Genomic DNA, 57,671 nt, shown 5'->3' on the forward strand with positions numbered 1-57,671 from the left:
ATGCTTTCCGTCACCTCCACTTCAAGAAGCTGCGGGGGAAGCTGGTATTTATTAAGCGTATCCTTGATGAGGGGAATCAGATCTTTGGATTGGAACTGTCTGGCGGAAATATTAATGGCGACAGAAAGATCATAGCCTTTGTCATGCCAAATCCTTGCCTGCTTGCATGCTTCATCTATAATCCACTTTCCGATATCAATAATAAGTCCCGTTTCTTCTGCAACACCGATGAATTCTCCGGGCGGACGCAGCTGCCCGTCTGGTGTCACAAGGCGTATCAGTGCTTCTGCTCCTGTCATTTTTTGTTTTTTCACACTGAATTGCGGCTGATAATGCAACACAAATCTATCGTTTTCGATTGCTTCTCTGAGTACCATCTCTTGGTTAAGCTTGACGGTTTCTTTGTTGCCGATTGAAAAAGAATAGTATCTGTATTTGCTTTTGTTTCGTTCTTTAGCCGCATACATCGCCATATCAGCCTTTTTCATCAATTCAAGTCCATCCGTCCCGTCTTTTGGAGATATCGCAATCCCGATACTGACAGATGTGACAAGGGTGTGATCTTGAATTTTGAAAGGTTTTTTGAATTTTTGGATAATTTTTCTTGCTAAAATATCTGCTTCGCCTGTTCCTGTATTGGCATCTGTTAATATAATAATAAATTCATCACCGCCAAGACGGGCGATAAATCCGTTATCAGGGACTACAGATGACAGGCGTTTAGCTGCAAACTGAAGCAGTTGATCACCGACATTATGCCCTAATGCATCGTTAATCACTTTAAACCGGTTTAAGTCGAGAAAGAATACAACGGTGTTATAATGCAAGGAATGCTCGCGATTCAGCACCTTTGTTAGATGAGAGATGGCATGCCTTCTGTTAGGTAAGTCTGTAAGTGAATCATAATGAGCCATTCTATGGATTTCTTTTTCTGCTTTGTACTGCTTCGTCATGTCTTTGCAAATGACATAAATGCTGTCTAGTTCCTGATTGACCTCAACAGGTATAAGCGTAATATTTAAGTGGAACTGGCCTTTTTCAGTGATAAGATCGCTATCGCTGTTCATCGCTTGTTTATCTTTTTTAACTTGCTCAAAAAGGCGCTTAATCTTCTGTGATGTATAATTCCTCCAGTCATGCATGCTGAAGCCAAATTTGCTGATCATTTCCTCACCAGCGTGATTGGAAGATATTATGTCTCCTTCTAATGATAAAATAAAGATTGCATCAATATTGTGGACGATTAAAGACTGAAATCGCTGTTCGTTATCCTTTATGCGTTCGCTCTGTTTAATAAACTTTCGATCTGCATGGGAACTGAATAACAATAACGTTTGGATACAAAAAATAATTAAAGTAACAAAAATTGACCAATGAAACGTTTGCACCTCCATATGGCTTCCGGGCGGAGCCATGTTCTTATGGAAAGTTGCCGCAAGCATCCCTGTGTAGTGCATGCCCGAAATCCCAATACCCATTACAATTGAACTGATGACTTTATAGAATATAAGATGCTCAGAATGTTTTTTCACGGCCAAGTCAAAGAATATTTTTAACGAGACGAAAGAGGCTGCGATCGCAATGATAATTGAAACTGTAAATAAAATCGGTTCGTAAATAATCATTACCCGGGAAATGGCAGACATTCCGATATAGTGCATAGAAGCAATAGATGCGCCAAGTACAACTGATCCGGTAAGCAGTCTGTAATATGTAAGAATGTGCCGGCTGACAAAATATAATGACACAAATGATCCCGAAACAGATGCGCCAATGGCTGCCATTAAAGGCATGAATTCATATTCCATCGGCATTTCCATATGGACGGCCATCATCCCTACAAAATGCATTGACCAAATACCGAATCCCATAATAAGTGAGCCGCCGATCAGCCAAATTTTACTTTTTAAGCCTGTATTGATGGTGACTTTCCTTGAAAGTTCAAGGGAAATATACGAGGCGGTACAGGCAATTAGAATAGATAAACATATGAGCGTCGTATTATATGTAACGTGTATTTCCAAATGGAGATTCCCCCCGTATCGTGTGTTCCAGTCTTGTTGACTCTCTTTATTATCGGCTGCTTAACCGCAGAGTTTCAGCCTTCAAAACGATAGAAATACGAGGAAGATCTGTTTTTAGTTCAATTGACCGTGAAAAATGTGTTAAAATCATCTTGACGTTTTCCGAAAAAACAAAAATGTATGATACATAAACATGAAACAAGGGAGTTGGTGGCTATCGAAGAGCTGGTTATGTCATGGATTGAAGCATTTAAAAGCTTATCTTATTTTGGAATATTTCTAGCGCTCAGTATTGAGTTTATCCCGGCCGAAGTCGTCTTGCCGCTTGCGGGCTATTGGGTATCTAAAGGCGATATGACACTTGCCGGCGTTGTTTTGGCAGGATCGCTTGGAGGAGTGGCCGGTCCGCTTACGCTGTATTGGATAGGCCGGTACGGAGGAAGGCCGTTTCTTGAACGTTTTGGGAAGTATCTCTTTATTAAACCTGAAGCGCTTGATAAGTCAGATAATTTTTTCAAAAAACATGGGGGCTTTGTCGCCTTCAGCGGCCGTTTCTTGCCTGGCATCAGGACATTGATTTCCATACCGTGCGGAATTGCAAAAATGAATGTTTGGGTGTTTTCGCTTTATACATTCATTGCTATGCTTCCGATTACATTTGTATATGTTTATCTCGGTGTGAAGCTCGGTGAAAATTGGAAGGAAGTCGGCTCTATTCTTGATCAATATATGCTTCCGATCGGGATAGCGATTTTGGCGCTGTTCCTGCTCTACTTACTGATGAAAAAGAGGAAGAAACGCACGCATTCCGAACAATTATCTGTATTTTTAAAAAATAAACGTTGACAAATCATTGCGCTGCGCATATCATTGACGTATAAAATCATATTTCTTGAAATCCCAAAGGGGAGTAGCGTCCGGAATGTACTCCGGAAACAAAGTCGTCATTTCATGGATTGTATCCATCGGCTTTGTTGGCATGCCTGAATTCATGTCTAGCAAGACCTTTGCCTTATGTCGGCAAAGGTCTTTTTTGCATGGTCCGGCCGGCATAAGATCGGATGAAGAGAAAGAAAACAACTTTTTTGGGAGGGTATCATTTATGGATGCAGCATTATTATTAGAGTATGGTTGGGTTCTTCTCGTCTTGATCGGGCTGGAAGGGATTTTAGCCGCCGATAACGCGCTGGTTATGGCGGTAATGGTAAAACATTTGCCGGAGGAAAAAAGAAAAAAAGCGTTATTTTATGGATTGGCAGGGGCTTTTGTTCTGCGATTTGGCTCTTTATTCGCCATTTCATTTTTGGTCAACGTATGGCAGGTTCAAGCGATTGGCGCGATCTATTTGCTGTATATCTCAGCAAGCCACTTATTGAAAAGATATGTATTTAAGAAAGAAGATACACATAAAGAGACGAAGCAAAGCGGTTTTTGGCCGACTGTTTTAAAAGTTGAGCTGGCAGATATCGCGTTTGCTGTTGATTCCATCTTAGCAGCAGTAGCGCTGGCGGTTACACTTCCTGGGACGTCACTCCCGAAGATCGGCGGACTTGACGGAGGACAATTTCTCGTCATTTTGGCCGGCGGTATCATCGGACTGGTGATCATGCGGTTTGCGGCTTCCATGTTTGTGAAGTTATTAAAGGAACGTCCAAGCCTAGAAACAGCAGCCTTTGTGATTGTCGGCTGGGTCGGAGTGAAGCTTGCTTTATATACGCTTGCCCATCGCGACATAGCGGTTGTTTCTGAGCACTTTATTCATTCTGAAACATGGAAGCTGATATTCTGGGGTGTCTTAGCAGCAATCGCGGTTTGCGGCTGGTTTATGTCAGGTGGGAAAAAACAGCCGGAGGGCGCACAAAACGAACAAAAAAACAGCACCCGTGAACGGGCGTAATCTGAAAGACTCTGCTTAAAAGCAGAGTCTTTTTGTGTTTGAAGCGTTTTCATAAGCGAAATAAAATAACATTTTTATAACATCTTTGTTACAAAAAACACGCATAAAACCCCCTTAATTCTTTAGAAAGGCACGAAATCATGTATAGGACGTCAGAATGGTTTGTCATAATTGAGACATTGGAAATCAATATTTCTTTTTCTCCTTTGCGAATCCCTATCAAATTAGCTATCATTAATGAGTAGTTATAGGGAGGAACTGAGGTGAAACCAGTGCTTAGCCTTTTGTTTAAATTGGGAAAAAAGAAGCAAACACTTGAAAAAGCTGTTGAAAGTATACAAAAAGGCAATAAAGATCTGCAAAATGAATTAATACAGCAATATAAGCCATTTATCGCAAAGACGGTTTCATCCGTTTGTAAACGATATATAGATGAAAAAGACGATGAGTTCAGTATTGGACTGATCGCGTTTAATGAAGCTATAGAAAAATATTCACCTGAAAAAGGAAATTCTCTGCTCGCATTTGCTGAGCTTATTATAAAAAGAAAAGTCATTGATTACATTAGAAAAGAAGCCAGAAGCGCACAAAATATAAATATCGATTTACAGGAAGGAGACGATCAGGAGTCATCACAAAGCCTGATTGAAGCCGAGCTTTCCATTGATGAATACCGCCGTCAGATTGAACAGGAGCAAAGGCGGGAGGAAATCCTCTATTTTCAAAAGCAGCTCAAGGATTATGGTTTATCGTTTAAAGAACTGCTTGAAAATTCTCCAAAGCACACGGATGCAAGGCAAAACGCCATAAAGGTGGCAATGACGCTTGTTGAACATGAAGAATTGGCCGCTATCCTGTATACAAAGAAGCAGCTTCCGGTCAAACAGCTTGAACAGCTTGTCTCTGTAAGCCGAAAAACGATTGAGAGAAACAGAAAATATATTATTGCGATGTGTATTATCATTACGGGTGATTATATTTATTTAAAAGATTATCTTAAAGGGGTGCTGCACTCATGAGAAGAGGGATTATAATAGAGAAAAATAAAAAATTCGTCACGTTGCTGACCCCTGACGGACAATTTTTAAAAGCCAAAAATGATCGACACAGCTATGAAATCGGTGAAGAAATCATGCTTCCGAGTGAAACACGCATGGGCAGAAGGGCCAGCTTTTTTGATTTTTTTAAACTGCGCCCTTTCAAAATGGGGATTTTTACGATGACTGCTATTATGCTTTTTATTTTTATAGTTCTCCCCGTTTTTTCTAATAATAAGGCCTATGCGTATATGACAATCGATATCAATCCAAGCGTCGAAATGGCGTTAAACAGCGATTATGAAGTGATTGAACTGACACCTCTAAACGATGAGGGACAGAAAGTCGTGAATGATATAGATGATTGGGAGAAGACTGATTTTAAAAAGGTGATTGACGATATTATAACCGACTGCAGTGAACACGGGTATGTAAAGAAATCGAAAGAAATATTGATTTCCACTGTTTATGAAAACACAGAAGACAATACATATAAAAAGGCTGTGAAAAAACAGCTGAATGATGTGACTGAAAAATATAAAACGACATACCGCATGGAATCTCTCGAGTCAGATATGCAAACGAGGGAAAAAGCGAAGAAAGAAGGCGTCTCAACAGGCAGCTACATCAAATCAAATGAAAAGAATGACAATAAAGATTTAAAAGATGACTCCAGCAAACCATCCGGGGAAGAGGATCAAAAGAGTGATGAAAATGAGGATGAAAACACCGATCAAACTGACACCCAGGACAGCAAGCAAGGAGATAATGAACAGCTGAATGATGCGGATTCCGGAGACCAGAAAGAAGAGAAAGCGGATGACCAGATTGATGATAGTGACAAAGATAAAAAAATAAAGGAATCAGATGAAAACACAAATACCGAAAAAGATGGGGACCATGAGCAAACCCCAATACAAGATCCTCAAGATAAAGGAAATGAAAATAACGGCGCTGACAAGGGCCAAAGCCAATATCACAGGGACTGGAACAATGGTGAACAAGGCAAGAACCGTTCTTCGTCCAGAAGGGATAACGCTTCAGACCGACGTAATCCAAACGGCTACAGCAGTGATAATAATTCAGCTCAAAATGAAGATTCGCCGAGTGCCCCCGGCGAATAAAGACCTGAATTTATTTAGTTGTGCCATTTAATTGTGATTGTGCTTGCTGTACCAGCCGCTTTGTCATTTCTCCGCCTACAGAGCCGTTAGCGCGTGCGACTGTATCAGAACCAAGGTTCACACCGAATTCTTGAGCCACTTCGAGTTTAAATTGGTCTAGTGCCTGCTCCACCCCTGGAACAACGAGTTTATTTCTGCTCGCCATCTTTTTCATCTCCTTTTTCGATAAAGAAATTCTTAACGCGTATTTAGTTTGAAATATACGGGGTTTATTTATGCTGGCAATTGTTGTGGAGAAAAATAAAACCCCGGCCTCTGAGCCGGGGTGACGCAGACTATAGAATGTCTGCTGTCATTTTATGTGCGGTTGTCTGAATATGGAATGTCAAAATGGAGAGGACTGTAATGGCGATAATCTGTCTGATTTTAAGCCATTGGCTGTCATTCAGTTCTTCAAAACGGTGACGGAGACGCTCTGTCTCCTGTTCGGCGATCTCCTGCAGATTTGATTCTTTCATAGAAGGAGTATCTTGGTGATGGATGGCATCAAGCACATATGCGCAGCTTTCATAATAAGCAATCGGGCTGATGACATCATCAGATCTGTCTGAGATTGTGTTAAAGGCCACTTTTAAAATAGCCCGTATGTGTTCAAAGTCATAAATGGATTTTAAATCACGTACAATTAAAAGAATAACTGCCTGTTCAATTGAGTATTTTTTGCCTAGCTCAGGGTGTCCGATCAGATCTTTGATATCACGCTTTACCCAGTTTTGAATCGCGGTTGACTTTAACGAAGTCAGCTCGCATAAGTTGCCAAGCTCTACGATTTCATTTGTAGACAGTCCGTATTCTTTTTTCTGTTTTTTTCGTTCATATCTTGTAAGAAATTCAGGAATTTCTAGATGATTGGCTGCTTTTTCTGCTGACATGTTCGCTGATTGGACGAGAATGTCGAGCGGGCTATGTTCTCCTTGTCCTTTTAGGGAATAGAGCAGCCGCACCATATCGGTTCGAGAGAGTTTAAAAATGTTCATTGTTCACCTCTTTAAACAATTTGACGCGGATATAGGTCTATGTATAAGTTCAAAATTCAAGCGTCAGCAAATTACATTAACATCATACGTCGAATTCCTTGCATTTTCAAATGGATGTTTTATAATTTAAATATACGGGTTCTTTTGAACTTAAAATAACGGAGGTTGTTATGGCGAAAAGAATTTTTCTGTTTATTCTAACGAATATTTTGGTGCTTACAACAATCGGGATCGTTTTGTCTGTTTTAAGCTCTGTTACAGGAGTCGGGACGTACTTTACAGCTGATGGCGGTATCGATCCAATGGCGCTTCTTGTGTTCAGTTTAGTCGTTGGATTTGTCGGTTCCTTTACGTCTCTTGCGATGTCCAGATGGATGGCAAAGACGATGATGGGCGTCAGAGTGCTGAATCCGAAAAAACACTCGCTCAGCTATGAGGAACAGCAATTGGTTGATCGTGTTCACAGATTAAGCCGCTCTGCCGGTTTAACGAAAATGCCGGAAGTCGGGATTTACCGTTCACCTGAAGTAAACGCGTTTGCGACTGGACCGTCAAAACGCCGCTCACTTGTCGCAGTATCGTCAGGGCTGCTGGAGCAGATGGATGACGCAGCGGTTGAAGGTGTGCTTGCCCACGAGGTCGCGCATATCACAAATGGTGATATGGTAACAATGACGCTTTTACAAGGTATCGTTAATACTTTTGTCGTCTTTTTATCGCGTATCGCCGCTTGGATTGCAAGCCGTTTTGTCAAAGAAGATCTAGCGCCGATCGTTCATTTTATTGCAATGATTATTTTTCAGATTGTCTTTTCGATACTTGGCAGCCTGGTTGTGTTTGCGTATTCACGCCATCGTGAATTCCATGCTGACAGGGGAGGAGCGGATCTTGCCGGCAAGGACAAGATGATTCATGCGCTGCGGACGCTTAAAAGCTATTCTTCCCGGATTATGGAAGACGATCAGACAGCTGTCCAAACGTTAAAGATTAATGGCAAGAAGCGCTCTTCGCTTTTCTCTACTCACCCTGATTTAGATGAGCGAATCAGACGGCTGGAAGCTAAATAATACAAACACATTGTTCCTCTGAGAGAATTCTCAGAGGTTTTTTATTTTATCCATTGACTAAAATCATAAAAAAATAAGCAAGTTAAGAAAATGTTTCGTAAAAGCCTTTAAAAATGGACCTAATATCTTTAGAATAATTACCGTACTTAAAAAGAGAGGCAGAAGGATTTTACATGAGATTAAAGTTTGGAAAATTGATACAGGCCTTGTCACCGGCCCAGCTGATCGCATTATATTATTTTCTTGCAGTTACTGTGGCCGTTATATTGCTGAGTTTGCCGGCGGCCCATAAACCGGGGGCGGATTGGACGTTTATTGATGCGCTTTTTACAGCTGTCAGTTCAGTCAGCGTAACGGGGCTGACGGTAGTTGATACAGCTGATACATTCAGCACAATAGGGATTTTTATATTAGCATTTGTTCTGCAATTTGGCGGAATCGGAATTATGACGCTCGGAACGTTCATTTGGCTGATCATGGGAAAACGAATCGGGCTGAAAGAACGGAAACTGATTATGGTTGATCAAAACCAATCCCAGTTTTCAGGAATTGTCAATCTGATGAAGCAAGTACTGTTTCTGATCTTGTGGATTGAATTTTTTGGCGGGCTGATACTCGGCACATATTTCTTAACCTACTATGACTCCTATCAGGAAGCTTATTTACACGGGTTTTTTGCCAGTATCAGTGCAACGACAAACGGCGGATTTGATATTACCGGTAATTCGATGATTCCATTTCGCCACGATTACTTTGTGCAGTTTATTACAATGCTTTTAATTATATTTGGAGCGATTGGATTTCCCGTGCTTGTTGAAGTAAAGGATTTCCTGTTTTCAAAGCATCGGCGTTATCCATTTACGCTTTTTACAAAGATCACGACGATTACGTTCGGCTCACTTGTCTTGTTTGGAGCCATTGGCATCTTTGCCCTGGAAGCAAACCATGCGTTCGCAGGAAAATCATGGCATGATATTTTGTTTTTGTCCTTGTTTCAATCAACGGCAACCCGAAGCGGGGGACTGGCAACAATCGATATCAGCCAATTATCAGATTCCACACTCTTTTTTATTTGTGCGCTGATGTTTATCGGAGCGTCGCCAAGCTCAGTCGGGGGAGGCATACGGACAACGACTTTTGCTTTGAACCTTCTTGCGCTGTTTCATTTTGCCCGCGGCAATAAGGCCGTAAAGGTATTCAAACGGGAGCTACACCCTGCTGACTTGATGAAGTCGCTTGTTGTCACGATGATGGCGATCCTGCTCGTTTTTGGCGCGACACTCATTCTGACCATTACAGAAAAGCATTCCCTGCTGGAGCTTTTGTTTGAAGTGTGCTCGGCATTCGGTACAACAGGCCTGTCGCTTGGAATTACGGCAGATTTGAGCAGTGTTGGAAAATGCGTCATTATGGTTGTCATGTTTATCGGGCGAATCGGCATCCTGACCTTCCTGTATCTGATCGGAAGAAAGGAAATTGAAGCGAATTATCACTATCCGAAGGAAAGAGTGATTATCGGATAGGCAAAACACCGCATATTTTGCGGTGTTTTTTGATTGCCAAAAAAAAGATGTGTGCCTCCTGTTCAGTTGGAGAACCTAACTTCGACAGGTGCAATTAACGCTCCTGCATCTTGAAGTGAGTAAAATGTCTGAAAACTGGCGAGGAGGATTCGTATGAAGCGTAAAGCTGAAGTGAATGAAGCCATTAAAAATAACAATACACCTACCGAGAGCATGGACCCCAATTCATATAAGACACAATATCATGACGACCCCAATTTTAGAGGGGCAAACCGCAATTCCAAACAGGGCCAGCAGGGAGGCATGTAATTGTGAAGAAAAACCGTCATAGCAGAGACATGCAAAATCATAAAAAGCCTATGAATAAAAAGGTGCTGGAGGAAGAATTCTCAAGTGAACTTGGGGATTACAATGCCGGAAAGATCATCGAAACGCTGGAAGTCACCCAGCCTGAAAAGAAAAAAGAAAAAAACAAAAAACAACAATAAAAAAGACCTCTTAGGCGGCGTCCGCTTAAGAGGTGCTTTTCTATTTTAAATAAGCATTTTTGCCCGTTCCTCTGACAAATTGCAATAAGCTGGTCATCCTCAGCTCAATGAAGGGCTGAGCGACTGTCTTAACAAAGTTGCTGGAGAGGACTGATGTCAGGGCTGCTGTTAAAAGCAAGAGGATCACTAAGCTTTGATAGTCAGTAAGCCAATCCTCAAGCCCGACCTGCCGTAATGTTTTAATAATAAACCCGTGAAGCAGATACACGTAAAATGTCCGGGTTCCCCATCTGGTAAAGAAATACCGTTTTTGCGGAACAAGCGCTAAAAAGCTGAAGGTTGCCCCAAAGGCGAGTACATACCAGCCGATTCGGGATAGTCCGCTTACAAGGGTAACGTCTCCAAATGAAGAATACGGTTTTGAACCAAACAGAAAAGAATAGTCAAAATCGATGCCCCAGCAGATGACGAATACTGCGGCAAGCACTCCGAGCGCAATTTGTTTGCCGCGTTTTGATCTCAATAAATCAAAATGATGTTTATTTAAATAAAAACCGACAAGGAACATCGGTAAGAATACGAATGTCCGTGACAAGCTCAGCGTGCTGCTGACAAAGTCCAGATAACCGATCAGCACGGCGATTCCGCAGCTGACAAACAGCGCCCACTGCTTTGAAAGCTTTGAAAAAGGATATAGGAGCAGGTTCCAAAAGAATAAGCTTACAAGAAACCATAACGACCATTGCGGATCAATCGGGTTCACATTTGCCATGCTTTCATCTTGCATAATGTAATAAAAGACGGAATAAATGATTTGGAAAATCAAATACGGAATAATCAGCTTGACCGCCAGCTTTTTTACATATCCCGCCCGTTTAAAGCCTTTCGCGAAATAACCGGATACAAGAATAAATGCAGGCATATGGAATGTGTAAATGAACTTGTAGAGGTAGAGCATAAAATGATTATCATTAATAAAGGAACGAAGGATATGACCGAATACAACAAGGAATATCAATAAAAATTTTGCGTTATCGAAATAACTGTCCCGCGATTTACTCATAGCATCACCTTCTCTTTCATCAGTCACTAAGAGATTATTCCCTGCTGGTACATATTTTAAAATAAAAGATGAAAAAGGAATCTAAAAAAATGCTGATTGTTAGGTCGATGTAAAGTGACGGTAAGGATCGTAGAAAATGTCTTCGTAATGTAATGGCGCTGAAATTTTCTGAAATTTATAGGGCAAATGAAGGAAGTTCCCGCATTTTGTAGAAATATTGAGGGATAGGTTTTGAAGAAGGAGTGTACATGCATGGAAACTCTTGGTGTCCAGACAAACTCGGAGCTGCGAGAGGAACTGAATCGCCTCAAAGAAGAAAACGCGCGACTGAAAAAGGAATTGAATCAGCATCAAGTGATTGTCAACAATACGCTCGATGCTATTTTTATTTGTGATAACGAAATGCGGATTGTTCAGGCAAATGAAGCAACAGAAAGGATGCTTCAAGTTGACTCGGAAGATTTGAAAAAGCGTTCTGTTTTGGATTTTTTGTTTTCAATCCCAAAGGATGAACTGAATCTTTCCGTAAAGAAGTTTTTTAAAAAAGGCTTTCTGTGGAAGGAGGTTCCGATCAGGCTTGACTGCGGGGCAACAAAATACATAGAGTTTCTGGCCAAAAGAGGCATTGGTGAGGATTTCTTTTTTGTTGTCATGAGGGACATATCTTCTAAGAAGATTCTGGAGCGGGAATTCTCTATGAATGAACAGCTTTTTAAGGACTTGTTTGACAGAGCAGTTGACGGAATCGTCCTGTTTGATAAAGATGGCGGTTTTATTGATGCCAATTTGTCCTTTTGTAAAAGCTTTGAAATCAATCATAATGAGCTGTCTCATTTATCTTTGTATGAGTTCATAGACAGCGGCTCACGAAAAGATTTCGACAATATCTGGAAGGCGCTCAACCGCAAGGGAAAAGCGAAGGGGGAGCTGCCTGTCAAGCTTCGTTCAGGAGTTCAAAAACTATTTGAATTCACGATTACATCAAACATCATCAGCGGTTTTTATATGTCCATTATGAGGGATATCACAGAGAAGCGGTCTATGGAGCTGCAGCTCTTTAAAAGTGAGGAGCGCTTCAGAGAAATCTTTGAAAATGCAATGGACGCCATCATCATCTGGTCGAATGACGGAAGAATCGTAAAAGCGAATCAATCAGCCTGTAAAATTTTTGAGCTGCCGATGAATTTGCTGTTGAAAAGAAAGCTGTGTGATTTTCTCGTTGACTCGCAGCAGAAATACAGCATAACGAAAAGGAAATACGCAAAATACGGAGAGATCAGAGAAGAGCTGCTGTTTCAAATGGGGAACGGGCAATTCAAAGAGCTTGAATTTACTTCAAAACGGACAATCCTTGAAAATCAGCATTTGACGATCTTAAGAAATGTAAGCGATAGAAAGCGGATGGAAAAGGAGCTTCGGGAAAGCGAGCTGAAATTCAGAAAAGTGTTCAACGGCTCAATGGACGGCAATGTATTGTTCGACAATCAATACAGGATCATCGACGCCAACCCATTAGCAAGCCATATTTTGGGCCTGTCACATGAAGAGATAAAACAGCACAGCCTGTTAGACATTATTTCTGCTTATGAAATAGAAAATCTGGCATCACCGGCAAGGCAGATTAATTTTGATGAAATGGACAACGAAATTCCATTTTTGCTGAGCAGCGGTGATAACAGAAAACTCGAATTCTCATTTAAACGGAATATTATTCAAAATATGAACTTGGCTATCTTTAAAGACGTAACAGAGCGAAAAGAATTGGAGGAACGCCTGCGCAAATCAGATACCCTTCATGTTGTCGGCGAACTTGCAGCCGGCATTGCTCATGAAATCAGAAATCCGATGACTGCTCTTAAAGGCTTCATTCAGCTTCTGAAAGGGAGTGTCGAGGGAGACTACGCCCTTTACTTCAACGTGATCACCTCAGAACTAAAGCGCATCGAATCCATCATCACCGAATTCTTGATTTTAGCTAAGCCCCAGGCCATTATGTATGAGGAAAAACATGTTACCCAAATTATGAGGGACACGATAGACCTTCTAAATGCGCAAGCCAATCTCAGCAATGTACAAATGCAACTTGATTTAATTGACGACATTCCCCCGATTTACTGTGAACCGAATCAGCTGAAACAGGTTTTTATCAATATATTAAAAAACGCCATCGAAGTGATGCCTGACGGCGGAAATATTTTTGTAACGATAAGGGCATTGGATCAAGATCATGTTCTTATTTCCTTAAAAGACGAGGGAATCGGAATGACAGAAGATAAATTAAAGCGCCTTGGTGAACCATTTTATACGACAAAGGAACGGGGAACTGGACTTGGGCTTATGGTAAGCTATAAAATTATTGAAGAACATCAAGGCGAGATTATGGTAGAAAGTGAAGAAGGGAAGGGCACCGTTTTCCATATTACGCTTCCTGTCAGACAGAATGCTGAAGAAAGAAGGAATGATGAATGAACTACTATACGACAGCCGAAACGCCACTCGGTGAACTTATCATTGCCGAAGAGGAGGACCGGATCACTCGTCTATTTCTCAGTCAGGAAGATTGGGTGGATTGGAAAGAAACGGTTCAGAATACTGAGCACAAGGAAACACCTAATCTTGCAGAAGCGAAACAACAGCTTCAAGAATATTTCGCAGGCGAAAGGAAGACATTCTCCCTGCCGCTCAGCCAAAAGGGCACTCCTTTTCAGCAAAAAGTGTGGCAGGCGCTGGAGAGGATTCCATATGGCGAATCCCGAAGCTATGCGGATATTGCCGCTGCGGTCGGCAGTCCGAAAGCGGTGCGCGCTGTCGGACAGGCTAATAAACGTAATGACCTGCCGATTTTTGTCCCGTGCCACAGAGTGATCGGCAAAAACAGTGCGTTAACAGGATACGCCGGAACCAAAACGGAGATCAAAGCATTTTTGCTAAACATCGAGCGAATCTCCTATAAAGAAAAATAAAACATATGGCACGTTCCCTTTTTTCACGGCCGACATATCATTTTATTAAGTTAAAAAAGTTGGTCTGATGAAAAAGGAGGACAAAGCAATTGAAGCCGAGCCGCTCTGAGAAACTTGTCGTTTTTGCCGAACTGTTTGTGAAACTGCATATCTTATCAAGCGCTCAAAAAGATGAAATCATCAATGTTAACAAAAAGAAACAAAAAAACCGCTGACTCGGCTCCAAATGAGCAAAGTCCGGCGGTTTTTTAATGCACCTTTTCTCCTCTAAACAGCTGTTCAATCTCTTCATCATAGTTTCCGGTCATAATCCCTTTTTCTGTGATGATTCCTGAAATGAGATCATGAGGTGTAATGTCGAAAGCGGGATTAAAGACAGGCACATTGGATGGAGCGGTCCGAACTCCGGAAATCTGCCTGACTTCCTCGGGATCCCGTTCCTCTATCGGGATATCAGCGCCGCATTTGACCTTTGTATCAAATGTAGATAAAGGTGCGGCGACAAAAAACGGAATATCAAAGGCGTTTGCTAAAATAGCAAGACCGTATGTGCCGATTTTATTTGCCGTATCACCGTTCTTTGCAATTCGGTCGGCTCCGACGATAACAGCGGAAATTTGTTTTTCCTTCATCGTATGGGCAGCCATGCTGTCTGTGATCAGAGTGACATCAATGCCCCCCTGCATCAGCTCCCAAGCAGTAAGGCGTGAACCTTGCAGGACAGGCCTTGTTTCACAGGCATAAATGTGCAATCCCAAATCTTTTTGTTTGGCCAAGTAAAACGGAGCTAGCGCCGTTCCATAGCGGCTTGTCGCGATTGAGCCGGCATTGCAGATTGTCATGATCCTGTCGCCTTTTTTGAAAAGCTGCAGGGCGTTTTGGCCGATCAACCGGCACGTTTCCTCATCCTCGACCTGAATCTGAATGGCTTCATGGACAAGGTTTGTTTTTGCTTCATTTACGGAAATCGCGTTTTCGACCGAATGACTCAGTCTCTCAAGCGCCCATGACAAATTAATGGCGGTAGGCCGTGAGCTGTTTAAATATTGTTTGATGTCTTCCAGTCTGCGGCGGAATTCCGTGACATTATTTGTTTCAATGTTTTTGGCAGCAAGCGCCAGTCCGAAGGCAGCCGTAATGCCGATCGCCGGAGCGCCCCTTACTTTGAGCGTGACAATCGCATCAAATACATCCTCTTTCGTCGTCAGCTCCAAATATTCCGTCTCATCAGGAAGCTTTTGCTGATTTAAAATGGTAATAGCTGTTTCTTTCCATTCAACAGAACGTGGAACAGCAAATGAATGGGTCATGAATGGATCATTCCTTTACAAGTAACTTAAATAATTCAATAACATCTGTTATCGTTTTGAATTCCGAACGTTTTTCGATAAAGGCTGTGCCGGTTTCGAGCGCCAGGCGTTTTCTGCCGATTCGTTTATCAAACGGCACGATCGTATCCAGGTCAGCTACATGGGCAAGGCCGATCGTGCGTCGTATCAGCTCACAGCCCGCAAATCCGATTGCTTCTTCAAAAATATGGCTGAGCGTATCAGTGAGGTAACCGTCGATGTTTGCGTAAACATCCAGACTGTCCTTCTGCCAGGCTTCACTAAACGTCTCTTCAAACGTTTCCCAGACCTGGTTGACATGTTCATATAACGGCTCTCTGTCAGCCCCGTCACGGCTGAGTGCGTTCAAAAATAAGTTGGCGATAAATTGCCCTACATCAAAGCCGATCGGTCCGTAAAAAGCAAACTCAGGATCAATCACCTTTGTTTCGTGCTCACTTGCGAAAATGCTTCCTGTATGCAAATCACCATGAATCAACGTTTCTGCAGACGTTAAAAATGACTTTTTCAGCTTAGCGGCTTCGATTTTAACGCTGTCATTATTCCAAAGCTTTTCGACAAAAGGACGAAGCTCTTCTTCAAAATCATTTGTGTCATGGTCGAAGAAAGGATCTGTAAAAACAAGTCTTTCCGTAATGTCGCATAGTTCTGGATTTGTAAACTGTTTAACAAGCTGTTTTTTCACCTTAGGTTCAAGCGCGTAATCTGATGAGTAGAAAAGTGTTTTTCCTAAAAATTCACCGATGTGCTGCGACAGATGAGGATAGTTTTCACCTTCAATGAGTCCTTTTCTTGCGATCTTGAGGTGAGAGAGATCCTCCATGACGGTAACCGCCATTTCCGTATCAGAATAAAAAACTCTTGGAACCAGGTGAGGCACATGCTCGCCCTGACGGATGAGAGCGCTGCTTTCGATTCTTGCACGGTCGATTGTCAGCGGCCAGCTTTCTCCCACCACTTTTGCATACGGAACCGCCTGTTTAATGATCAATGCTCTGTCATGTTCTTGATCATAAATATGAAAAACGTAATTTAAGTTGCCGTCTCCGATCTCTTGGCATGTCAGCGTGCTTTTGCTTGGAAATAGGCCAAGCTTCACCGCCAACGCCACAGCGGAGCTTTCATTTAACGTTTCGTATAAAGGTGTTTTTGTGACTCCCATCATCATAACCTCCAATTATGTAATCACTTAATATGTGGCCGTAAAAAAGCCTCCTTCTCAGAGAGAAGGAGGCTTAACATCTATGTCCGCCTCTCTTATCTCTCAGATCAGATCTGAATGGAATTAGCACCGTGCCTTAAGAGACCAGCGTCTCGGCGCGAAAAAGATGCGCCCCATTTCACAATGGAATTACGGTCGGTTGCTGTTGGGGTCAAAAGGCCAAATCCCTCGCCCAACTCTCGATAAGAGAATATATTCACTTGTTTGACAATTCTAATTTATCAGTTGATGAACATGGTAACAGGTAATTTAGTTAGTTGTCAATATATTTTTAATATAAATCTTTTCTGATATCATCGAAAACAGGAATGCTCTCCCGAACTTCTGCGCTTTCTTGAAGGTCGATTTCCGCTCGGACTATGCCTTCTTCCCGGCCGCCTTCAGCAAGTACACGCCCCCATGGATCAATAATCAGGCTATGTCCTGCAAATTCATTATCCGGATTTGAACCGGTACAATTGCAGGCTGCGACAAAGCATTGGTTTTCAATGGCCCGCGCAATAAGCAGGCTTTTCCAATGATCAAGGCGGGGATGAGGCCATTCCGCAGAAATAAACAGCACGTTGGCGCCTTTTGTCGTATGTTTTCTGATCCATTCCGGAAAACGGATATCGTAACAGATCAATCCAGAGCTTTTGACGCCGTCAAGCTCAAAGTATCCGTCTTCGGAACCGGCTGATAAATACAGATGCTCATCCATCAGCTGAAAAAGATGGGCTTTTCTGTACTCTTTAATGATTTGCCCTTCCTTATCCGCGATGTACATTGTATTATAAACATCAGAATTCTTCCTGACAGCGACCGATCCGGCGACAATATGAACACCATGTTTTTTTGCCGTTTTCTTCAGCCAGCTCTGAGCGGATCGGCCGTCTTCATCAGCGAGTTCATCAAGATTGGCCAGATCATATCCGGTCGTCCATAATTCAGGCAGAACAAGAACATCAGCATGTTTGCTTTCTTTTTCGATGAAAAATTCAGCTTTTTTTATATTTTCCGAAGGTTTTCCGTATGAAATATCAAATTGAAGACAAGATATCGTCCATTTCATCTTTTTAACACCCCAAATTTTTCTTTACTTTTTTCATTTAACCATATATGATGATGGACTATCATTTCAAGATTTTTTTAGAAGGTGAGAATAGATGAAATTTGAACAGTCTCATGTATTGAAGGAATTGCCTAAACAATTCTTCGCTTCTCTGGTGCAGAAAGTGAACCAAAAGCTCGCAGAAGGACATGACGTTATCAATCTAGGACAGGGAAATCCAGATCAGCCGACTCCTGAGCATATTGTTGAGGAGATGAAACGAGCTGTTGCTGATCCTGAGAATCATAAATATTCGTCTTTTCGCGGCTCATACCGTCTGAAGTCAGCGGCTGCTGCATTTTACAAAAGAGAATACGGCATTGATCTGGATCCGGAAACCGAAGTCGCTGTATTATTCGGCGGAAAAGCCGGTCTAGTCGAGCTCCCGCAATGCTTATTGAATCCCGGTGATACGATTTTAGTTCCCGATCCGGGTTATCCTGATTACTGGTCGGGTGTCACACTTGCAAAAGCAAAGATGGAAATGATGCCGCTCGTAAAGGACAGGGCGTTTCTCCCTGATTACAGCAGCATAACCGCTGAAGTAAGGGAACAGGCGAAATTGATGTATTTAAATTATCCGAATAATCCGACTGGAGCTGTTGCTACTTCCGGGTTCTTTGAAGATACCGTGCGTTTTGCGGCTGAAAACGGAATCTGCGTCGTTCATGATTTTGCTTACGGCGCTGTAGGATTTGACGGCTGCAAGCCTTTAAGCTTTTTGCAGACTGAAGGTGCGAAGGATATCGGAATTGAAATTTACACGCTGTCAAAAACGTATAATATGGCAGGATGGCGGGTTGGCTTTGCCGTCGGAAACGCTTCGGTCATTGAAGCGATCAATCTTTATCAAGATCATATGTTTGTCAGTCTTTTCAGAGCGACTCAGGAGGCTGCAGCAGAGGCACTGTTAGCCGATCAGACGTGTGTGGCAGAGCAAAATGCCAGGTATGAGAGCAGGAGAAACGCTTGGATCACGGCATGCCGGGAAATCGGCTGGGATGTAACAGCTCCCGCAGGTTCTTTTTTTGCATGGCTGCCTGTGCCTGAAGGCTATACTTCTGAGCAGTTCTCAGATCTTTTGCTGGAAAAAGCGAATGTGGCAGTTGCGGCTGGAAACGGCTTCGGTGAATATGGCGAGGGCTACGTCAGAGTCGGACTTTTAACAAGTGAAGAAAGACTTAAGGAAGCCGCTTATCGAATTGGCAAACTGAACCTGTTTACCCAAAAAAGCATTGACAAGACCTTATAACGATGGGATAATTCAAAATAATTTATAAAATCTATATTTTCTTATCAAGAGCAGGCAGAGGGACGAGCCCGATGAAGCCCGGCAACCGACTTATAAAGCACGGTGCTAATTCTTGCAGCTAGCGGCTGAGAGATAAGATTCGGACGAGAAACGAAACCTCTTTAGACGCGATTGCAGTTTGAAGAGGTTTTTTGATATGGATGAAAATGAAAGGAGCTCTGGCATGAGTGAGTTATTAGCGACATATCTCCTGACCGAATCGGGAGCCGATACAGAGAAGAAAGCAGAACAAATCGCAACAGGATTGACAGTAGGCTCCTGGACTGATCTGCCCCTTGTAAAACAGGAGCAAATGCAAAAGCACAAGGGGCGGGTGATAAAAGTTGAGGAGAGAGAGGGAACTGCTGCATCAGAAAAACAAGCGGTCATCACAATTGCCTATCCTGAAATCAATTTCTCTCAGGATATTCCGGCTTTGCTGACAACAGTGTTTGGCAAGCTGTCCCTGGACGGAAAAATCAAATTAATCGATCTTCACTTCTCTGAAGCATTTAAGCGTGCACTGCCGGGACCGAAGTTTGGCGTATACGGCATCCGGAAGCTGCTGGGAGAGTTTGAGAGACCGCTGTTAATGAGCATATTTAAAGGCGTAATCGGAAGGGACCTGAGTGATATTAAAGAACAGCTCCGGCAGCAGGCGCTTGGCGGAGTTGACTTGATTAAAGACGATGAAATTTTCTTTGAGACTGGTCTAGCGCCTTTTGAAACAAGAATTGCAGAAGGAAAGCAAATATTGAAAGAAACGTATGAGCAAACCGGACATAAAACGCTGTATGCGGTGAATTTGACCGGACGTACGGCTGATCTGAAAGACAAAGCGAGACGCGCCGCCGAGTTGGGAGCGGATGCGCTTTTGTTTAATGTCTTCGCTTACGGCTTGGACGTTATGCAAGGCCTTGCAGAAGATCCTGAAATCCCAGTTCCGATTATGGCGCATCCAGCAGTGAGCGGAGCGTTTACGTCTTCTCCGTTTTACGGTTTTTCTCACGCTCTTTTACTCGGAAAATTAAACCGATATTGCGGTGCTGACTTCAGCCTCTTTCCGTCTCCATATGGTTCGGTTGCGCTTCCAAGAGCAGATGCACTGGCGATTCATGAAGAATGTGTGAGAGAGGATGCTTTTAACCAAACATTTGCTGTTCCGTCAGCAGGCATTCATCCCGGCATGGTTCCGCTATTAATGCGTGATTTCGGCATAGACCACATTATTAACGCCGGAGGAGGCGTACATGGACATCCGAACGGTGCCCAAGGCGGGGGGCGAGCGTTCAGAGCCATTATTGATGCGGTCCTAGAGGCCCAGCCGATTGATGAAAAAGCCGAACAATGCAAGGACCTTAAGCTTGCGCTAGATAAATGGGGAAAGGTTGAAGCCGTATGACGACTCGAAAACCTTTTATTATTTGTGATTTTGACGGAACCATCACGATGAACGACAACATTATAAATATCATGAAAACATTTGCTCCCCCAGAGTGGGTGGCATTAAAAGACGGCGTACTTTCCAAAACGCTGTCGATCAAGGAAGGTGTCGGGCGGATGTTCGGCCTTCTGCCCAGCAGTTTAAAAGAAGAGATTACAAGTTTTGTATTAGAAGATGCAAAAATCAGGGAAGGCTTTCGGGAATTTGTAGCATTTATCAATGAGCACGAGATTCCGTTTTATGTTATAAGCGGTGGAATGGACTTTTTTGTATATCCTTTGCTTGAAGGCATTGTGGAGAAAGACCGCATTTATTGCAACCATGCTTCATTTGACAATGACTATATCCATATTGACTGGCCTCATTCCTGCAAGGGCACATGCAGCAATCAATGCGGGTGCTGTAAGCCGTCGGTCATCCATGAACTTTCTGAACCGAACCAATATATCATCATGATCGGTGATTCGGTTACAGATGTGGAGGCAGCAAAGCTGTCTGACCTATGCTTTGCAAGGGATTATTTATTAAACGAATGCCGGGAGCAAAACCTCAATCATCTTCCGTATCAAGATTTTTATGAGATAACAAAGGAAATTGAGAATGTAAAGGAGGTACAGGAATGGCTGCAAAACAAGAACGCTGGCGAGAGCTCGCTGAAGTAAAACGGGAATTGGCAGAGAGAGATTGGTTTCCGGCGACTAGCGGCAATCTGTCAATTAAGGTTACAGATGATCCTTTAACATTTCTCGTCACTGCAAGCGGAAAAGATAAACGCAAAGAGACGGTTGAAGATTTTCTGCTGGTTGATCAAAACGGAGAGCCTGCTGAAAGCGGGCATTCTCTGAAACCGTCAGCAGAAACGCTTTTGCATACACATTTGTACAATAAAACCAATGCCGGATGCTGCCTGCATGTCCATACGGTAAACAATAATGTGATTTCAGAGTTATACGGAGACCAAAAGAAAATCACATTCAAAGGCCAGGAAATTATAAAAGCACTCGGCTTGTGGGAAGAGAACGCAGAAGTGACCATTCCGATTATAGAAAATCCGGCACATATCCCGACGCTTGCGGCACTGTTTGCGGAAGAGATTTCAGAAGATTCAGGAGCTGTTCTGATCCGAAATCATGGTATTACGGCTTGGGGGAGAACAGCATTTGAGGCAAAAAGAGTGCTTGAAGCGTATGAATTTTTGTTCAGCTACCATTTGAAATTGAAAACACTCCAGCATCAGCTGGTTAAATAAAAGGAGGAATTGAAATGGCTACAATTCGAATTCATGATGAGGCAAATACAACGATTGAAAATCAAGAGGAAGTGGCAAGCTTTCTGGACAGTCAAGAGGTTATTTATGAGCAATGGGATATCACGAAGCTTCCGGAACATCTCTCAGAGAAATATGACCTGACAGAAGAAGAAAAACAGCAAATTCTTGATACCTTCGAAACTGAAATTAAGGATATCTCAACCCGCCGCGGCTATAAAGCACAGGATGTTATTTCATTGTCAGACAGCAATCCGAAACTTGATGAACTGCTTGAAAACTTTAAAAGAGAGCATCACCATACAGACGATGAGGTTCGTTTTATTGTAAGCGGACACGGTATTTTTGTCATTCAAGGCAAGGACGGCACGTTTTTTGATGTCCGTTTAAACCCTGGAGATTTAATCTCTGTGCCTGAGAATATCCGTCATTACTTCACGCTTCAGGAGGACCGCAAAGTTGTCGCGGTGAGAATTTTTGTCACAACTGAAGGCTGGGTTCCGATTTATGAAAAAGACAGCGTGAATCAATAAGCATGAGAAAGCCCCGTTCATCGAACGGGGCTTTTTATATTTATTGCAAACGCCACTTTTCATACTGTGACAGTTCTTTTTTAATCAGTGTCCAAATCAAACCTAAAACAGCTGCATCGTCAATGAACCCAAGACCGAGGATTACGTCTGGAATGATATCGAGCGGCATGACGATATACAGAATTGCGGCAGTTAACAGCAAAAGTGTTTTAACCTGTGAACGAGGGTAGTCGCCATTACGCCAATCGCGAAGCATCTGAAAAAAAGTAGTGATGTGCTGAATACATTTTTTTCGGTTTTTCCTCTTCAAAATTGCTTTTCCGCCTGCCGCTCCGAGCATTATTGCATTCTTTTTCTTCATTGGGCATACCTCCTGCCTGGCGGCGTGTTTAAGATATTCTTCACCTGGGTATTGTTCTTCTAATCCTATCAATATATCTATTATACCTGAAAAATTAACTTATTTAATGAAAATATGTTTACAAATAAAGTATAATCTGTAATAATGCACAATAACCCAATCAAACTTGTTTCCTATTTCTTAGCGGCGAGGGGTGAAGTGAATGGGCGGTTCTTCTGAACAAGAAAGATTGTTGGTGTCTATTGATGAAAAAAGAAAGTTAATGATAGATGCCGCTAGAAAGCAGGGATTTACAGGGCATGACACGATCAGGCACAGTCAGGAGCTGGATTGTTTAATAAATGAATATCACCAGCTTATGCACGAAAACGAACATTCCCAAGGGATTCAAGGCCTTGTAAAGAAATTAGGCTTGTGGCCCCGCAGAGATGTTATGCCAGCATATGATGCAAATAAATAGCGGCCTATCAGATGCATATATAAAGAGAGAGCTTTTCGGAAGCGCTCTTTTTTTCTGGGAAAAATTCATATGAAAGAGGGAACTAATGAAAGAACTGGCGATTCTCATTACCGAAATGGTCAATCAATTTCATGATGCTTTTATTTCCTTATGCGGAATATTTGGCATTGATTTAACTGACAAAGAAATGCATTTTTGGGTGATCGGCATTTTTGGCATATTCTTTTTCGCCGTCACTCACGCTTTGTTTACATGGCTTTCTAAATGGAGTATGACAGCCTTGTCCTTTATCTATACCGTTACAGTCATCATTGTCATCGTATTTGCGATTGAGATTCAGCAAAAGGTGACGGGGAGAGGGAATATGGAGTTTTTAGATGCCACGGAAGGTATAAAGGGTTTTTTAGTATTTTTTATGTTTTTTTTGCTTTTGAAAATGCTGTTGCGTTTCATCAAAATCCTTTTTTCTGGAAGACCAGCAAGCAAATCGAATGGCAATACCCGATCACGAAGATAAAAAACCCTCCTGACATGGTCAGGGGGGCTATGAAGCGGATACAGGGAGGGTGATTGTCACCTCTGTGCCTCTTCGCACTTCACTTTCAATATGAATAGAGCCTCCGTACATCAGCACGATCCGTTTACAAACAACAAGGCCGAGCCCGGTTCCTTTTTCTTTAGAAGTAACAAAGGGAAGGAAGATGTGATCCAGCATTTCCTGAGAAATCCCTTCACCGTTATCCACAACTTTGATTATGGCTTTTTTATCTAAAGCTCCCAGGGAGATCGTCAGTTTGCCTCCTTCAGGCATTGACTCGAGGCCATTTTTTGCTACATTTAAAATCACTTGTTTAATATGATCTTTTGTACATTTTACGAGTAAGGGCTGCTCGGTTAAATACTGTAATTCGACTTCAACATTGTATAGATTGCCCTCAGAATAAATGATCGGCATAATTTCTCCGATAATGTCCTGAAGTGAGTTCAGCTCCCATTTTTCAGCTGTCGGCTTGCCGAGAACAAGAAACTCACTCACTATTTGATTGATGCGCTTTATCTCCTGTTCGATAATGGAGAAGTAAAGTTGATCTTCCTCACCTTTATATTTCTTTTGCAACAGCTGAATGAAGCCGCTTATGCCGGTGAGGGGGTTACGGATTTCATGGGCTGTGCTGGCAGCAAGCGTCCCGATCAGCTCTAATTTTTGCGCCTCATTTTCTGACCGCTCCAGCTGGGTCTGCCGCTTCAGCAAATAATACAGCACGAGAATAAATAGGATATTCAGCAGAACAATAATACATGAAAGCGGAAGCACAAGGCTTTTCGTCAGTTCTTCTATTGTGACCGGGTTCGGATAGACTTTCATATTCCAGCTGATATCATCCAGATATCCGCTGACAGGTTTCTGATCCTCTGCATGAGAGGCTTGTCCGCTCGCAAAAATCATTTTCCCGTCTTGGTTCACAACTTCAATATAAACATCAGGGCTTAGTAAGTTAATGAGATTTTTCAAATAATCAATTTGAATAGCTGCGACAAGATAATCTGTCACATTACGTTTTGAGTCCAGGACAGGCACACAAATTGTGAAAATTGGCTGACCAGTAATTCTGCTCGAATAACTATCTGAAATGACTGTCTTTTTAGTTTCCTTTGCTTTTGTAAAAAAAGATCTGTCGGCCAGGTTTACTTTCGTTTTTAATTCGGTTGTGCTTGCGGTGACGTCTCCTTTGGCATTGAGAAAATAGAGACCGGAAAATCTCGGCTCTGAATCAAAGGTCTTTTCCAAAATTGACTGCATTTTCTTTATATCAACCGGTCTGTCGATGGCGATGGACAAGGAGGTCATTCTCGCCATTGTTTCTCCGATTAAATAATTGATTTTGTTGCGGTGAAGGTTTAGCAGGACACTTGCTTCTTGTTTATGTTCTGCAGCTATTGTATCTTTTTCTTTTTCATATACGAAAAAGCTGATGACGATTGCCGGAATCACGACCAGTATGATATAAAGTTTGACTCTCCCGCAGGCGCCTTTTAGTATTTTCAATTTGCATCGCTCCAACATACACCTGATTAGAGGTATTATATCATTGTTTCTTCTTCTTTAATAAGAAAAAATAACCAAAAAAATTAGAAAAAGGTGTTGGCAAGCTTACATTTTAAAAAAGAAGAGAAATATTGGAAAGATTTTTATTGACATTTTGGTCTTTGTTTATTAATGTTTCTCTGTAACGGTTTCTAAAAGGATGATTGAGACATGACAGAAAAATCACTGAAGTTATTTATCGTGCTGTCGCGCGCGTATCGGTCTATTAACGATCATATGAATAAGCATATTCATAAGCATGGGCTGAATCCGACTGAATTTGCTGTGCTAGAGCTTTTGTACCATAAAGGCGATCAGCCGCTACAGCAGATAGGAGATAAAATTCTCTTGGCTAGCGGGAGCATCACATACGTTGTAGATAAGCTGGAGCAAAAAGAACTTCTCATTCGGAAAGCGTCTCCTACAGACAGACGAGTGACATTTGCGCAAATTACTGAAAAAGGCATCGGTCTTTTGAATGATATTTTCCCTGATCACGCTGCTGAAATTGATGAAATGATCAGCGTATTAAGCGAAGAAGAGGTAGAGATGTGCACAGAAATGTTAAAAAGAGTAGGATTAAACGCAAAACAGTTTCATAATAAGTAAAAAAAGGAAGCCTGATATGTCACAAGGCTTCCTTTTTTGCTATTTTTCATTTGTTTCCGCTGCGCCTCTCGGCAAAATGAGAACTTCAACCCGCCGGTTTTTGCTTCGGCCTTCCGCAGTTTTATTGGAAGCCACCGGTTTATACTCGCCATAACCCTTGGCGCTGAACACTTTTGCATCGAGCTTGGGGTTTTCAATCAGGAGCCCCATAAAGTTTACCGCTCTCATGACGCTTAAATGCCAGTTTGATTGGAATTCAGAATTTTTAATTGGCATATTATCAGTATGTCCGCTGATAATGATATTTCTTGGCGGGTTAATCACAAGAAGATTTGAAATTTCTTTTGCAAGCGGCACATCTTCCTTACGGATGGTCGCTTTTCCAGAATCAAAGAAGATGCTGTCTTTAATCGTAATCAGAAGGCCTTCACTAGTCATCTTCGTCTCCAGCTGATGTTCCAGCTTTTTATCTTTGATGAACTTTTCCACCTGGCTCTTCACATTTTCAAGTTCTTCTTGATCAGCTGCTTTTTCTTTTTCTTTCTTGTTTTTCTCTTTCTCTTCTTTTTCCTTTTTCACTTCATCGATGCCGTCTGACTCGTTTTCAGGAGGAGTGACACTGGAGTAGTCCAGTACACCGGTGCCGCCTGTAAAAACTTCATTAAATGATTTTGAGAGCATTTGAAACTTAGCTGCGTCAATCGAGCTGCTCGCGTACAGCACAATAAACAATGCCAGGAGAAGAGTAAGGATGTCGGCGTAAGGAACGAGCCATGATTCATCAACGTGCTCGTCCTCATGCTTCTTCTTCTTTTTTCTCGCCATTTTGCGCCTCTCCTTGTTCTGCAAATTTCAAGCGGTCCTTCGCAGGAAGATACATTAAAAGCTTTTGTTCGATGACTTTCGGTGCTTGTCCTTCTAAAACGGATAAAACACCTTCAATCATGACCTCACGCAGTTTTACTTCTTGTTTTGATTTTCGTTTTAATTTATTTGCGAAAGGATGCCATAACACATACCCTGTAAAGATACCGAGAAGTGTGGCAACAAAGGCGGCACTGATGGCGTGTCCAAGCTCATCTGTATTGTCCATATGAGAGAGAGCGGCAATCAGCCCGATTACAGCGCCGAGTACTCCAAGTGTCGGGGCGTACGTTCCCGCTTGTGTAAAAATAGCGGCTCCGGCTTGGTGTCTGTCCTCCATTGCTTCGACTTCCTCTGTCATAATATCTCTGATAAATTCCGCGCTTTGCCCGTCAACAGCCATGCTGAGCCCGTTTTTCAAGAAAGCATCATCTACATCCTCGATGCTTGCTTCTAAAGCAAGCAGACCTTCGCGGCGTGCAAGCTGAGCCCATTCAGAGAACATAGGAATGAGTTCCTCTATTGTGAGCTGTTTATTTTCCTTAAATAACACTCGAAACAGCGCAGGCACTTTTTTAATTTCTTTTGTTGGGAACGCAATAACGACTGCTGAGATTGTCCCGGCGATAATAATTAAAATGGCAGCGGGGTTTGCAAGGGCGCTGAAACTGACGCCTTTCAGAACCATCCCGACGCTCAATGCCACAAAAGCAAGAATAATACCGATTAACGAAGTTTTATCCATAGTTTTCACCAAATCCTTTTTTACTAGCTTGTCTATGGTTAATATCGGTTTTGGTGCCCGGAACTTTAGGGACATTGTGAATTTGTTCATGAAATATTCAAGGAAGAGGCATAGAAGGGAGAAATAAACAAAAACGGGCTCTCCAAAATTGAAAAGCCCTGGGGTCTACTGAAAATGGCAGCTTTCTTGCAAGCTGTCCTTCAGATGGTATTCATATAATAGTAGAAATACATATTCACTGTATATAAACATGGTCCATCCCTCCTTAAAAAAAGTGTAAAGGATGAAGGGAAGTAGCGCTTCAGGGGAAGGGACGGTATTTTCTAAGTCAAGAGTATGAAAGCATAAAAAAAGCGGATTCCTAAAAGGAAACCGCTGATTGTTATTTCGCTCGCACTTTGATTTTATCATCTTCTAAAATCACGTGAAAACTTGTGATCTCGCCATTATCAAGCAGCAGATCGGTCATTTCATCCTCAACCCATTCTTGGATGGTTCTTCTAAGCGGACGTGCACCGAATGAAGGGTGGTAGCCCAGCTCAGCGATTTTTTCTTTCGCTTCATCTGTCACATTCAAGCTAATGCCCCGTTCAGCCAATGTTTCTTCAAGTTCTCCAAGAAGAAGGCTGACGATTTTGACAAGATGTTCTTTTTCCAATGAGCGGAACTCAATAATGCTGTCAAAACGGTTGAGGAACTCAGGTTTAAAGAACATGCTCAGTGAATCAATTAATGTTTGTTCTTCGATGACACTGTCATCTGATTGGAAACCGACTTTCGTTTGTTTCTCACCAGCACCCGCATTACTTGTCATGATGATGACAGTGTCTTTGAAGCTTACGGTTCTGCCTTGGCTGTCTGTCAGACGGCCATCTTCCATAATTTGCAGGAACATATGCTGAACGTCTGGGTGTGCTTTTTCAATCTCATCCAGCAACACAATGCTGTAAGGATTGCGGCGCACTTTCTCAGTTAATTGTCCAGCTTCCTCATGGCCGACATATCCAGGCGGTGAACCGATAATTTTAGATACGGCGTGTTTCTCCATGTATTCGCTCATATCGAGTCGGATAATAGCGTCTTTTGTGCCGAATAATTCATCTGCCAGTGTTTTAGAAAGCTCTGTTTTCCCTACGCCGGTAGGACCTACGAAGAGGAAGGAGCCGACTGGTCTGTTTTTGGATTTTAATCCGGCGCGGCTTCGTCTTACCGCTTTTGCCACTTTTTGAACAGCGGCTTCTTGTCCGATCACGCGTTCATGAAGTTTTGCTTCAAGCTTTTTCATTTTCGTTTGTTCGTCTGCCTGCAGTTTGCCGACAGGGATGCCTGTTTTTTGTTCAACAATTTCCTGAATGTGCTCAGCTTCCACAGTGACAGCGGTATGAGCGGAGGAGCTGTTCAGTTTTTTCTCCAATGCGAGTTCTTCATCACGGAGTTTTGCCGCCAGTTCGTAATTTTCTTCTTCCAGGGCTTTTGTTTTTTCGGCTTCAATTGCAGTAAAGCGTTCAGCGGCATCCTCGTCATTCAGTTCATCAATTAACAGGTTGGCTTTTGAACCTGCTTCATCTAATAAATCAATTGCTTTATCCGGCAGGTGTCTGTCCTGAATGTAGCGGGATGATAAAGTGACACATGCTTTGATTGCTTCATCACTGAATGTTACGCCATGGTACGCCTCGTATTTGTCTTTAATCCCTTGCAGAATGAGGATAGCCTGTTCAATTGAAGGCTCCTGCACCATGACAGGCTGAAAACGTCTTTCCAGCGCGGCATCTTTTTCGATTTGACGATATTCTTTCAGTGTTGTCGCGCCAATGACTTGCAGTTCGCCTCTGGCTAGGGCCGGTTTGAGAATGTTGCCGGCGTCCATTGATCCTTCTGCAGAGCCTGCGCCGACGAGAAGGTGAATTTCATCAATGAACAGAATGACATTTTTTCGTTCCTTCAACTCAGTGATCAGCTGTTTCATTCTCTCCTCAAATTGGCCTCTGATCCCTGTGTTTGCAACAAGGGATGCAACATCAAGCAAATATAGCTCTTTGTTTTTCAGTTTGTTTGGAACATCGCCTTCAGCAATTTTTAAAGCGAGTCCTTCAGCGATGGCAGTTTTCCCTACACCCGGCTCCCCAATAAGAACCGGATTGTTTTTGTTGCGGCGGTTTAGAATTTCGATCACTCGCGCCACTTCATCATCACGGCCGATGACGGGATCAATGAGACCGGCTTTAGCACCGTTTGTAATATTTTGAGCCAGCTCATCAAGCAGCCCTTTTTTTCCGCTTTGTTTTGCTGCGCTCTGTTCTTTCGGCTGGAATGCCTGTTCAAACGGAAATCCGAAAGATTGAGGACCCATACTCATTGAAGGTTTACGGGTCAGTTCGTTATAGCAAGTTTCACAAAGAACCATCTGTTTATGAACGGAATTTATTTGCATGTTAAGGCGAATCGTCGCCTCGTTTTGATGACAATGTTGACAACGCATTTGCCAAAACCTCCTTAATGATTTGATCTTCTTTGACCAATGAAAGTGAATAAAAAGGTCTATTGGATTTGACCTTCTTTGACTATTAGTATACGGCAAACTTAACGGCATTCAAACCAATATGCTCAAAGCAGACTGAATATTTGACTATCTTTGACCAATTGATTTTAAAAAAAGGCCGGTTTGTTTGACCAACTTTGATTAATAGTATACTCTGACTATCTTTGACTTTCAAGTCTTATGCACAAAAAATTTTTGATTTGTTACAAAGTAAAACATGTTTTCTTCGTCTTTTCAAGGAACTTGTCTCATAGGTTATAAAAAGGCATATATGGACAAAACTGCGGTTCGTTCGGAGGGAAGAAATGGAACAATCAAAAGGGTCTGCAAGTCAGCTTGCTTTTGTGTATGTCGGCACAGTAGTCGGAGCTGGATTTGCGACTGGGAGGGAAATTGTTGAGTTTTTTCTGAAGTTCGGCTGGTTCGGTTTATTCGGCATTCTCGTCAGCGGCGGAATGTTTACGTTACTTGGGGCCAAGCTGATGATCATTTCAAAGCGAATCAATGCCAAGTCATATCAAGAAATGAACATATTTTTGTTCGGGGCGACGGCTGGGCGGATTATCAATGTATTTATGCTGTTTGTTCTCCTTGGAGTTACATCTGTTATGCTTTCAGGGGCAGGGGCGCTTTTTGAGGAACAGCTGGGGATGTCCGCTCAGATTGGGATGCTCATTACAATCGGTCTGAGCTTAATTGTGATGACTAGAGGAGTAAAAGGCATTTTCGGTGTCAATGTGTTTGTTGTTCCTCTTTTAATCATCTTTTCAATGATTGTGGTGGCCGACTCTTTTATATTCAGCGAATCACGTAACGCAGCTCAGTGGGTCTGGCCACATCGCTGGGATTGGCTGTTATCAGCAGTTTCTTACGGGGCTTTGAATTTATCGCTTGCCCAAGCTGTTTTGGTTCCGCTGGCGAATGAAATGTCATCGGAGAAAGTGATAAAAAAAGGCGCTTTAATCGGAGGCACGATGCTGACGATTGTGCTGTCCGCGAGTTTTCTGTCTTTGTCGACTCTTCCGGATGTATTTTTGTATGATATACCGATGGCGCAAGTGGTTTATCTCTTTGCACGTTCTGTCCATTTGATTTATTTACTCATTATTTTCGGAGAAGTGTTCACATCAGTTATCGGTAATCTATATGGATTAGAAAAACAAGTGCAAAGCTTTCTTCCAGTGAAAAGCAAATATATCTTTGCAGCTATTATGATCACGGCTTATATTACGAGCCAAATAGGGTATGGCAAGCTTATTTCAACGATTTATCCCTTGTTTGGCTATGTGAGCCTGGCCTTCATAGGCGCTTTGCTTTGCAAAAAAGCTCCTCGGCGGCGCAGTTTATAAATATATATAATGAAACGAACCGTCACTATAGAGCGATAATTGATCTAGGAACCGGGGACTGACTTTTTTATTGTCAAGAAAAACATCATTATGGTAAGATAGCAGAAGTGAAAAAATTGAAGAAAATCCGTGCGATATGCGGGAGAGGTTCTAGCTACACCCTCTATAAAAAACTAAGGACGAGCTGTATCCTTGGATACGGCCTTTTTTATGTTTTTCTAGAGCACCTTCCGAAAAAAGGTGTTTTTTTGCGTGAATTAGCTGTAGCGATGTCTCTCGCCGACTTTTTTATTGCGGAGAAGGAGAGGAATCATGAAAAAAGAAAAAGCAATTGTCGTATTTAGCGGCGGTCAAGACAGTACAACATGCTTATTGTGGGCCTTAAAAGAATTCGAAGAAGTCGAAACGGTGACTTTTCATTATAATCAGCGACATTCGCAGGAAATTGAAGTGGCAAAATCCATTGCGGAAAAGCTTGGTGTGAAAAATCATTTGCTTGATATGTCACTTTTAAATCAGCTTGCACCGAATGCCCTGACTAGAAATGATATTGAGATAGAAGTAAAAGACGGAGAACTGCCATCCACATTCGTTCCAGGCCGCAATTTGGTATTCTTATCCTTTGCGTCTATCCTGGCTTACCAAATTGGCGCGCGCCACATTATTACAGGAGTTTGCGAGACAGACTTCAGCGGTTATCCTGACTGCCGTGACGAATTCGTGAAATCTTGCAATGTCACGGTAAATCTGGCAATGGAGAAGCCGTTTGTGATCCACACGCCTCTCATGTGGCTCAATAAGGCGGAAACGTGGAAGCTTGCAGATGAGCTTGGCGCGCTGGATTTTGTGAAAAACAACACGCTGACCTGCTATAACGGCATCATCGCGGACGGCTGCGGCGAATGTCCGGCATGCCACCTTCGTTCAAAAGGTTATGAAGAATATATGGCGATGAAAGGAGAGCGTGCATAAATTGTTATCTCAAATTTATCCGCAGGCCCAGCATCCATATTCATTTGAACTGAATAAGGACATGCACATCTCAGCTGCTCATTTTATCCCTCGGGAAAGTGCGGGAGCGTGCAGCAGGGTTCACGGGCATACGTATACCGTAAATATAACCGTTGCCGGCGACGAACTTGACGATTCAGGCTTTCTTGTCAATTTCAGCGTACTCAAAAAACTGGTGCACGGAAACTATGATCACACGCTATTAAATGATCATGAAGATTTTTCTCAGGACGACCGGTATTCGCTGCCGACAACAGAAGTCGTGGCGAAAACGATTTATGACAAGGTGCAGGCTTATTTAGACACTTTGGAGAATAAGCCGACCTGTGTACAGGTGTTTGTCCGTGAAACACCGACAAGCTACTGTGTCTACCGTCCGAAAAAGGGTGGTTTGAATGGCTAAAGGAATTCCTGTATTAGAAATTTTCGGCCCGACGATTCAAGGAGAAGGCATGGTGATTGGACAGAAAACGATGTTCGTCCGGACAGCCGGCTGCGATTATTCCTGCAGTTGGTGTGACTCCGCCTTCACTTGGGACGGGTCTGCTAAAAAAGATATTCGCTGGATGACGGCGGAGGAGATTTTTGCGGAGCTTAAGGACATTGGGGGAGATGCGTTTTCTCATGTGACGATCTCAGGCGGCAACCCGGCTCTGTTAAAACAGCTGGATGCTTTTATTGAACTGCTGAAGGAAAATAACATCCGTGCAGCGCTTGAAACTCAAGGGACCGTTTATCAGGATTGGTTTACGCTGATTGATGACCTGACAATTTCTCCAAAACCGCCAAGCTCAAAAATGGTAACGAACTTTCAAAAGCTTGACCACATTTTAACTTCACTTCAAGAGAATGATAGACAGCATGCTGTCAGCTTGAAGGTTGTCATCTTTAATGATGAAGATCTGGAATTTGCCAAAACTGTGCACAAGCGGTATCCGGGAATCCCGTTTTATTTACAAGTCGGAAATGATGACGTGCATACGACAGATGATCAGTCACTGATTGCACATTTGCTTGGAAAATATGAAGCGCTTGTTGATAAGGTAGCTGTCGATGCGGAGCTGAATCTCGTCAGAGTGCTCCCGCAGCTGCACACCCTGTTATGGGGCAACAAACGCGGAGTATAATAGAAAGGAAGATGAACATGACGACAAGAAAAGAATCAGAATTAGAAGGTGTAACATTGCTAGGCAACCAAGGTACAAATTATTTGTTCGAATATGCACCGGACGTGCTGGAATCCTTCCCGAATAAACATGTAAACCGTGACTACTTTGTAAAATTCAATTGTCCGGAATTCACATCTTTATGTCCTAAAACAGGGCAGCCTGACTTTGCGACAATCTACATCAGCTACATTCCTGATGAAAAAATGGTTGAAAGCAAATCATTAAAGCTGTATCTATTCAGCTTCAGAAACCATGGTGACTTCCACGAGGACTGCATGAATATCATCATGAATGACTTGATTGAATTAATGGACCCGCGCTACATCGAAGTATGGGGCAAATTCACGCCAAGAGGCGGAATTTCCATTGACCCGTACACAAACTACGGAAAGCCTGGCACGAAGTATGAGAAAATGGCCGAATACCGTATGATGAACCATGATTTGTATCCGGAGACAATTGATAATCGTTAATTATTCCGTTGTGTGATACGGAGTGTAAAAGGAAGTGGAGTCACAGTAAAATCCGAACACTCAGCGTTAATTTTCAGCGAAGTGTGACCCGCACTAAGCTCAATAAAAGTGTGACCTGAGGTGCAACCTGAACTGTGACTTTTATGCAGTGAAAAATTGATAGTACAGAAGCAGATTAAGGCGTACAATTTGTACGTCTTTTCTTTTTTATCCGAAAGAAAATATGCCTATCTAGTGATCATAGGCATTAAATATTATTATCAATATCTTCATTTATTTTTTGGCTAAGTTTCTGAACCTTCTCTTTAACATTTGAAACAGCTCTTTTTTGAATTTCATCAAAGTTCTCCTGAATATAGTCGATGACACTTCTTATTAGAACTTCACTTTCAAAATTGAATATCTCATTTATTTCTGACTGTTCTTCATCTGTTAGGTGATGGTATTGAAGTTGCTTAGCATTTACTTCAGCAGCTACATCAATCCTAACTTAGTTGTTCTGGTTGTACAATTTCATATTCACCTTCTGTATACTCTTGCTCCGCATAATGGCTTCCCCATTGACAGAGCTCCTGCAAGATAGGTTTAAGAGATTCTCCAAGTTCAGTGGATGAATATTCAACCTTCGGTGGCACTTGATTATACATCTTTCTGCTCACAAGTCCACTGGCTTCAAGCTCTCTAAGTGTTTGAATCAGCATTTTCTGAGTTATATTTGGGATAATGCGCTTTAATTCACTCGTTCTCTTTGGTCCATTCATTAAAAAGTATAATACAATACCTTTCCATTTTCCGCCAATAACTTCCTTTGTCACTTCAAACCCACAACTAAATTTTTTCATGTCTAAAGCTCTCCATTCCACATTTATTACTTTTTAGTTACTATATCACAAAAAAGTGGGTACTTCCGATAATGGGCTTACTGAAGGATACTATATCTTGTAAGTTGTTCTTCAAGTACTTAAAGGTACTAGACATAAAATAAAATTAATTCTAAAGGAGTGTTAAGTATGGGTAAATTTGAAGGTAAAATAGCGCTTGTAACGGGTGGAACAAGTGGGATTGGTCTTGCTACAGCACAAAAATTTGTAAACGAAGGTGCATATGTTTATATCACGGGACGTAGACAAAACGAACTTGATAAAGCTGTTAACCAAATTGGCAAGAACGTAACCGGTGTTCAAGGTGATATTTCTAAGCTTGAAGACTTAGACAAACTATATGACATTATAAAGCAGGAAAAAGGTAAGTTGGACATTCTTTTTGCTAATGCAGGCATCGGCAACTTCCTTCCATTAGGTGAAATTACTGAAGAGCAGGTTGATAGAACGTTCGACATTAACGTTAAAGGAACCATCTTTACTGTTCAAAAAGCGTTATCACTATTCCCGAACAAAGTAGGTTCTATTATTGTAACGGGCTCTACTGCTGGATCAATTGGCAACCCAGCGTTTAGTGTATATGGAGCATCTAAAGCAGCATTAAGAGCACTGGTTCGCAACTGGATTCTTGACCTAAAAGGTACTGAAATCCGTGTAAATGTGGTTAGTCCAGGAGGTATTCTTACACCTGCCTACGATGAGCTTTTTGGTGATGCACTTGAAGAAGTAATGGAAAATAGCAGAAATTCTGTTCCAGCTGGAAAAGTTGGGACACCTGAAGAAGTAGCAAACGCTGTATCTTTCCTTGCTTCAGACGAAAGCAGTTACTTGACGGGTGTTGAATTGTTCGTAGATGGCGGGCTAGCACAGGTATAATTTCACTTCGTAGAGATTACAAATAGTCCCCAAAAAAGGTTAATGGGGATTTACTTGAAGAAGTCGTATAAAAAAGTCGTTTTCCTTAAAGGACAGGGAATTCGACTTTTTTATGTTTGAATTTGATTAACGTTGTAAATTCGCATTTTCCTGGGGCTACCACTAAATGACCTGTAAAAAAGATTACTTTGTGAATAAATGTACTTAAAGTAACGGGGGCGTTAGTTGAAAAACAAACAACACCGTTGTTGTAGTAAATGAGGTCATTTGTTGTACAAAAAAAGGATAGTTGAATACAGGCATTTTCACCCTGTTCATCTATCCTCTCTTTTTGTTTATAAAATGTGTGACATTTCATCTGGTTTCTTAATTATTAATAAAATTAAACATTTTCTTGACTTTTAATAAAAAATAATATCCCTGTCCTTGTATTCTAATACTTTTAAAAATATTTAAAGGAATCCTTATGTCCTGAATAACCACATAGGAAAATATGTTGTAGGTTGCTTTCTTTTTTTGTGGGGCATCCCACACAAGCTATCTCGTGATCTCACACCTGAACGTTTTTTATAGACTAGTACCGCGACAAGTTATATTACATATACATACCAATAAAGTAGACATTAAAAAGTGAAAGAGAGGATGGAAATGTGTGAAAATTCTTTTCCTTGAGAGTCATCCCATGTGGCTCTATGGTTTACCGAATGGGTTTAGGGAAGCAGGACATACCGTAATGATTTCCGGTCCTGTAAGTCGGGAAAATATCACTGAAATGATAGACGAATTTAAACCAGATCTAATAGTATCTATGGGATGGACACCAGAGCATTCAAGGGAAAAGCAGGCTTGGATTCGCAACGCTACTAAAAAGGTGAATATCCCTCTCGTTTATTGGGCAACTGAAGACCCGCTGCACACTCAAAACTTTACTATCCCGTTAATTAAAAAGATGAAACCGGATTTTGTTTTCACGGTTACGCCTTCTCTGTGTAAAACTTATGAAAGCATGGGGATTAAAGCAGCTCACTTAGACTTTGCATTTCACGAAAGTATACATCACCAGATTAAACCATTAGCAAAATACAGTTGTGATATAGCAGTGGTGGCTAATGCTTACCCTAATTTTCTTGAAGAACATCCGGAAGTGTTCCGTTCGTCCTCTTTAAAAACGCTTATTCGTCCTCTTATACGGAAGGGTATTCGCATTGATTTTTGGGGGAGAAACTGGGAAAAAATGAGTAAATATATAGGAAGAGAAATTTCCCGCAATTGGATCCATGGATACCTTGATTATACTGAAGCATATAAAGTTTACAGTTCAGCAAAAATCATTATCGGTTTGCAAAACTGTGAAAGCCAACTTACGCAACGCACCTATGAGATTCTTGGTTCCGGGGGGTTTTTATTGACATCGGATACACCAGCAGTTCGAGATAAATTCAAACCTGGCCGCGATCTCATCGTTTCTTCCTCCCCAAAAGAAACTTTGGAAAAGGTTAAATACTATTTGAATCATGATAGCGAGAGAAAAAAGATTCAGATAAACGGTAAAAAGGCTGTAAAGAATGAGTCCTATCGGCATAGAGCCGAGAGAATGCTTGAGGTGCTAAAAAGCAGAGGAATTATAAGAAACTTAGGGGAAACCATTCATTATGTAGATGTTCTCAAAGAAAAATACGTGATCCATCATGTTACTCCCGGTGAAACATTATCAATAATTTCCAGGAAGTATAATGTTTCCCTGCAGCAACTCATGGAGCTTAATCATTTCAAATCAGATCAAATATATGCTGGACAAATCATTAAGATTAGAGAGAAACTGTTTAGAAATATTAATAACAAATTATTCTAAAGGAGAGTAATATGAATGAAGGGGAAAATACCTAAAATAAGAAATCAAGCGAATAAAGTAAAAAGAACGCCTCGTTATATGGAATTTCCTGTAACATACGAAGTGTATCATGTGGAATCCGGCGATACATTATGGACGATTGCCAAATCCTTTAAAATTCCGGTACAACAACTTATGAATCTTAATAAGCTTTCTTCAGATAGAATTTATCCTGGACAAATTATAAAGATAAGAGAAAGGTAATCTTTGAGGTTTCGGAAACGAATCAAATTGAAATGACAATCCTCATTTTTTTATTTGTGGGGAACTTGATATTTTTGGGGATGAAGGGGTTATGAGATGTTTCAAATGAGCTATTTCTATTCTGGATTAGGATGGGATTTTATTCAACACGTTGATCAAACGAACGGAGTATTAAATGTTGTGTCTCCTGATTTTTTCTATATCAGAAAAGATGGATCATTACTTCTCCGTTCAGCTAATCCCGATGTGATTAAAGCTCTTCATAGAAGAAAATTAAAAGTAGTTCCTTTTCTAAGCAATCATTGGGATCAGGATTTGGGACGATTTGCATTAATGAACCGAGTTCTTTTAGCTAAACAAATTTCTCATGCAATAGAAGAACTGGATTTGGACGGAGTTAATATCGATATAGAAAACCTTACAGAAAAAGATCGGAATCTATTTACAGATTTTATTAGATTAGTAAGGAAAAGTATTCCTAGACATAAAGAAGTATCAGTTGCAGTGGCGGCAAATCCTTTTGGCTGGACGAAGGGCTGGCACGGATCATATGATTACGAGTATTTAGCTAAATATGCAGATTATCTTATGGTTATGGCCTATGATGAAAGCCGCCTTGCTGGGCCTACCGCAAGTGTAGGATGGGTGGAAAAGTCCATTCAATATGTTCTGACCCAAAAAATCTCTCCTCAAAAACTAGTTTTAGGATTGCCATTCTATGGCCGCTGCTGGATGGAAGGCCAATCTGCCTCTCAAGCCATTCCCCTTTACCTTGTTGACTCCTTAGTAAAAAGGCATAGCGGGACAATTATTTTTGACACCAAGAGTCAATCTCCAAAAGCTATTTTTACTGTCAATCACGATAACAAGGGGCCGTTGCCTTCGGGAACATATACATTATGGTTTGAAAATGAACAGTCACTCAGAGCAAAAATAAAACTCGCTCAAAAATATAATCTGAAAGGTCTTGGCAGCTGGAGTCTTGGACAAGAAGATGTGTCAGTCTGGAATACAGTGTTTAAAAATATATAATGATTTATAGTTCAGAACAAAATTCGAAGATAATTGCAATGAATCTCTAAATGGACATACTGAAAGGAGTTTATTACGGGTGCGGGTAAAACAGTGAGGGCATTCCATAGGCCCTTCTCCCGAAGTGTTCTATACGAGGCATTACATTGGGCTTGAAATACACAACTTATGTTATAGTACGCATTTTACGGATGTGTTGAATTTATTCTGCTTCCATGATTTAAGTCATACACATGCTACTTGATAGCAGGGTTATCGCATTTCATTCAGAATTGTTCAGGATCGATATGGAAGCGCACGAATAACTAGAACTTTAAAAGCATACACTCATATACTTCCTGAATGGATGCTGGTTTATCTAAAAAAACATGATGAGAATTGATTGACCGCTCTCATTAAAGGATGGGGAAATTCAAGGCGCCAAGGTACGCATGGTGAAACATGACTTGTTGATAATCGACCATATAGTTTCTCCTTAGAAATGAGGCGGTTTTTACATAAAAAAGACGAGCGAATCCGGGGGGAATTCCACTCGCCGCTTTCTAATGAAAAGACGGGATGCTGGATGGCAGCTCGTCTGTTTTATTATAATTTAACGAACGTATGTTTGTAAAGATGTCTTTTCGAATGAATTGGTTCATATAACCGTTAAGAACAGATTCATTGTAAACATTCGCTAAGGTATGCTAAGATGCATGGACTATAAAGGAGTGATATGAAGTGAAGACATTGCGGTTAAACAATGTAACGTTAGAAATGGCTACATATCAAGAGGAGAGCGAGCCGAAGCGAAAAATTGCATTTACCTTAAACGTTACGAGTGAGACTTACCATGATATCGCTGTCCTGTTGTATGAAAAAACGTTTAATGTCGAGGTTCCGGAACGCGATCTTGCCTTCCGGGGGGAAATGACAAATTATTCAACATCATTGACCAACCTGTACGAACCAGGGGCCGTCAGCGAGTTCTATATAGAAATAACGGAAATAGACAAAAACGCCGATTCATGATCGGTGTTTTTTATGTAAAAAAGCTGCCGGCCGGCAGCTTTTGAGAAAGCGAATTTCATATGTAAGGTGTTAAATTGTCCGTCTTGCAGTTTTTTGAATAAATGTGGAAATAAGGAGGTTTTAATAGGAGTCTCTGATGATCTTATAATTTTTATGATTAACAACTGTCAATGAATCTAACTCAAGATCCCGATAGTTATCCATGATCGTCACATCAACGATAACAGAATTCTCATTTACTTTTTCAACAACACCGGTTAATCCGTTTTTAAATTCAATGACATTCCCAACCTTAGCGATTTTCACAAGCTTCCTCTCCTTTAAACATAATAATGCCTTTTGAAAGTATTTTGCAGTATTTTCATTGAGAAGTAAAGCGATAAGGAGTTTTATCTCCCTTATGAATTGTTCTGTCGCTATAAAGATGATATATTGATTTTCGTCAATAGAAAGAAAAGGGGGGAATTTTTGTTGCGACCCGAAGAAATAACAGAAATGATTGAACAGCTGCGCACCGGCGCCATAAACGAACTGAGAGTCCAGAAAGAGCATTTTCTTGATTTCAGGGCCGTATTATCTAAACAAGATGATTTTAAACATTTCCGAGGAATTGCCCAGCAAGGCGGAGATGTTATTTTTCAATACTTAGAACAGCCAAGAAGCTGAAGGTTTCTCATACGTGAGAAGCCTTTTTATCATATATGACAGAATACAAGCCTTTTATTACAGCTGTCTGTAACAGGTGTAAATAAAATGTAAAGTGTCAAAGATGGATAAACATGTTTTAATTTGACAATATTTATAGAATTTCAGACTGTTTTTTTGCCATTAAGCAGTGAGTCATCCTCTTTATTCCATCCTGATACCTCCTTGGGAGAGTTGGAAAATCTTTTTCCGTGAAAATGAATGGATCTCTTGTTAAGGTTATGAAGTGTTTTTTGGAGCACTTTAAGGAGGAAACTGTATGACAACGAAATTCACTGCTCTGGCTGTTTTTCTTCTTTGTTTCATGCCTGCAGCCAAAATTGAGCATACACAAGCTTCACTACTGAGCGCAAAGAAGACAAAACATGAAGAAGCGAAATGGCTTACACATATAGATCGAAATACGAATGAATCTTTCCCTTCACTGTCTGCTGATAAGGACAAGAAAATAAAACCGATTAAGCTATCAGCACACACTGAAAAGAAAGAGAAAGATAAACCCGACAAAACAAATGATGAGAAAGAAACATATACACAGTCTGAAAAAGAGTTGCTGTCCCGTCTCGTTCACGCAGAGGCCAAAGGAGAATCATATAAAGGCAAGGTCGCTGTAGCAAGCGTTGTACTGAACAGGACGGAGAAAAAAGGTTTTCCTGATACGATAAGAGGAGTTATTTATCAGAAAAACGCCTTTGAACCGGTCGCAAACGGGAGCATTAACCAAAAGCCTGATAAAGAATCGATTGAAGCTGCCGAAGAAGCGCTGTCCTCAAAAAATAGAGAAACAGATGCCATATTCTTTTATAATCCGAAAACAGCGTCAGATAATTGGATTCGTTCAAGAAAAATCGTAGAAAAAATCGGCAGACACGTTTTTGCCGTCTAAGCATAGAAGAGACAATTTGTCTCAGCTGTGCTTTTTTTCATATAAAGAGTAAAAATAAAATAATTTTTGAACTTGTCTCATATGATGTTGGTAGTACAAGAGACAAGGAGAGACATCATGAATCGATTTGTGAAAGGGATCATTCTTTTATCCATTGCCGCCTTTTTCGCTGAATGCCTTGAATTTGTCGTCAATATGATTTTGGCGCGGGAGCTTGGCGAGCATGGGATGGGGCTTTACATGAGTATTTTGCCCACGATCTTTTTAATTATTGTCATCGCGAGCCTGGAACTGCCGATATCCATTTCTAAATTCATTGCCGAGTCAAATCCTAAGCTTCATGAAAGCATGCTGAGGCACGCTTTCAGAATGACAGCCATTTTTACTGCTTTTTCTACTGCTGCCGCTAGTATTGCGCTTCCGTTTATTCCGGTATTTGATACATACCACCCGTTTATTAAAGGGATTGTCATCGGCTTAATTCCTGTTGTCGCCTTTACTTCAATCGCCAGGGGCTACTTTATGGGTGTGCAGAAAATGGGGAAGATCGCAATTGCCAATGTGCTGAAAAAAATCATCCAGCTCTTGTGCTTATTCCTCTTTTTTCAATGGTACTCATTTGAATTGGACATGGCCGTGCTGATTTCCTTGTTTGTTCTGGTCGTGAGTGATGTGGTCGTGCTTGTTTATTTATATTCACAATTTATCATGGCAAGGCGGGCGTTATCCGGCCAGCAGCACATTCATTTGCGCGGAAAGGATGTAAGGAAAAGACTGCTTGCTGTTTCAATTCCTACAACAGGACTGCGTATTTTTCATGCGGTTGTCAATGCAATTGAACCCTTTTTAGTAAAAGGAGCTCTTTTGGCTGCGGGCGTTGCCGGGACAGCGGCGATCGATCAATACGGAATGCTGGCAGGAGTGGCTGTGACGATAGGGTCGTTCCCTGCTTTTATTGCCCATTCGTTAATGGTCGTCATGATACCGAGTATTTCGGAAGCTTATGCACTTTCTCAGTATGACATCGTGTTAAAAAGGCTGAAGCAGTCGATTTTCATTACATTAGGTTACGGTATACCTGCCGTCTGGGTCATGTTCCAGTTTGCGGGACCTCTCACGCATTTGTTTTTTCACTCTCCTGAAGCGCAGTATTACTTGCAGCTGTTGTGGCCTTACTTTCTCTTTCATCTGTTTGTCATGCCGCTGCAGGCGTGCTTAATCGGGATGGGTTTTGTGAAAGAGGCTTTTTATCACAATGTATGGAGCCATATCGTTGCGCTAAGTATGATGTATGTACTGGGATCAATGGAGAATCTGCAAATGCTCGGGATTATCCTTGGAATGAACACTGGCATGATTCTTTTGACGAGCCTGCACTATGCCACGATCTGCAAAGCATTGAAGGTATCCGTATTCCTTACGGGAGGGACCAGAACGCCGCGAATTGAAGGATGATATAGGAACTGCAGGGGCAAGCTAATTGAAAAGCATGAAAGGAAGATTCCATGTTGACGAAGCGCTTGCTTACTATATACATTATGTTATTAGGGTTGATTGCATGGTTTCCATGTGCGGCACAAGCTGAGGAAAAACAGCCTGCTGTTCCCGCTGTTTTTCTTATGAAAACGATAGAAGGGGAGGACATCTCGATTCCGAATAAAGGGCAAAAAACAATTCTCCATTTTTGGACGTCATGGTGTCCGCCCTGCAAAAAGGAGCTTCCCCAGTTTCAATCGTTTTATGATGCCCATCCATCCGACAGTGTAAAGCTGGTAACGGTGAATTTAGTGAATTCGGAACAAAATCAGCAAGTCGTTGAAGATTTTATTAAAGCAAACAAGCTGACGTTCCCGATTGTCCTTGACTCAAAAGGGGAATTGATGAAGGAGTATCATATCATTACGATCCCAACATCATTTTTGCTGAATGAAAAGGGAGAAATTGAAAAAACAAAAATTGGCCCGATGACAGCGGAACAACTGAAGGAATGGACGGAAGAATAGCTGAGAGCATAGACTCTCAGCTTTTTTCATATAGAGAAGAAGTGAATAAACATTAATGATAATTATTATCAAAAAGAAATTAAAATAATTATAATTGAAATTCTCTTCGTGCGTGCTATAATAAAGGAAGACATCAAGAAATAACTGACGATAAAGCTGCCTTTTGGGCAGCGATTTTGTTTTTATAAGAGAAATGAAGATGATTTACGTTCTCAATTAGAGAGGGGAATTCGATATGAATGAACAAGTTATCGTTCAACGCGACCCGCACGAGCCATTGAAAACAGACAAGAGGGAAAAAAACTGGGCACAGCACGCGGAGCTTATTGCAGCACTTGTATCAGGAGCTCTTATTTTGGCAGGCTGGCTCTTATCCGGATATCAGGTATTATCCATAATACTTTTCTTGCTGGCTTTTGTGATCGGCGGATTTGCTAAAGCAAAGGAAGGAATCGAAGAAACACTCGAATCCAAAACGCTGAATGTAGAACTTTTAATGATTTTCGCTGCCGTTGGTTCCGCCTTGATCGGATACTGGGCAGAGGGTGCTATTTTAATATTTATTTTTTCCTTAAGCGGAGCTTTAGAAACATACACGATGAATAAAAGCAGCAGAGATTTAACGTCTTTAATGCAGCTTGAGCCTGAAGAAGCGACATTGATGGTCAATGGTGAAACCAAAAGAGTTCCGGTTTCAGACTTGCAGGCCGGTGATATGATCGTGATCAAACCTGGAGAACGCGTAGCGGCAGACGGTATCATTGAATCGGGCTCGACAAGTCTTGACGAGTCGGCTTTAACAGGTGAATCAATGCCTGTAGAAAAAAACACAGGCGACACTGTATTCACAGGAACGGTGAATCGCAATGGCTCCTTGACTGTCCGTGTCACGAAAGCAAATGAAGATTCGTTATTCAGAAAAATTATCAAACTGGTTGAATCAGCGCAAAATAGTGTTTCACCCGCTCAGGCTTTCATCGAACGATTTGAAAATGCTTATGTGAAAGGTGTGCTAATTGCGGTGGCGCTCCTTTTATTCGTCCCGCACTTTGCGCTGGGCTGGAGCTGGAGTGAAACCTTCTACCGCGCAATGGTGTTTATGGTTGTCGCGTCACCTTGTGCGCTTGTCGCCTCTATTATGCCGGCGGCGCTGTCCCTGATTTCAAATGGCGCCCGCAACGGTATGCTTGTGAAAGGAAGCGTCTTTCTTGAACAGCTGGGCTCAGTGCAAATGATCGCCTTTGATAAAACCGGAACTGTAACAAAAGGCCAGCCTGCCGTAGAGACGATCAGAATAGCAGAAGGATTCAGTGAAGCGGAAGTTCTTGAGGCTGTCTATGCCATCGAAACGCAATCAAGCCATCCGCTCGCCCAAGCCATAACGGCGTACGCTGAAAGCCGCGGCGTGAATCAGTCCGGCTACATATCTATAGAAGAAACCTCAGGGTTTGGCGTTATGGCAGAAGTGTCGGGTGCGAAATGGAAGGTCGGTAAAGCAGGTTTTATCGGCGAGGAAATGGCAGCACAATTTATGAAACAAACAGCATCAGATGTCATTCAAAGCGGTCATACAATTGTATTTGTGAAAAAGGATGATCAAATAGCAGGCTGTATCGCACTGAAGGACCAAATCAGGCCTGAAGCAAAAGAGGTCATGGAAGAACTGAACCGACTTGGGATTAAAACGGCCATGCTGACAGGAGATCACGAAGACACGGCTCAAGCGATTGCCAAGGAAGCCGGCATGACAACTGTCGTGGCAGAATGCCTGCCTGACCAAAAAGTGAATGAAATCAAACGGTTAAAAGAAGAATTCGGAACGATTGCAATGGTGGGTGACGGAATCAATGACGCGCCGGCACTCAAAGCGGCGGATGTCGGCATTGCGATGGGCGGCGGAACAGATGTAGCACTTGAGACCGCTGATATGGTCCTCATGAAAAACGATTTGAAAAAGCTCGTAAACATGTGCCGCTTGTCTCGGAAAATGAACAGGATCATCAAACAAAATATCGTGTTTTCTCTAGCTGTAATCTGCCTGCTGATTTGTGCAAATTTTTTGCAGGTGATGGAATTGCCATTTGGCGTGATTGGTCATGAGGGCAGCACGATTTTAGTCATACTAAACGGTTTAAGACTCCTAAAATAAAACCAGCAGCCTAATCAGGCTGCTGGCTTTTTATGTATCAAGCTTTCCCTTCATTTTTGTCTTTATCAGATCTTTTCATAACCAGGATGAGAGCGAGGATGCAGCAAAGGAAACCCGCTGCACAGCCTATGATAGAGCTGTAATAATAAAAGCCCACCATCTTCATCCCGATAAAAGGAGCGGAAATTCCCAAAACCGTTAAGAGCATAACTGCTTTTCGTCTGAAAAAATTCATCAGCAAACGGAACAACCCCCCTGCGATTGAACGTTACTGTCAGTATACAGGAAGAGGAGCAGGAAATAAAATGCATTAGAAAATGAAGGCGTCGTGAAAGGCAAACACCGGTAAAACCTGTTACAATGGAAGACAGAACAATGCATTGCAAATGGCAGGGAGGAACAAGAAGTGAATAGAATACAACGCGTCTCTTCATGGCTGAAGGAAGCGGGGCATACTGCCGCATTTATTCATACGAAAGAAAATGTTTTTTACTTAACCGGTTTTTACACAGAGCCGCATGAAAGATTAATGGGGTTATTTATTTTTCAAGAAGAGGAGCCTTTCTTTGTTTGTCCAGGAATGGAAGCAGGACAGGCCCGCAACGCAGGCTGGAATCATGAAATCATTGGCTATGCGGATCACGAAAATCCGTGGGAGCTGATAGAGAAGGCTTTGAAAAAGCGAAATATCAGCATACATATGCTTGCGGTAGAAAAGGATTCAATCTCGCTGTCACGTGCAGAACAGCTGAAGCATGCGACGGGCGGGGCTCAATTTGTTTCAGCAGAAGAAACACTCAATCAATTTCGCCTGATTAAAGATGACAATGAGATTCGTTTGCTGAAAGAGGCGGCAAAGCTTGCAGATTACGGTGTTGAAGTCGGCACAGCCGCTTTGCGTGAAGGCATCAGTGAAGTGGAAGTGCTCGCTCACATTGAGTATGAGCTGAAGAAAAAAGGAATTCAGGGCATGTCTTTCTCTACAATGGTTTTATTCGGAGAAAAATCTGGCCAGCCTCATGGAAATCCTGGTACAGCCACGTTGAAAAAAGGTGATTTTGTTTTATTTGATCTCGGTGTTATTCTTGATGGCTATTGCTCTGATATTACAAGAACGTTTGCATACAAAACCATCAATCCGAAGCAGGAGGCCATTTACGAGACTGTGCTTCAATCGGAAAAAGCCGCGATTGAGGCAAGCAAACCCGGTGTGAGAATCGGAGATCTGGATTTAACTGCCCGCGGAATCATTGAAAAAGCGGGATACGGTGATTATTTTCCTCACCGGCTTGGGCATGGACTCGGAATTTCTGTCCATGAGTATCCATCAATGAGCCAGGCCAACGATACACTGCTGCAGGAAGGCATGGTCTACACGATCGAACCGGGGATTTATGTGCCTGAGATCGGCGGCGTGCGCATTGAGGATGACGTTCACGTAACAAAGGACGGAGCAGTTGCTCTGACCCAATATCCAAAGGAATTAATCATACTGCCGTAATAGAAATAAAAAAGGACTTTGTTCTCGACATCGTCCTTTTTTATCTGCATTAAATAAAAAAATCATCAAATGTTCGAAAGGGTTTAATTTCATGTTTTTGGTTGAGAGGTTTTACAGCAAGACAGCTGCCACCGAGAACAGTGAGACATAACCCAATTAAAATGAAGAAACCCATGTGATCTTCTCCTTTCAGCTTAAAACACAAAAAGATATCTGGTACGTCCATATCATATTGTATGAAACGCATTCCAGATCAAGGGGATTTAGAAAGAAGGGAATCTATGGCTAATATTAAAGACATTGCAGAAAAAGCCGGTGTCTCTGTTACAACGGTTTCCCGAGTCATAAACAATCATCCATACGTCAGTGAAGACAAACGAAAAAGAGTGTTTGAGGCAATGGAATCATTGGAGTACACGAGAAATATTCACGCTGTACATTTGTCGAAAGGATTTTCAAACATGATTGGTGTTGTCTTGCCAACGGTTAATCTGCCATATTTTGCAGAGCTGATTGCAGGAATAGCCGACGCAGCCGCGGAATCCGGGGTTCACCTCTCTTTATTCCAAACAAACTATGAGGTACAAAAAGAAATCTTTGCGCTGTCCCAATTAAAGCAGCGCCAGGTTGACGGCCTGATTTTTTGCTCAAAGGCGCTTGCTGATGAGAAACTCATGGAATGGGAGGGCCCGATTTTGCTTTGCCAGAATTCAGATAATGCCCGCTTCCCAACCATCAGCATTCCTCACCAAGAAGCATTTCGGAACGGCTTGGACTATTTAATTGCCAAAAGGCACAAAAAAATAGCCATCTGTTTGGCAAGAAAAAAAGGCATGAACAGCCATTTTCGAATCAAAGCCTACAAAGAGGCATTGGAAGAGATCGGTGAGGCATTTCGTGAAGACTGGGTAATTGAGAAAGCGATTACAATCAATGATGGGAAGGCGCTTTTTCATAAATGGAAAACGTGGAAGGAAAAGCCGACGGCTATTTTTGTTGCCAATGACCAAGTCTCAGCAGGGCTTTTTCTTGAAGCAAAGAACCAGCGGGTGTCAGTACCGGATGAGCTTGCAATTTTAAGCGTTGATAACCACGAAATCAGCCAAGCGCTTGGAATCACAACGATCGATATTCAGACAAGGGAAATGGGAAAGCAGGCATTTGCCATACTGGAAAAAAGAATTCAAGGGCAGCCGATTGAAAGGAAAGTTCTGGATTACCGTCTCATCGAAAGATCGACTGTTTAGTGAATGCATTGAAAAAAGGTTTGACGTGCATTCCGTTCGTTATGTACGATATGAGGTATTGAATGACAAAGGAGCTGAGGATCGTGAATGGGTCCTTCACAGTGAAAAAGGTACTGAATAATAACGTATTAATTGCTTCTCATCATAAATACAGCGAAGTCGTTTTAATCGGAAAAGGTATTGGTTTCGGAAAAAAACAAGATGATGTCATTGAAGATAAAGGCTACGATAAAATGTTCATTTTAAAAGACGAGAAGGAACAAAAACAGTTTAAAAAGCTCCTTGACTATGTTGATGAAAACCTCGTTGATATTTCAAACGATGTCATCTATCACATAAGCAATAGGACTAATCACTCATTAAATGAACATATTCACATTGCGTTGACAGACCATATCGCATTTGCGATCAAAAGGCAGCAGCAGGGATTTGATATGAAAAATCCATTTTTAATGGAGACTCAGTCACTATATCCTGAGGAGTACCAAATTGCCAAAGAAGTCATAGATATGATCAATGAAAAAGCGGGAATCTGCCTTCCAGAAGGGGAGATTGGTTTTATCGCTCTGCATATCCATTCAGCGTTGACAAACCGTCCGCTGTCCGAGGTCAATCAGCACTCTCAGCTCATGGCGCAGCTTGTCGAGGTGATTGAAGACTCATTTCAAATGAAAGTAAATAAGGAAAGTGTCAACTATTTGCGGCTGATCCGACATATCAGATTTACAATAGAAAGAATTAAAAAAGAAGAACCGACTAAAGAACCAGAAAAATTAATGTTGTTATTGAAAAATGAATATCCGCTATGCTACAATACAGCTTGGAAATTGATTAAAATCTTGCAGCAAACATTGAAGAAACCAGTTCATGAGGCGGAAGCGGTTTACCTAACGCTTCATCTGTACCGATTAACCAATAAAATTTCATAAATTCAGTTTATCCTTATAACGTGTTACTGATTCGATCAGGCATGAGTGATTGAGGGAAAAAAACGGGAAGTTCATTCTCGTTCTTTTGCGCACCCAATTTTGCTCATGCCTTTTTGTTGTGTAAAAGGGCAAATGTAAACGGTTAAACTGGAAGACTTACGCCTGTGAATTCGTTGTCATGATTTTTAGCTGTAAGGTCAGACTAGTAAAAAGAGGAGGTCAATTCTTATGTTTAAAGCATTATTCGGCGTTCTTCAAAAAATTGGGCGTGCGCTTATGCTTCCAGTTGCGATCCTTCCGGCTGCGGGGATTTTGCTTGCGATCGGGAATGCGATGCAAAATAAGGACATGATTCAGGTCCTGCATTTCTTGAGCAATGACAATGTTCAGCTTGTAGCAGGTGTGATGGAAAGCGCTGGGCAGATTGTTTTCGATAACCTTCCGCTTCTTTTCGCAGTAGGTGTAGCCATCGGGCTTGCCAACGGTGATGGAGTTGCAGGGATTGCAGCAATTATCGGTTATCTTGTAATGAATGTATCCATGAGTGCGGTTCTTCTTGCAAACGGAACCATTCCTTCGGATTCAGTTGAAAGAGCCAAGTTCTTTACGGAAAACCATCCTGCATATGTAAACATGCTTGGTATACCTACCCTGGCGACAGGGGTGTTCGGCGGTATTATCGTCGGTGTGTTAGCTGCATTATTGTTTAACAGATTTTACACAATTGAACTGCCGCAATACCTTGGTTTCTTTGCGGGTAAACGTTTCGTTCCAATTGTTACGTCAATTTCTGCACTGATTCTGGGTCTTATTATGTTAGTGATCTGGCCTCCGATCCAGCATGGATTGAATGCCTTTTCAACAGGATTAGTGGAAGCGAATCCAACCCTTGCTGCATTTATCTTCGGGGTGATTGAACGTTCGCTTATCCCATTCGGATTGCATCACATTTTCTATTCGCCGTTTTGGTATGAATTCTTCAGCTATAAGAGTGCAGCAGGAGAAATCATCCGCGGGGATCAGCGTATCTTTATGGCGCAGATTAAAGACGGCGTACAGTTAACGGCAGGTACGTTCATGACAGGTAAATATCCATTTATGATGTTCGGTCTGCCTGCTGCGGCGCTTGCCATTTATCATGAAGCAAAACCGCAAAACAAAAAACTCGTTGCAGGTATTATGGGTTCAGCGGCCTTGACATCCTTCTTAACGGGGATCACAGAGCCATTGGAATTTTCTTTCTTATTCGTTGCTCCAGTCCTGTTTGCGATTCACTGTTTGTTTGCAGGACTTTCATTCATGGTCATGCAGCTGTTGAATGTTAAGATTGGTATGACATTCTCCGGTGGTTTAATTGACTACTTCCTATTCGGTATTTTACCGAACCGGACGGCATGGTGGCTTGTCATCCCTGTCGGCTTAGGGTTAGCGGTCATTTACTACTTCGGATTCCGATTTGCCATCCGCAAATTTAATCTGAAAACACCTGGACGCGAGGATGCTGCGGAAGAAACAGCAGCACCTGGGAAAACAGGTGAAGCAGGGGATCTTCCTTATGAGATTCTGCAGGCAATGGGTGACCAGGAAAACATCAAACACCTTGATGCTTGTATCACTCGTCTGCGTGTGACTGTAAACGATCAGAAAAAGGTTGATAAAGACCGTCTGAAACAGCTTGGCGCTTCCGGAGTGCTGGAAGTCGGCAACAACATTCAGGCTATTTTCGGACCGCGTTCTGACGGGTTAAAAACACAAATGCAAGACATTATTGCGGGACGCAAGCCTAGACCTGAACCGAAAACATCTGCTCAAGAGGAAGTAGGACAGCAGGTTGAGGAAGTGATTGCAGAACCGCTGCAAAATGAAATCGGCGAGGAAGTTTTCGTTTCTCCGATTAGCGGGGAAATTCACCCGATTACGGATGTTCCTGACCAAGTCTTCTCAGGGAAAATGATGGGTGACGGTTTTGCGATTCTCCCTTCTGAAGGAATTGTCGTATCACCGGTTCGCGGAAAAATTCTCAATGTGTTCCCGACGAAACATGCGATCGGCCTGCAATCCGACGGCGGAAGAGAAATTTTAATCCACTTTGGTATTGATACCGTCAGCCTGAAGGGCGAAGGATTTACGTCTTTCGTATCAGAAGGAGACCGCGTTGAGCCTGGACAAAAACTTCTTGAAGTTGATCTGGATGCAGTCAAACCGAATGTACCATCTCTCATGACACCGATTGTATTTACAAACCTTGCTGAAGGAGAAACAGTCAGCATTAAAGCAAGCGGTTCAGTCAACAGAGCACAAGAAGATATTGTGAAAATTGAAAAATAAGGGTGTTAGTACGCCGTGCTTGTCAGATGACAAGTACGGTTGTATGATATAATATTGTGAAGTAATAAAGCTTTAAGTTAAAAGGAGAATGATAAAAATGGCACAAAAAACATTTAAAGTAACTGCAGATTCTGGAATCCATGCTCGTCCTGCGACAGTTCTTGTACAAACTGCTAGCAAATACGACGCTGACGTTAATTTAGAATATAACGGCAAAACAGTTAACCTTAAATCTATTATGGGTGTTATGTCTTTAGGTATCGCTAAAGGCGCTGAGATCACAATCTCTGCTTCCGGAGCTGACGAAAACGATGCTCTTAACGCTTTAGAAGAAACAATGAAAAGCGAAGGACTCGGCGAGTAATGCAAGAATTAAAAGGGATTGGCGCTTCAGCCGGCATCGCGATTGCAAAAGCATACCGGCTTGAAGAGCCAGATTTAACGGTTGAAAAGAAAAACATCTCTGATTCTGAAGCGGAAGTAAGCCGTTTTGATGAAGCGATTGCACGTTCAAAAGAAGAGCTCGAAAAAATCAAAGAGCACGCTTTGAAAGAACTGGGTCAGGATAAAGCTGATATTTTTTCTGCTCACCTTTTAGTTCTCAGTGACCCTGAGCTTCTGAACCCTGTGAAAGAAAAAATCAGCACTGATTCAGTGAACGCTGAATTCGCTTTAAAAGAAACGTCTTCTATGTTCGTTACCATGTTTGAATCTATGGACAACGAATATATGAAAGAGCGTGCGGCAGATATCCGCGATGTAACAAAACGCGTAACCGGCCACCTGCTTGGCGTTGAAATTCCAAACCCAAGCATGATCTCAGAAGAGGTTATTATTGTAGCTGAAGACTTAACACCGTCTGACACAGCTCAATTAAACCGTGAGTTCGTAAAAGGATTCACTACTGATATCGGCGGACGCACATCTCACTCTGCCATCATGGCACGTTCTCTTGAGATTCCAGCAGTTGTTGGAACGAAAGCGGCTACAGGCACGATCCAAAACGGCGTGACTGTTATCGTTGACGGTATCAATGGCGATGTCATTATTGACCCATCTGCGGAAACTGTAAAAGAGTATGAAGAAAAACATAATGCTTATTTGGCTCAAAAAGCTGAGTGGGCGAAGCTTGTCAATGAACCGACTGTCTCAAAAGACGGACATCATGTAGAGCTTGCAGCGAACATCGGTACTCCTGATGATGTAAAAGGTGTTCTTGAAAACGGCGGAGAAGCAGTTGGCCTTTACCGTACAGAATTCCTTTACATGGGAAGAGATCAGTTGCCTACAGAAGATGAGCAGTTTGATGCTTACAAAACGGTTCTTGAGCGTATGGAAGGAAAATCAGTCGTCGTGCGGACACTTGATATCGGCGGAGACAAAGAGCTTCCTTACCTGCAGCTTCCTAAAGAAATGAACCCGTTCCTGGGATATAGAGCGATTCGTCTTTGCCTTGAAGAGCAAGAAATCTTCAGAACACAGCTTCGCGCGCTGCTTCGTGCAAGTACATACGGAAACTTGAAAATCATGTTCCCTATGATTGCGACAGTTAACGAATTCAAAGAAGCAAAAGCGATCCTTCTTGAAGAGAAAGAAAAGCTCGTAAAAGCGGGACAGGCTGTATCTGACGATATTGAAGTCGGAATGATGGTTGAGATTCCGTCAACTGCAGTCATCGCTGATCAGTTTGCTAAAGAGGTTGATTTCTTCAGTATCGGAACAAACGATTTGATCCAATACACAATGGCAGCTGACCGTATGAATGAACGTGTATCTTACCTGTATCAGCCATACAACCCGGCAATCCTTCGCTTAATTACACTCGTAATTGAAGCAGCACACAAAGAAGGAAAATGGGTTGGCATGTGCGGAGAAATGGCAGGAGACGAGATTGCGATTCCAATCCTTCTCGGCTTAGGCTTAGATGAGTTCTCAATGAGCGCAACGTCTATTCTTCCGGCAAGAACACAGATCAGCAAATTGTCTAAACAAGAAGCTGAGTCATTCAAAGAGAAAATCTTATCTATGAGCACGACAGAAGAAGTTGTCGCGTTCGTAAAAGAAACATTCAAGTAATGTACAAAAACCAGACGGCCTCCGGCCTGTCTGGTTTTTTTCATAAGTAAGGGTATAGAAGGACACAATAACATGGCTAGGAGGGATAGTATGTCAAACCAATTTAACGCAGGAGATACTGTTTATGTAATCTACCGAAATCCGCACGCCGCCAATGTAGCCCACATAAAGGAGGCCGAAATTGTGCACCATCCATACCATGAAGGCGAGCTTTCCCTGTTTATTTATGAAACCTATCATCCGTTCGCAGAGGACGATGCTGTGTTTGCAAGCTATGAAGAAGCTAAATCGCTTTATAAAGAACTCTTTGATATTGATCCGTATGAGTAACAAGGAAATCATTACAACTCATATCCTTTCCGCCTAGTGAGAAAAGTAACGTTAGTAAAGGAAAAGGATGTGGCATCATGCAGAACCCATTTGTTCCGCAGCTTGTATATATAGAACCGAGGGCGCTGGAATATCCGCTGGGCCAAGAATTACAAGATAAATTTGAGAAAATGGGCATTGAAATCAGAGAAACAACATCCCACAATCAGGTGCGTAATATTCCTGGGAAAAATCATCTTCAGCAATATCGCAATGCGAAATCAACTTTAGTTATCGGTGTCCGGAAAACATTAAAGTTTGATTCATCCAAACCCTCGGCCGAATATGCCATTCCGTTTGCAACAGGCTGCATGGGGCATTGTCATTACTGCTACCTGCAAACAACCATGGGATCAAAGCCGTATATCAGAACTTATGTAAACGTCGAAGAGATTTTGGATCAGGCAGATAAGTATATGAAGGAGCGCGCACCAGAGTTCACAAGGTTCGAAGCATCATGTACGTCAGACATTGTAGGAATTGATCATCTGACACACACGCTGAAGCGCGCCATTGAACATTTTGGACAAAGTGATCTCGGAAAGCTCCGATTTGTAACGAAATTTCATCATGTCGATCACCTATTAGACGCAAAGCATAACGGGAAAACGAGATTCAGATTCAGTATTAATGCCGACTATGTGATTAAAAACTTTGAGCCGGGAACTTCACCTCTTGATAAGCGGATAGAAGCAGCAGTAAAAGTTGCAAAAGCAGGCTACCCGCTAGGCTTTATTGTTGCTCCGATTTATATTCATGAAGGCTGGGAAGAAGGATACAGACATCTGTTTGAAAAGCTTGATGCTGCTTTGCCGCAGGACGTTAGACATGACATAACGTTTGAATTAATTCAACACCGTTTTACAAAACCGGCCAAACGAGTGATAGAGAAAAATTATCCGAAGACGAAGCTCGAATTAGATGAAGAAAAGCGCCGTTATAAATGGGGCCGTTACGGGATCGGAAAATATATTTATCAGAAAGATGAAGAGCATGCACTTCGAGAAGCACTTGAATCCTATATTGATACCTTTTTCCCTAACGCGAAAATTGAATATTTCACTTAAACGGGCTGTTGTGATCAACAGCTCTCTTTTTATAAAAAGGATTTTTCCATTCCATCAAAACACCGTAATTCAATGATTCTTTATCCTCTACATAATTGCTGACTACACGAATAGGTGAACGCCCGCAACGGAGGAGAAAGGACAGCACAGGGTCGTTTTTCCTGCCTTCCATCACATCTTCAACGTACTGAACAGCGCTGATCTCGTGTGCGTATTTATGATATAAAGGAATGCGGCCGCCGCCGAGAAGGCGCTCCAGTCTCTTATCAACAGTCAGCTCATACATCGTATTCATCAGCCATTTTCCGATTCCAAGCTTTCGATAATGAGGAGAAACAGAAATATCCACTACATATAAAGTATTTCCATGAGGTTCATGGTTTTTAATCGATCCGTTGTCTGTTGCTTGTGCCCATGTATGATCAGGAGATTCAGGCTCAAATTGTACAATAAGAGCAGTCATGGAACCGATAATTCTGCCATTGATGAGCGCGCATAAAGCCCCTTCTGGAAAGGTTTTGATATGGCTGGCAAGCTGGTCCTCTGACCACAGCAATTCCTGGGGAAACGGAGGAGGGAAACATTCTTTTTGAAGAGAAATCAGCCTCTCGATGTCAGTCTCAGTGTAGTTTCTGATGGTCAGAGCCTCAAATTTTCTGCCGTCATGCACATACATTTGTTTTAGTATGATCATCACTCTCCTTATGTTGTTTCATTATAACGAAGATTGAATTTTCAGTAAATATATTCCGATTTTCTTATAATTTATTTTTTGATTATTCATTTTTCAAACGAAAGGGCCGATATAGAAATTAGGAGGGGATTGGTTTGTTTAAAAAACTTCACATGAAGATTGCTGTTTTTGTTTCGATTATGTTAATCGTCACAGTTGTTCTTTTAATGCTGTCTTCTTATTTGACGCTAAAACCGATGATTACAGAGGATGGGAAAAATACAACTCAAAACGTGACGCAGTCACTTGAACAAAATATTGAATTGCAATTAAAGAGTTATGCCATTTCGTTATCAAGATTGGCTAATGGGGAATTAACGCATACATTTGTAACGAAACCAAGTAAAGAAGTTGCTCGGCTGTTTCACGATGACATTAAGCAAATCAAAGATAACGATGATTATGTTGCGATGGCTTACATAGGCACCGCAAAAAAAGAAATGTTTACATATCCAAAAGCGGATTTCGCTGAGGATTATGATCCAACATCAAGACCATGGTATAAGCTTGCAGCTGAAACCCCGGATCAAGTTGTTTGGACGGAACCTTATAAAGATGTCGTGACAGGAGACATGATTGTTACTGCATCGAAAGCGATCTTAGACGGGCAAAAAGTGATAGGGGTTGCCAGCTATGACTTGAAACTCTCTGCTATCCAGAGTATGGTCAATAAACAAAAGGTGCCTTACAATGGATTTGCCTTTTTAGCTGATACGAGCGGCAATCTGTTAGCCCATCCGTCAAATCAAGGAAAAAATATATCAAAGGATCAAACACTGCAAACCATCGCATCCGAGAAACAAGGGATACAAGATGTGAATGGAAAAATGGTTGTGTACCAAACGATTGGCGAAACGGGCTGGAAGGTCGGAACGCAGTTTGGTACCGATCAATTAATGTGGATTTCAGATAAAATGAATCGGGCAAATCTTTGGATATCATTGCTTGCGCTTATCATAACAATTATTCTCAGCTACTTCCTGGCCAAAACGATAACCGGTCCGATACAGCAGTTGATCGCAAAAACGAAAGCTGTTTCCGCAGGCGATTTAACAGTGCGCGCGGAATCAAAATCTAAGGATGAAGTCGGTATTTTAACAAGAGATTTCAATCTGATGGTTGAAAATATGAAGGAAATGGTTGAGCAAGTGAGACTCTCTTCAGGGAAAGTATCTGACACCTCTGAACAACTAACGGCTGTCTCTGCCGAAACAAATGAAACAAGCGGACAAATTGCAAAAGCGATTGAAGAAGTAGCCGCAGGGGCATCGGAACAGGCTTCTGAAGTTGAAACCATTAATGAAAAATCGGAAAGCTTGTCAACGAAAATCAGGCAAATCGCTGAGGAGGCAGGCGGAATTAAAGAACGCTCTAAATCGTCCGAGGATGCAAGCTATAAAGGACTTGACGCGCTCGGCCAGCTGCTGATGAAATCAAACGAAGCCAATATGGAAACGAAAAAGGTTGAAACGATGCTGCTGGATTTGGAAAATCAAACTAAGAATATTGAAGAAGTCGTTACAGCGATTTCAAACATATCTGATCAAACCAACTTGCTTGCCTTAAATGCCAGTATTGAGGCAGCCAGAGCCGGAGAAAGCGGGCGCGGTTTTGCCGTCGTAGCCGATGAAGTGCGGAAGTTAGCTGAGCAATCAGCCCTTTCTACAAAGCATATCAGCGAGACTGTGAAGCTTA

59 protein-coding genes and 3 riboswitches (2 of these 62 cut by a window edge) are annotated in these 57,671 nt (G+C 41.9%); of the genes, 43 read left to right on the top strand and 16 right to left on the bottom strand.

Annotated elements, in window-relative coordinates:
- Positions 1-2,024 carry the 5' portion of an EAL domain-containing protein gene (locus CW370_RS02545; RefSeq protein WP_024572506.1) on the bottom strand. It extends 379 nt beyond the left edge of the window, so only the first 2,024 of its 2,403 coding nucleotides appear in the window; its start codon is at positions 2,022-2,024; its stop codon lies beyond the left edge, outside the window.
- A gap of 180 nt (positions 2,025-2,204) precedes the next feature.
- On the opposite strand from CW370_RS02545, the gene CW370_RS02550 reads away from it, so the two are divergent.
- The 4 genes from CW370_RS02550 (at position 2,205) to rsgI (ending at position 6,082) form a co-directional block, all read left to right on the top strand.
- Positions 2,205-2,870, top strand: coding sequence for a DedA family protein (locus CW370_RS02550; protein WP_024572507.1), 666 nt, complete (start codon positions 2,205-2,207; stop codon positions 2,868-2,870).
- Positions 2,871-3,126: 256 nt separating this feature from the next.
- Entirely contained in the window at positions 3,127-3,921 is a 795-nt protein-coding gene (locus CW370_RS02555) for a TerC family protein (RefSeq protein WP_442778187.1), read from the top strand.
- A gap of 263 nt (positions 3,922-4,184) precedes the next feature.
- Positions 4,185-4,940 (top strand): RNA polymerase sigma factor SigI, encoded by a 756-nt coding sequence (sigI, locus tag CW370_RS02560; RefSeq protein WP_003245855.1) that lies wholly within the window; start codon positions 4,185-4,187, stop codon positions 4,938-4,940.
- Entirely contained in the window at positions 4,937-6,082 is a 1,146-nt protein-coding gene (rsgI, locus tag CW370_RS02565) for an anti-sigma-I factor RsgI (protein ID WP_024572812.1), read from the top strand. Before sigI ends, rsgI begins: the two co-directional genes overlap by 4 nt.
- Before the next feature lie 10 nt (positions 6,083-6,092).
- Here the strand turns inward: rsgI and sspD are convergent, their stop codons facing one another.
- Both sspD and htpK read right to left on the bottom strand, forming a co-directional pair.
- Complete coding sequence (sspD, locus tag CW370_RS02570; protein ID WP_003218568.1) at positions 6,093-6,287, bottom strand: acid-soluble spore protein SspD; 195 nt, start codon at positions 6,285-6,287, stop codon at positions 6,093-6,095.
- 130 nt (positions 6,288-6,417) lie between these two features.
- A complete protein-coding gene (gene htpK / locus CW370_RS02575; RefSeq protein ID WP_024572813.1) occupies positions 6,418-7,119 on the bottom strand; it encodes a transcriptional regulator HtpK in 702 nt (233 codons plus the stop codon).
- A 170-nt stretch (positions 7,120-7,289) separates the two neighbouring features.
- Here htpK and htpX point away from each other — a divergent pair, with 170 nt between their 5' ends.
- The 4 genes from htpX to CW370_RS02595 all read left to right on the top strand — a co-directional run bounded on the left by htpX (position 7,290) and on the right by CW370_RS02595 (position 10,197).
- Entirely contained in the window at positions 7,290-8,186 is an 897-nt protein-coding gene (htpX, locus tag CW370_RS02580) for a protease HtpX (RefSeq protein ID WP_003232513.1), read from the top strand.
- A 173-nt stretch (positions 8,187-8,359) separates the two neighbouring features.
- A complete protein-coding gene (ktrD, locus tag CW370_RS02585) occupies positions 8,360-9,709 on the top strand; it encodes a Ktr system potassium transporter KtrD (protein WP_024572814.1) in 1,350 nt (449 codons plus the stop codon).
- Between the two features lie 153 nt (positions 9,710-9,862).
- Positions 9,863-10,018, top strand: a complete 156-nt coding sequence (locus tag CW370_RS02590; protein WP_003232510.1) for a hypothetical protein — start codon at positions 9,863-9,865, stop codon at positions 10,016-10,018.
- A 2-nt stretch (positions 10,019-10,020) separates the two neighbouring features.
- Complete coding sequence (locus tag CW370_RS02595) at positions 10,021-10,197, top strand: hypothetical protein (RefSeq protein ID WP_032680454.1); 177 nt, start codon at positions 10,021-10,023, stop codon at positions 10,195-10,197.
- 40 nt (positions 10,198-10,237) lie between these two features.
- On the opposite strand, the gene CW370_RS02600 is transcribed toward CW370_RS02595, so the two are convergent.
- Positions 10,238-11,260, bottom strand: coding sequence for an acyltransferase family protein (locus tag CW370_RS02600; protein ID WP_015252222.1), 1,023 nt, complete (start codon positions 11,258-11,260; stop codon positions 10,238-10,240).
- A gap of 252 nt (positions 11,261-11,512) precedes the next feature.
- Between CW370_RS02600 and kinE the strand changes: the two genes are divergently transcribed.
- The 3 genes from kinE (at position 11,513) to CW370_RS21160 (ending at position 14,438) form a co-directional block, all read left to right on the top strand.
- Entirely contained in the window at positions 11,513-13,729 is a 2,217-nt protein-coding gene (kinE, locus tag CW370_RS02605; protein ID WP_029946305.1) for a sporulation two-component system sensor histidine kinase KinE, read from the top strand.
- The gene (gene ogt / locus CW370_RS02610) at positions 13,726-14,223 is read left to right on the top strand and encodes a methylated-DNA--protein-cysteine methyltransferase (RefSeq protein ID WP_029946306.1); all 498 of its coding nucleotides are present in this window, start codon (positions 13,726-13,728) and stop codon (positions 14,221-14,223) included. The genes kinE and ogt overlap by 4 nt, the downstream gene beginning before the upstream one ends.
- An 89-nt stretch (positions 14,224-14,312) precedes the next feature.
- Complete coding sequence (locus CW370_RS21160; RefSeq protein WP_042974389.1) at positions 14,313-14,438, top strand: hypothetical protein; 126 nt, start codon at positions 14,313-14,315, stop codon at positions 14,436-14,438.
- A gap of 33 nt (positions 14,439-14,471) precedes the next feature.
- Here the strand turns inward: CW370_RS21160 and mtnA are convergent, their stop codons facing one another.
- The 3 genes from mtnA to CW370_RS02625 form a co-directional block, all read right to left on the bottom strand.
- Positions 14,472-15,533 (bottom strand): S-methyl-5-thioribose-1-phosphate isomerase, encoded by a 1,062-nt coding sequence (gene mtnA / locus CW370_RS02615; protein WP_101169474.1) that lies wholly within the window; start codon positions 15,531-15,533, stop codon positions 14,472-14,474.
- 7 nt (positions 15,534-15,540) lie between these two features.
- Positions 15,541-16,734, bottom strand: a complete 1,194-nt coding sequence (gene mtnK, locus CW370_RS02620) for an S-methyl-5-thioribose kinase (protein WP_003244973.1) — start codon at positions 16,732-16,734, stop codon at positions 15,541-15,543.
- Between the two features lie 92 nt (positions 16,735-16,826).
- A riboswitch (SAM riboswitch) is annotated at positions 16,827-16,983 on the bottom strand.
- Between the two features lie 82 nt (positions 16,984-17,065).
- Complete coding sequence (locus tag CW370_RS02625; protein ID WP_101169475.1) at positions 17,066-17,845, bottom strand: carbon-nitrogen family hydrolase; 780 nt, start codon at positions 17,843-17,845, stop codon at positions 17,066-17,068.
- A gap of 94 nt (positions 17,846-17,939) precedes the next feature.
- On the opposite strand from CW370_RS02625, the gene mtnE reads away from it, so the two are divergent.
- From mtnE to mtnD, 5 genes are all read left to right on the top strand, one after another.
- Positions 17,940-19,136 (top strand): methionine-glutamine aminotransferase, encoded by a 1,197-nt coding sequence (mtnE, locus tag CW370_RS02630; RefSeq protein ID WP_101169476.1) that lies wholly within the window; start codon positions 17,940-17,942, stop codon positions 19,134-19,136.
- Positions 19,137-19,174: 38 nt separating this feature from the next.
- A riboswitch (SAM riboswitch) is annotated at positions 19,175-19,275 on the top strand.
- A gap of 84 nt (positions 19,276-19,359) precedes the next feature.
- Positions 19,360-20,577 (top strand): 2,3-diketo-5-methylthiopentyl-1-phosphate enolase, encoded by a 1,218-nt coding sequence (gene mtnW, locus CW370_RS02635; protein WP_032680283.1) that lies wholly within the window; start codon positions 19,360-19,362, stop codon positions 20,575-20,577.
- Entirely contained in the window at positions 20,574-21,281 is a 708-nt protein-coding gene (mtnX, locus tag CW370_RS02640; protein WP_024572993.1) for a 2-hydroxy-3-keto-5-methylthiopentenyl-1-phosphate phosphatase, read from the top strand. Before mtnW ends, mtnX begins: the two co-directional genes overlap by 4 nt.
- Positions 21,239-21,868, top strand: a complete 630-nt coding sequence (locus CW370_RS02645) for a methylthioribulose 1-phosphate dehydratase (protein ID WP_024572992.1) — start codon at positions 21,239-21,241, stop codon at positions 21,866-21,868. The genes mtnX and CW370_RS02645 overlap by 43 nt, the downstream gene beginning before the upstream one ends.
- Positions 21,869-21,882: 14 nt before the next feature.
- Positions 21,883-22,419: an acireductone dioxygenase gene (mtnD, locus tag CW370_RS02650; RefSeq protein WP_003232483.1), complete on the top strand. Its 537-nt coding sequence runs from the start codon at positions 21,883-21,885 to the stop codon at positions 22,417-22,419.
- Between the two features lie 40 nt (positions 22,420-22,459).
- Here mtnD and CW370_RS02655 read toward each other — a convergent pair whose 3' ends face one another.
- The gene (locus CW370_RS02655) at positions 22,460-22,780 is read right to left on the bottom strand and encodes a YkvA family protein (RefSeq protein ID WP_024572991.1); all 321 of its coding nucleotides are present in this window, start codon (positions 22,778-22,780) and stop codon (positions 22,460-22,462) included.
- Positions 22,781-22,982: 202 nt separating this feature from the next.
- Between CW370_RS02655 and spo0E the strand changes: the two genes are divergently transcribed.
- Positions 22,983-23,240: an aspartyl-phosphate phosphatase Spo0E gene (gene spo0E, locus CW370_RS02660; protein ID WP_003232480.1), complete on the top strand. Its 258-nt coding sequence runs from the start codon at positions 22,983-22,985 to the stop codon at positions 23,238-23,240.
- 85 nt (positions 23,241-23,325) lie between these two features.
- Positions 23,326-23,757, top strand: coding sequence for a hypothetical protein (locus CW370_RS02665; protein WP_024572990.1), 432 nt, complete (start codon positions 23,326-23,328; stop codon positions 23,755-23,757).
- A gap of 27 nt (positions 23,758-23,784) precedes the next feature.
- Here the strand turns inward: CW370_RS02665 and kinD are convergent, their stop codons facing one another.
- Positions 23,785-25,305 carry a sporulation kinase KinD gene (kinD, locus tag CW370_RS02670; RefSeq protein ID WP_072557174.1) on the bottom strand — a complete coding sequence of 507 codons (1,521 nt, stop codon included), beginning with the start codon at positions 25,303-25,305 and terminating at the stop codon, positions 23,785-23,787.
- Between the two features lie 192 nt (positions 25,306-25,497).
- Between kinD and mhqR the strand changes: the two genes are divergently transcribed.
- The gene (mhqR, locus tag CW370_RS02675) at positions 25,498-25,935 is read left to right on the top strand and encodes a MarR family transcriptional regulator MhqR (RefSeq protein WP_003232475.1); all 438 of its coding nucleotides are present in this window, start codon (positions 25,498-25,500) and stop codon (positions 25,933-25,935) included.
- A gap of 39 nt (positions 25,936-25,974) precedes the next feature.
- Here mhqR and motB read toward each other — a convergent pair whose 3' ends face one another.
- From motB to clpE, 3 genes are all read right to left on the bottom strand, one after another.
- Positions 25,975-26,760 carry a flagellar motor protein MotB gene (gene motB / locus CW370_RS02680; protein ID WP_003232473.1) on the bottom strand — a complete coding sequence of 262 codons (786 nt, stop codon included), beginning with the start codon at positions 26,758-26,760 and terminating at the stop codon, positions 25,975-25,977.
- Positions 26,732-27,544, bottom strand: a complete 813-nt coding sequence (gene motA / locus CW370_RS02685) for a flagellar motor stator protein MotA (protein ID WP_003238984.1) — start codon at positions 27,542-27,544, stop codon at positions 26,732-26,734. The genes motB and motA overlap by 29 nt, the downstream gene beginning before the upstream one ends.
- Positions 27,545-27,926: 382 nt before the next feature.
- A complete protein-coding gene (gene clpE, locus CW370_RS02690; RefSeq protein WP_029946223.1) occupies positions 27,927-30,026 on the bottom strand; it encodes an ATP-dependent protease ATP-binding subunit ClpE in 2,100 nt (699 codons plus the stop codon).
- Between the two features lie 365 nt (positions 30,027-30,391).
- Here clpE and CW370_RS02695 point away from each other — a divergent pair, with 365 nt between their 5' ends.
- The 5 genes from CW370_RS02695 (at position 30,392) to queF (ending at position 34,088) form a co-directional block, all read left to right on the top strand.
- The gene (locus CW370_RS02695) at positions 30,392-31,435 is read left to right on the top strand and encodes a YkvI family membrane protein (protein WP_024572589.1); all 1,044 of its coding nucleotides are present in this window, start codon (positions 30,392-30,394) and stop codon (positions 31,433-31,435) included.
- Positions 31,436-31,573: 138 nt separating this feature from the next.
- A riboswitch (PreQ1 riboswitch) is annotated at positions 31,574-31,618 on the top strand.
- 129 nt (positions 31,619-31,747) lie between these two features.
- The gene (queC, locus tag CW370_RS02700) at positions 31,748-32,407 is read left to right on the top strand and encodes a 7-cyano-7-deazaguanine synthase QueC (RefSeq protein ID WP_024572588.1); all 660 of its coding nucleotides are present in this window, start codon (positions 31,748-31,750) and stop codon (positions 32,405-32,407) included.
- Entirely contained in the window at positions 32,400-32,849 is a 450-nt protein-coding gene (gene queD / locus CW370_RS02705; RefSeq protein WP_080009794.1) for a 6-carboxytetrahydropterin synthase QueD, read from the top strand. The genes queC and queD overlap by 8 nt, the downstream gene beginning before the upstream one ends.
- Positions 32,842-33,573: a 7-carboxy-7-deazaguanine synthase QueE gene (gene queE, locus CW370_RS02710; protein ID WP_003232460.1), complete on the top strand. Its 732-nt coding sequence runs from the start codon at positions 32,842-32,844 to the stop codon at positions 33,571-33,573. Before queD ends, queE begins: the two co-directional genes overlap by 8 nt.
- 17 nt (positions 33,574-33,590) lie before the next feature.
- Positions 33,591-34,088, top strand: a complete 498-nt coding sequence (gene queF / locus CW370_RS02715; protein WP_003218613.1) for a preQ(1) synthase — start codon at positions 33,591-33,593, stop codon at positions 34,086-34,088.
- A 485-nt stretch (positions 34,089-34,573) separates the two neighbouring features.
- Here queF and CW370_RS02720 read toward each other — a convergent pair whose 3' ends face one another.
- A complete protein-coding gene (locus CW370_RS02720) occupies positions 34,574-34,930 on the bottom strand; it encodes a winged helix-turn-helix transcriptional regulator (protein WP_024572587.1) in 357 nt (118 codons plus the stop codon).
- Between the two features lie 168 nt (positions 34,931-35,098).
- Between CW370_RS02720 and CW370_RS02725 the strand changes: the two genes are divergently transcribed.
- From CW370_RS02725 to CW370_RS02745, 5 genes are all read left to right on the top strand, one after another.
- Positions 35,099-35,845: an SDR family NAD(P)-dependent oxidoreductase gene (locus CW370_RS02725; protein WP_024572586.1), complete on the top strand. Its 747-nt coding sequence runs from the start codon at positions 35,099-35,101 to the stop codon at positions 35,843-35,845.
- Positions 35,846-36,497: 652 nt separating this feature from the next.
- Positions 36,498-37,697 carry a spore protein YkvP gene (ykvP, locus tag CW370_RS02730; RefSeq protein ID WP_024572585.1) on the top strand — a complete coding sequence of 400 codons (1,200 nt, stop codon included), beginning with the start codon at positions 36,498-36,500 and terminating at the stop codon, positions 37,695-37,697.
- 15 nt (positions 37,698-37,712) lie between these two features.
- Positions 37,713-37,940: a LysM peptidoglycan-binding domain-containing protein gene (locus CW370_RS02735; RefSeq protein ID WP_017695061.1), complete on the top strand. Its 228-nt coding sequence runs from the start codon at positions 37,713-37,715 to the stop codon at positions 37,938-37,940.
- Between the two features lie 96 nt (positions 37,941-38,036).
- The gene (locus CW370_RS02740; protein WP_024572584.1) at positions 38,037-38,972 is read left to right on the top strand and encodes a glycosyl hydrolase family 18 protein; all 936 of its coding nucleotides are present in this window, start codon (positions 38,037-38,039) and stop codon (positions 38,970-38,972) included.
- A gap of 720 nt (positions 38,973-39,692) precedes the next feature.
- A complete protein-coding gene (locus CW370_RS02745) occupies positions 39,693-39,983 on the top strand; it encodes a YkvR family protein (RefSeq protein WP_024572583.1) in 291 nt (96 codons plus the stop codon).
- 120 nt (positions 39,984-40,103) lie between these two features.
- Here the strand turns inward: CW370_RS02745 and CW370_RS02750 are convergent, their stop codons facing one another.
- Entirely contained in the window at positions 40,104-40,289 is a 186-nt protein-coding gene (locus tag CW370_RS02750) for a YkvS family protein (protein ID WP_003232446.1), read from the bottom strand.
- Between the two features lie 165 nt (positions 40,290-40,454).
- Here CW370_RS02750 and CW370_RS02755 point away from each other — a divergent pair, with 165 nt between their 5' ends.
- The 5 genes from CW370_RS02755 (at position 40,455) to pfeT (ending at position 45,726) form a co-directional block, all read left to right on the top strand.
- A complete protein-coding gene (locus CW370_RS02755) occupies positions 40,455-40,649 on the top strand; it encodes a hypothetical protein (protein WP_003218622.1) in 195 nt (64 codons plus the stop codon).
- 298 nt (positions 40,650-40,947) lie between these two features.
- A complete protein-coding gene (locus CW370_RS02760) occupies positions 40,948-41,574 on the top strand; it encodes a cell wall hydrolase (RefSeq protein ID WP_003232442.1) in 627 nt (208 codons plus the stop codon).
- A 117-nt stretch (positions 41,575-41,691) separates the two neighbouring features.
- Complete coding sequence (gene ykvU / locus CW370_RS02765; protein WP_003245552.1) at positions 41,692-43,029, top strand: sporulation protein YkvU; 1,338 nt, start codon at positions 41,692-41,694, stop codon at positions 43,027-43,029.
- Positions 43,030-43,079: 50 nt separating this feature from the next.
- Positions 43,080-43,577, top strand: coding sequence for a sporulation thiol-disulfide oxidoreductase StoA (gene stoA / locus CW370_RS02770; protein ID WP_014479641.1), 498 nt, complete (start codon positions 43,080-43,082; stop codon positions 43,575-43,577).
- A gap of 235 nt (positions 43,578-43,812) precedes the next feature.
- Positions 43,813-45,726 carry a metal-transporting ATPase PfeT gene (pfeT, locus tag CW370_RS02775; RefSeq protein WP_029946375.1) on the top strand — a complete coding sequence of 638 codons (1,914 nt, stop codon included), beginning with the start codon at positions 43,813-43,815 and terminating at the stop codon, positions 45,724-45,726.
- A gap of 37 nt (positions 45,727-45,763) precedes the next feature.
- Here pfeT and CW370_RS02780 read toward each other — a convergent pair whose 3' ends face one another.
- Positions 45,764-45,967 carry a hypothetical protein gene (locus tag CW370_RS02780; protein WP_014476643.1) on the bottom strand — a complete coding sequence of 68 codons (204 nt, stop codon included), beginning with the start codon at positions 45,965-45,967 and terminating at the stop codon, positions 45,764-45,766.
- Positions 45,968-46,132: 165 nt separating this feature from the next.
- On the opposite strand from CW370_RS02780, the gene papB reads away from it, so the two are divergent.
- The 8 genes from papB to splB all read left to right on the top strand — a co-directional run bounded on the left by papB (position 46,133) and on the right by splB (position 55,243).
- Complete coding sequence (gene papB / locus CW370_RS02785) at positions 46,133-47,227, top strand: di/tri-peptidase (RefSeq protein WP_024571342.1); 1,095 nt, start codon at positions 46,133-46,135, stop codon at positions 47,225-47,227.
- 281 nt (positions 47,228-47,508) lie between these two features.
- Positions 47,509-48,474, top strand: a complete 966-nt coding sequence (locus CW370_RS02790; RefSeq protein ID WP_024571341.1) for a LacI family DNA-binding transcriptional regulator — start codon at positions 47,509-47,511, stop codon at positions 48,472-48,474.
- A gap of 62 nt (positions 48,475-48,536) precedes the next feature.
- On the top strand, positions 48,537-49,403 hold the full coding sequence (glcT, locus tag CW370_RS02795) for a glucose PTS transporter transcription antiterminator GlcT (RefSeq protein WP_024571340.1): 867 nt from the start codon (positions 48,537-48,539) through the stop codon (positions 49,401-49,403).
- 228 nt (positions 49,404-49,631) lie between these two features.
- On the top strand, positions 49,632-51,731 hold the full coding sequence (ptsG, locus tag CW370_RS02800) for a PTS glucose transporter subunit IIABC (RefSeq protein ID WP_024571339.1): 2,100 nt from the start codon (positions 49,632-49,634) through the stop codon (positions 51,729-51,731).
- A 97-nt stretch (positions 51,732-51,828) separates the two neighbouring features.
- The gene (locus CW370_RS02805) at positions 51,829-52,095 is read left to right on the top strand and encodes a phosphocarrier protein HPr (protein ID WP_003154654.1); all 267 of its coding nucleotides are present in this window, start codon (positions 51,829-51,831) and stop codon (positions 52,093-52,095) included.
- On the top strand, positions 52,095-53,807 hold the full coding sequence (gene ptsP / locus CW370_RS02810) for a phosphoenolpyruvate--protein phosphotransferase (protein WP_003218638.1): 1,713 nt from the start codon (positions 52,095-52,097) through the stop codon (positions 53,805-53,807). Before CW370_RS02805 ends, ptsP begins: the two co-directional genes overlap by 1 nt.
- Positions 53,808-53,897: 90 nt before the next feature.
- Positions 53,898-54,137, top strand: coding sequence for a splAB operon transcriptional regulator SplA (splA, locus tag CW370_RS02815; protein WP_003218644.1), 240 nt, complete (start codon positions 53,898-53,900; stop codon positions 54,135-54,137).
- A gap of 77 nt (positions 54,138-54,214) precedes the next feature.
- Positions 54,215-55,243 carry a spore photoproduct lyase gene (gene splB, locus CW370_RS02820; RefSeq protein WP_024571338.1) on the top strand — a complete coding sequence of 343 codons (1,029 nt, stop codon included), beginning with the start codon at positions 54,215-54,217 and terminating at the stop codon, positions 55,241-55,243.
- On the opposite strand, the gene CW370_RS02825 is transcribed toward splB, so the two are convergent.
- Positions 55,236-55,937 (bottom strand): GNAT family N-acetyltransferase, encoded by a 702-nt coding sequence (locus CW370_RS02825; RefSeq protein WP_024571337.1) that lies wholly within the window; start codon positions 55,935-55,937, stop codon positions 55,236-55,238. The genes splB and CW370_RS02825 overlap by 8 nt on opposite strands.
- Positions 55,938-56,071: 134 nt before the next feature.
- Here CW370_RS02825 and mcpC point away from each other — a divergent pair, with 134 nt between their 5' ends.
- On the top strand, positions 56,072-57,671 hold the 5' portion of the coding sequence (gene mcpC, locus CW370_RS02830; protein ID WP_101169477.1) for a methyl-accepting chemotaxis protein McpC. 368 nt of this gene lie beyond the right edge of the window; only the first 1,600 of its 1,968 coding nucleotides appear in the window; the start codon lies at positions 56,072-56,074; its stop codon lies off the right edge, out of view.

Source organism: Bacillus sp. SN32, assembly GCF_002837495.1.
GTDB lineage: Bacteria > Bacillota > Bacilli > Bacillales > Bacillaceae > Bacillus > Bacillus subtilis.

Coding starts and splice junctions, on each gene's coding strand:
- CW370_RS02550 (WP_024572507.1), top strand. CDS start 2,205: ATGATACATAAACATGAAACAAGGGAGTTGGTGGCTATCGAAGAGCTG.
- CW370_RS02555 (WP_442778187.1), top strand. CDS start 3,127: ATGGATGCAGCATTATTATTAGAGTATGGTTGGGTTCTTCTCGTCTTG.
- rsgI (WP_024572812.1), top strand. CDS start 4,937: ATGAGAAGAGGGATTATAATAGAGAAAAATAAAAAATTCGTCACGTTG.
- sspD (WP_003218568.1), bottom strand. CDS start 6,287: ATGGCGAGCAGAAATAAACTCGTTGTTCCAGGGGTGGAGCAGGCACTA.
- htpK (WP_024572813.1), bottom strand. CDS start 7,119: ATGAACATTTTTAAACTCTCTCGAACCGATATGGTGCGGCTGCTCTAT.
- htpX (WP_003232513.1), top strand. CDS start 7,290: ATGGCGAAAAGAATTTTTCTGTTTATTCTAACGAATATTTTGGTGCTT.
- ktrD (WP_024572814.1), top strand. CDS start 8,360: ATGAGATTAAAGTTTGGAAAATTGATACAGGCCTTGTCACCGGCCCAG.
- CW370_RS02590 (WP_003232510.1), top strand. CDS start 9,863: ATGAAGCGTAAAGCTGAAGTGAATGAAGCCATTAAAAATAACAATACA.
- CW370_RS02600 (WP_015252222.1), bottom strand. CDS start 11,260: ATGAGTAAATCGCGGGACAGTTATTTCGATAACGCAAAATTTTTATTG.
- kinE (WP_029946305.1), top strand. CDS start 11,513: ATGGAAACTCTTGGTGTCCAGACAAACTCGGAGCTGCGAGAGGAACTG.
- ogt (WP_029946306.1), top strand. CDS start 13,726: ATGAACTACTATACGACAGCCGAAACGCCACTCGGTGAACTTATCATT.
- mtnA (WP_101169474.1), bottom strand. CDS start 15,533: ATGACCCATTCATTTGCTGTTCCACGTTCTGTTGAATGGAAAGAAACA.
- mtnK (WP_003244973.1), bottom strand. CDS start 16,734: ATGGGAGTCACAAAAACACCTTTATACGAAACGTTAAATGAAAGCTCC.
- CW370_RS02625 (WP_101169475.1), bottom strand. CDS start 17,845: ATGAAATGGACGATATCTTGTCTTCAATTTGATATTTCATACGGAAAA.
- mtnE (WP_101169476.1), top strand. CDS start 17,940: ATGAAATTTGAACAGTCTCATGTATTGAAGGAATTGCCTAAACAATTC.
- mtnW (WP_032680283.1), top strand. CDS start 19,360: ATGAGTGAGTTATTAGCGACATATCTCCTGACCGAATCGGGAGCCGAT.
- mtnX (WP_024572993.1), top strand. CDS start 20,574: ATGACGACTCGAAAACCTTTTATTATTTGTGATTTTGACGGAACCATC.
- CW370_RS02645 (WP_024572992.1), top strand. CDS start 21,239: ATGGCTGCAAAACAAGAACGCTGGCGAGAGCTCGCTGAAGTAAAACGG.
- mtnD (WP_003232483.1), top strand. CDS start 21,883: ATGGCTACAATTCGAATTCATGATGAGGCAAATACAACGATTGAAAAT.
- CW370_RS02655 (WP_024572991.1), bottom strand. CDS start 22,780: ATGAAGAAAAAGAATGCAATAATGCTCGGAGCGGCAGGCGGAAAAGCA.
- spo0E (WP_003232480.1), top strand. CDS start 22,983: ATGGGCGGTTCTTCTGAACAAGAAAGATTGTTGGTGTCTATTGATGAA.
- CW370_RS02665 (WP_024572990.1), top strand. CDS start 23,326: ATGAAAGAACTGGCGATTCTCATTACCGAAATGGTCAATCAATTTCAT.
- kinD (WP_072557174.1), bottom strand. CDS start 25,305: ATGTTGGAGCGATGCAAATTGAAAATACTAAAAGGCGCCTGCGGGAGA.
- mhqR (WP_003232475.1), top strand. CDS start 25,498: ATGACAGAAAAATCACTGAAGTTATTTATCGTGCTGTCGCGCGCGTAT.
- motB (WP_003232473.1), bottom strand. CDS start 26,760: ATGGCGAGAAAAAAGAAGAAGAAGCATGAGGACGAGCACGTTGATGAA.
- motA (WP_003238984.1), bottom strand. CDS start 27,544: ATGGATAAAACTTCGTTAATCGGTATTATTCTTGCTTTTGTGGCATTG.
- clpE (WP_029946223.1), bottom strand. CDS start 30,026: ATGCGTTGTCAACATTGTCATCAAAACGAGGCGACGATTCGCCTTAAC.
- CW370_RS02695 (WP_024572589.1), top strand. CDS start 30,392: ATGGAACAATCAAAAGGGTCTGCAAGTCAGCTTGCTTTTGTGTATGTC.
- queC (WP_024572588.1), top strand. CDS start 31,748: ATGAAAAAAGAAAAAGCAATTGTCGTATTTAGCGGCGGTCAAGACAGT.
- queE (WP_003232460.1), top strand. CDS start 32,842: ATGGCTAAAGGAATTCCTGTATTAGAAATTTTCGGCCCGACGATTCAA.
- queF (WP_003218613.1), top strand. CDS start 33,591: ATGACGACAAGAAAAGAATCAGAATTAGAAGGTGTAACATTGCTAGGC.
- CW370_RS02720 (WP_024572587.1), bottom strand. CDS start 34,930: ATGAAAAAATTTAGTTGTGGGTTTGAAGTGACAAAGGAAGTTATTGGC.
- CW370_RS02725 (WP_024572586.1), top strand. CDS start 35,099: ATGGGTAAATTTGAAGGTAAAATAGCGCTTGTAACGGGTGGAACAAGT.
- CW370_RS02735 (WP_017695061.1), top strand. CDS start 37,713: ATGAAGGGGAAAATACCTAAAATAAGAAATCAAGCGAATAAAGTAAAA.
- CW370_RS02740 (WP_024572584.1), top strand. CDS start 38,037: ATGTTTCAAATGAGCTATTTCTATTCTGGATTAGGATGGGATTTTATT.
- CW370_RS02760 (WP_003232442.1), top strand. CDS start 40,948: ATGACAACGAAATTCACTGCTCTGGCTGTTTTTCTTCTTTGTTTCATG.
- ykvU (WP_003245552.1), top strand. CDS start 41,692: ATGAATCGATTTGTGAAAGGGATCATTCTTTTATCCATTGCCGCCTTT.
- stoA (WP_014479641.1), top strand. CDS start 43,080: ATGTTGACGAAGCGCTTGCTTACTATATACATTATGTTATTAGGGTTG.
- pfeT (WP_029946375.1), top strand. CDS start 43,813: ATGAATGAACAAGTTATCGTTCAACGCGACCCGCACGAGCCATTGAAA.
- CW370_RS02790 (WP_024571341.1), top strand. CDS start 47,509: ATGGCTAATATTAAAGACATTGCAGAAAAAGCCGGTGTCTCTGTTACA.
- glcT (WP_024571340.1), top strand. CDS start 48,537: ATGACAAAGGAGCTGAGGATCGTGAATGGGTCCTTCACAGTGAAAAAG.
- ptsG (WP_024571339.1), top strand. CDS start 49,632: ATGTTTAAAGCATTATTCGGCGTTCTTCAAAAAATTGGGCGTGCGCTT.
- CW370_RS02805 (WP_003154654.1), top strand. CDS start 51,829: ATGGCACAAAAAACATTTAAAGTAACTGCAGATTCTGGAATCCATGCT.
- ptsP (WP_003218638.1), top strand. CDS start 52,095: ATGCAAGAATTAAAAGGGATTGGCGCTTCAGCCGGCATCGCGATTGCA.
- splA (WP_003218644.1), top strand. CDS start 53,898: ATGTCAAACCAATTTAACGCAGGAGATACTGTTTATGTAATCTACCGA.
- splB (WP_024571338.1), top strand. CDS start 54,215: ATGCAGAACCCATTTGTTCCGCAGCTTGTATATATAGAACCGAGGGCG.
- CW370_RS02825 (WP_024571337.1), bottom strand. CDS start 55,937: ATGATCATACTAAAACAAATGTATGTGCATGACGGCAGAAAATTTGAG.